The sequence below is a fragment of the Polaromonas sp. YR568 genome, assembly GCF_900116715.1.
GTDB lineage: Bacteria > Pseudomonadota > Gammaproteobacteria > Burkholderiales > Burkholderiaceae_C > Polaromonas.
Genome location: NZ_FPBM01000009.1, coordinates 1 through 57671 on the forward strand (window position 1 = coordinate 1; position 57671 = coordinate 57671).

Here is a 57671-nt window from a genome sequence, read left to right on the forward strand (position 1 = left end):
GCCGCTGTTTCCGCGATTTTGTTGCCTCAATTCCCAGCCATGTGGCCAGCTTCTCGGCATAGGGATCGAGCTTGCTTGAGCTGACCCGCCTTGGATACTTGGGCTCGCTCTCTTCTGATCGCAGGTGCTTCTTCACTGTGTTGCGAGCCAGGCCTGTACGCCTTGAGATCTCGCGGATGGACATCTGATCTCGCAATGCCCAACGTCTGATGACATTCAATGTCGCCACGTCTATCACTCCTAATTTCCCTCCGCTTTTAAAACAAGCAGAGTAGTGCCTACGTGGGTCAGATTTGGATGGAAATTACTGCGCTAACTGGATCAGATTTCGATGAAATTCAACAGCTCCTGGGAAGAACTGATTCGAGCCCGGCTCTCAGCCTCCTCTTCAGCCGATTTCCGCCAGACGCAAAAAAGCCGCCCGAAGGCGGCTTTTTATACTTGGCGGAAACGGAGGGATTCGAACCCTCGATGAGGCTCTACACCCCATACTCCCTTAGCAGGGGAGCACCTTCGGCCACTCGGTCACGTTTCCAATAAATCGATTATCTCACGACTTGCGGGCCAATTTCAGACGGTTGGCTGGTCCAGGTCAAAAGCCTTGTGCAGGGCGCGCACGGCCAGCTCCATGTACTTTTCGTCGATGACGACGGAGGTCTTGATTTCGCTGGTGGAGATCATCTGGATGTTGATGCCCTCTTCACTCAGCACGCGGAACATCTTGCTGGCGATGCCCACGTGGCTGCGCATACCGATGCCGACGATGCTGACCTTGCAGATCTTGGCGTCGCCGGTGACTTCCTGCGCGCCCAGCTTGGGCAGAACCTGGGTTTTGAGCAGGTCGACGGCTTTGGAGTAGTCGTTGCGGTGGACGGTGAAGCTGAAGTCGGTTTTGCCGTCTTTGCTGATGTTCTGGATGATCACATCGACTTCGATGTTGGCGTCGGCCACGGCGCCCAGGATCTGGTACGCAATGCCGGGGGTGTCGGGCACGCCGAGCACGGAGATTTTGGCTTCATCGCGGTTGAAAGCGATGCCCGATACGATGGCTTGTTCCATGTTTTCGTCTTCCTCAAAGCTGATCAAAGTGCCTGACTTGGCTTCTTCGTTGATATCGATGTCCCATTCGGTGAAGCTGGACAGCACGCGCAGCGGCACCTTGTATTTGCCGGCAAATTCCACTGAGCGGATCTGCAGCACCTTGGAGCCCATGGAGGCCATCTCCAGCATCTCTTCAAAGCTCACGGTGTGCAGGCGCCGCGCCTCGGGCACCACGCGCGGGTCGGTGGTGTAGACGCCGTCGACGTCGGTGTAAATCAGGCACTCGTGCGCCTTGAGCGCGGCTGCAACCGCCACAGCCGAGGTGTCGGAGCCGCCCCGGCCCAGCGTGGTGACGTTGCCGCCATCGTCCACACCCTGAAAGCCGGTAATGATGACAACCTTGCCGGCGCTCAGGTCTGCGCGCACGCGCTCGTCGTCGATGGACTCGATGCGGGCCTTGGTGTAGGCATTGTTGGTCTTGATGGTGACTTGCCAGCCGGCGTAGCTCACGGCTTGCATGCCTTCGGCTTGCAGGGCAATGGCCAGCAGCGCACTGGAGGCCTGCTCGCCGGTGGCGGCCAGGGCGTCGAGCTCACGGCTGTAGGCGTCGCCGGGTTTGGTGGGCGCCAGCTCTTTGGCCAGGCCCAGGAGGCGGTTGGTTTCGCCACTCATGGCGCTGGGGACGACGACCATCTGGTGGCCGGCCCGCGCCCATTTGGCCACGCGTTTGGCCACGTTGCGGATGCGCTCTGTGGAGCCCATCGACGTGCCGCCGTATTTATGAACGATCAATGCCATTGCAGGGTGTCAATCAGGAAGTTGTTGCGGATTTCTTGCGGGCGCTTTTAGCGATCTAGCGGCAAAAAACCGCGCTGTTCGCGCTGTTTGAGGGGCTTTTAACGACCCTTCTGCGCCAGCAAAGCCTTCAATTATACCTAGGACTACTACCTAGTTAGCCCGTCTTATCTGCCGCCGCGGTGTACTGCAGCACCGCGCCGGCCCGCGTGACGTGCCCCGTCGCCACCTTGAGGTGGATCTGGTGGCCGCGCGTGGTGCAGGCGGCAATTTGCGAGAGCAATTGCTCCAGCTGCGCGGCGCTGGGCGTGGCCTGCTGTTGCAGCAGCCAGTGGCGCAGCACATTGGCCTGGCGCGGCTGCGACAGCGCCTGCAGCGCCTTGATAACCGGCGGTGAGCCAACGGCCGCAAGGTCTTGCTGCGCGACTTCCAGCAGCAGCGCCTGGCCCTGGGCCGCATGCCGCGCGCTGCGGGCAAAGGTTTCGCGAAACTGCGGAAAGGCTTCTTCGAGCGTGGGCAGCAGCCGCGCGCGGATGCGATTGCGGGTGAACTGCTCGTCGGTGTTGGTCGGGTCTTCCACCCAAGTAATGCCGCGCTCCACCAGCCAGGCGCGCAGCTGTGCCCCCGGCACCGCCAGCAAGGGGCGGTGATAGGTGATGCCGTCGCGCTCCCAGCGCTGCGGCATGGCGGCCAGGCCCGGCAAGCCCGCACCGCGCGAAAGCGCCAGCAAAATGGTCTCAATCTGGTCGTCAGCGTGCTGGGCAATCGCTATATCTTTGATAGCGGCTTGCGCTCCTCCCGTCTGGGCTGCAGCCCGAAAAGCCTTGTAGCGCGCCTTGCGGGCCGCGTCTTCGGGACTTTCGCCGGTGGCATTACGGGCGTCTACACGCTGAATCGTCAACGGCACGTTGAGTTGCGCGCACAAAGCAACGCAGTGCCGCTCAAAGCCGTCGGCCGCTGCCTGCAAGCCGTGGTGCACGTGAATCGCATGCACCTGCCCCGGCCACTTCTCGGCGCAGGCGACCAGCAAGGCGACCGAGTCGGCGCCGCCGCTGAGTGCAACGGCCAGTGGCAGGCCCGGAGAGAAGGAATTCAGCGCGTCCGGCAGGCCTTGTGCGAATGCTGCGCCCTTATGCGCCACGGTGGCCTACTTTGAAATCATTGCGGCCGGTTTTGTCTTCCCCGCGCAGCAGCCACAGCGGCCGCGTCGCAAAACTGACGGCCACGCCGGTCTTGCCGTCGGCCGGCCGCAGGTCGCGGTCAAACAGCGAGGTGCCCGGCATGTAGCGCAACGCCACGCCGGTGCGGCGGATGCCCGAGGTGTTGGCTTTGGCGCCATGAATCATGTAGATGTCGTGCAACGACATCTGCCCGGGCTGCAGCTCCAGGTCGACGGCTTCGTTCTCGTCAAAGCTGCCGTCGGCCATGCGCTGGTTCAGCGTCAGGTCGGTGCGGTCTTCGTGCAGGTGGGGATGAAGTTTTTTGCCCGCGTGCGAGCCAGGGATCACGCGCAGGCAGCCGTTCTCGCGCGTGCTCGGCTCCAGCGCCACCCACACAGTGCAGTTGGCCAAGGGGCGAATGGGCCAGTAGTGGCCGTCCTGGTGCCAGGGCGTTTCAAAACCTTCGCTGGCAGGTTTGCAGAACACGTGGCAGCCCCAGAGGATGACATCGGGGCCTATGGCCTGGGCCACCAGGTCGATGATGTCCGGGTTCATGGCCAGGTCGAAGAAATCTCGGCTGCCGCGCACGCCTTCGTCGTTCTGGCCTTCGATATGGGCGCTGACGAGTTTTTCAGGCCGCACGCCGGGGTTGTTGCGGATCAGGGTATTGAGGGCGTCCTGCATGCGCCGCACCCAGGCATCGTCAAGCCGGAACTGCGGGACCACATAGCCCTGCTCCCGGTAGTGCCTGACTTCCTGGTCGGACAGGCTGGCCATGATGTGCTGAGCCCGGCCTTTTCGCGGGCTTATTTGCCGGCGTCGGCCTTGGTGTCGGTGAAGCGGCCGTAGCTTTGCAGGCGCTCGTAGCGGCGGTCCAGCAGTTCCTTGACCTTCAGGTCGCTGACCTGGCGGAAGGCGTCATTGAGGGCGCGCTTGAGGAAGGCGGCCATCTGCTTGTGGTCGCGGTGGGCGCCGCCCACGGGTTCATTCACGATCTTGTCGATCACGCCCAGGGCCTTGAGCCGGTGGGCGGTGATGCCCAGGGCTTCGGCGGCTTCCTGCGCCTTGTCGGAGGTCTTCCACAAGATGGAGGCGCAGCCTTCGGGGCTGATGACGGAGTAGATCGAATACTGCAGCATCACGACCTGGTCGGCCACCGAAATGGCCAGCGCGCCGCCGGAGCCGCCCTCGCCGATGATGGTGGTGATGATGGGTACTTCGAGCTGCGCCATCTCGAAAATATTGCGGCCGATGGCCTCGGACTGGCCGCGCTCTTCAGCGTCGATGCCGGGGTAGGCGCCGGGGGTGTCGACAAAGGTGAACACCGGCAGCTTGAACTTCTCGGCGGTTTTCATCAGGCGCAGGGCCTTGCGGTAGCCCTCGGGCTTGCTCATGCCGAAATTGCGCAGGCCGCGCTCTTTGGTGTCGCGGCCCTTCTGGTGGCCCAGCACCATGCAGGCGGTGCCGTTAAAGCGGGCCAGGCCGCCCACGATGGACAAGTCGTCGGCAAAGTGCCGGTCGCCATGCAGTTCGACGAAATCGGTGAAGATTTCGTTGACGTAGTCCAGGGTGTAGGGACGCTCTGCGTGGCGGGCGATCTTGGTGATCTGCCAGGGCGTCAGGTCGCTGTAAATGTCTTTGGTGAGCTGCTGGCTCTTTTTGGCCAGCTGGTCGATTTCTTCAGAGATATCAACGGCCGACTCGGTCTGTACGTAGCGCAGTTCTTCAATTTTTCCTTCAAGCTCCGCGATCGGTTGCTCGAAATCGAGGAAGGTCTTCTTCGCCATGTGCTGCTCCTCAGGGCTTCTTCAAAAACGTCAATTCTGCTCGGCGCCCAAAACGGGTAGTGGGTCCAGCGAGCGCCAAATATACCAAGTTGCGACACTGCAGTACGGCGCCCAGGCGGCGGCCACCTCGCGAGCGTCGCTCCGGCTGACGGATTCACCGGAAAAATAGTTCTGGCTGATGCCGCTGATCAGGCCGACATCGTCCAGCGGCAAGACATTGGGCCGCATCAGATAGAAGATCAAAAACATCTCGGCCGTCCACCGGCCTATGCCGCGGATGGCGACCAGCTCGGCAATGATGTCCTCATCGTCCATCGCCGCCCAGTCCTTGACGTGCACGGTGCCGGCATCGAAGTGGATGGCCAGGTCGACGAGGTACTCGACCTTGCGGGCGCTCAGGCCGGCGGCGCGCATGTCGTCGACCTTGAGCCTGAGCACATTGGCCGGGGTGACCTTTTTGGGCAGGGCCGAGAACTTCGCCCAGACGCTTTGTGCGGCCTTCACCGAAATCTGCTGGCCAACAATGCTGCGCGCCAGGGTGCTGAAAGCATCGCCGCGCGCCTGCAGGCAGGCATCGCCGAACTGGGGGATCAGGCGCTTCATCACCCGGTCTTTTTTGACGAGATGCTTGCAGGCCTCGGCCCAGTACTCGGGCACCGTGGTGGCGGGCTCGGGAACGTCGGCCAGCTCAACGCTGGCGGGGCCGCTTTTTACTATCTTTTTCATAGCGACTTACGCTTGTCCTGCATGGCCCGGCAGCCGAAGTGACTGAAGAAAATCACGACTGAGCCTCCCAGGTCGTGCCTGCGGGCGAGTCTTTGAGCACAATGCCCTTGGCCAGCAAGTCCTGGCGGATGCGGTCGGCTTCAGCGAAGTTTTTGGCGGCTTTGGCGGCGGCGCGCTGAGCAATCTGCTCCTGGATGCTGCTCTCGTCAAGGCCGGCGCCGGCCTGAAGGTAAGCGCCAGGATCGCCCTGCAGCAAGCCCAGGCAGCCGCCCAGGGCTTTGAGCAGTCCGGCCAATTCGGCAGACCGGGTCTTGTTGACTTCACCCGCCAGCTCGAACAGCACGGCCACCGCTTCGGGCGTACCGAAGTCCTCGTCCATCGCGGCCTTGAAGCGAGCAGCGAAGGGGTTGGCCCAGTCGATGGCCACCGTGCCGGGCATTACTCCGATCAAGCCGGCCAGCGCGGTATAGAGGCGCTTGAGCGAATTGCGGGCGTCGTCCAGGTGGGCGTCACTGTAGTTCAGGGCGCTACGGTAGTGCGCGCGAACGATGAAGAAGCGGATGGTTTCCGCGTCGTACTTGGCCAGCACTTCCCGGATGGTGAAGAAGTTGCCCAGGGACTTGGACATTTTTTCGTTGTCCACCCGCACAAAACCGTTGTGCACCCAGAAATTGGCCAGCGGCTTGCCGTTGGCGCCTTCGCTCTGGGCGATCTCGTTTTCGTGGTGTGGAAACTGCAGGTCGGCGCCGCCGCCATGGATGTCGAAGGTCTCGCCCAGCGTCTGGCAGCTCATGGCCGAGCATTCAATGTGCCAGCCCGGCCGGCCGGGGCCGTAGCTGCTGTCCCACTTGGCGTCGTCGGGTTCGGTGGGTTTGGCGCTCTTCCAGAGCACGAAGTCCAGCGGGTCGTCTTTGCCGTCCAGCACTGCCACGCGCTCGCCGGCGCGCAGCTCGTCCAGGGACTTGCCCGAGAGCTTGCCGTAGCCGGGGAACTTGCGGACCGCGTAATTCACGTCGCCGGTCGAGCCCTTGTAGGCCAGCCCTTTGGCTTGCAGGGTGGCGATCATGCCAAGCATCTGCGGCACGTATTCGGTGGCGCGCGGCTCCAGCGATGGCGGCTCAATGCCCAGCGCGCCTATGTCCTGGTGCATGGCCAGGATCATCTCGTCCGTCAGGGCGCGGATGGTGATGCCGCGCTCGACTGCCCGCTTGATGATCTTGTCGTCGATGTCGGTGATGTTGCGCACGTAGGTCACGCGCAGGCCGCTGGCCTTAAGCCAGCGCTGGACGACGTCGAAGGCCATCATCATGCGCGCATGGCCGATGTGGCACAGGTCGTAAATCGTCATTCCGCACACATACATGCGAACGTGGCCGGGTTCCAGGGGGGAAAATTCTTCCACGGCACGCGACAGCGTGTTGTAAATGCGAAGGCTCATGAAAATTGTGGTCGCGGTACCCGGCGTCGGCCGGCGCCCGGCAGTCAGCCGGGCTGGGGTAACAGGAAAGCAGGCAAGAAGGAAGGTTATCTCACGGACGCCGCGGGCGGGCAAGGGCCATTCGGCGTACGCGCAAAACGTGGCGTAAAAACGAAAACTACGGGGTCCGGGCGGTCGTGAACTATACCCCCTCAGCTACAATCAGACAGTATATCCAGCCCGTCAGGCGGCGTCCGTGCGGCCTTTACGCCCCTGAAAAACCGGCTGTTTATAGGGAATATCCGCCCAAAAGCCGTTAAACGGCCCTCAAGGGTTTTAAAACAATAGCGAGAGTTCTTATGCCGACGCCAAACTTCTTTACCCGCAAACCCCTGGCCTCCGCCCTGCGCATGCTGATCGTGGCGGCCACCCTGTCGGTGTCCGCGGCGCATGCCGACGACTACACCGACGTCAGCCGCCTGATGCGCGCCGGCCAGTTTGCCGAAGCGATGACCAAGGTCGACCAATACCTCGTCACCAAGCCCCGCGACCCCCAGATGCGTTTTTTCAAGGGCGTGATCCAGACCGAAACCGGCAAGACCAACGACGCGATCGCCACCTTCACCAAGATCACCGAAGACTACCCCGAGCTGCCTGAGCCCTACAACAACATGGCCGTGCTCTACGCCGGCCAGAGCCAGTTCGACAAGGCCCGCGCCGCGCTTGAAATGGCCATCCGCACCAACCCCAGCTACGCCACCGCGCATGAGAACCTCGGCGACGTCTATGCCCGCCTGGCCAGCCAGGCCTACAGCAAGGCGCTGCAACTGGACGGCGGCAACGCAGCCGTGCCGCCCAAGCTGGCCCTGATCCGCAACCTCTTCTCCGCCGACCCCAAATCCCAGGCCCCCCAGGCGCAGGCCCAACCCCAGGCAGCCGCCAAGCCCGCCGCCGGCGCCCAGGCCTCCGGCCAGGTCACGGCAGCCGCACCGGCCCCTGCCCCCGCGGCAGCCGCCAAACCGGCAACTGCTACCCCTGCCGCAGCCGCACCGGCCGCGGCACCCGCTGCACCGGCAGCCCCTGCCGCGGCCGCCGGCACCGACAAGGACGTTGAAACCGCCGTGCGCAACTGGGCGCAGGCATGGGCCAGCAAAGACATGGCCGGCTACCTAGGCAGCTACGGCCAGAATTTCGATCCGCCCGGCAAACAGGCCCGCAAGGCCTGGGAAGAAGACCGCCGCGCGCGCATCGTCGGCAAGAACAGCATCAGCGTGAAGCTCTCCAACATGAGCGTGTCGGTGCAGGGCGCCAAGGCCGTCGCCAAGTTCAAGCAGGACTACAGCGCCGACTCGCTCAATATCTCGAGCCGCAAAACGCTGGAGCTCGCCAAGGTGGGTGATCGCTGGGTCATCGTCAAGGAATCCACCGGCGGTTGACCGCCGGCGGCCAACCTGACCCCAGTGCTCCGTTCAGCCTGTCTTTGTTTGTCGTTGCCGGCCGGCAACTTTCCGTGGAAGCCCGCATGAAGAAGGCGGTAACAGCTCTCTGTTTTATGGCGCCTTGCCTGGCGATGGCCTTGTTGCCTGCGCGCGCTGAAAGCCGCTCCCGCTCGGCAACCGCAGAAGCCTCAGCCCGCCATACGGCGCCAGCACGCCCCGCGGCCCGCGAAACACGCGACGGCGAAGCCGAAGCCCGCCTGATCGATATCTACAAGCTGATAGGCCAGACCAAACCGCGTGAGGCCCTGCACAAAGCCGAAAGCCTGGTCAAGGACCACCCCAACTTCCAGCTGGCGCAGCTGGTGTACGGCGACCTGCTCTCGGGCTTTGCACGCCCCGTGCGCGCCATGGGCGACATACCTCCCGACACGGCCTCCAAAGCCGCCGCGGCGCCGCTGGCCGAGCTGCGGCAGGAATCTCTGCTGCGCCTGCGCGCGCTGCGCGAGCGCCCGGCGCCGGGCACCGTGCCCTCGCAGTTCCTGGCGCTGTCGCCGCGCAACAAGCACGCGATCGCCATCGACGCCTCACGCTCGCGCCTCTACTTGTTTGAAAACACCTCCACCGGCATCAAGCTGGTGGCCGATTACTATATCTCGGTCGGCAAGTCCGGCATTGAAAAATCCGTCGAAGGCGACCTGCGCACCCCGCTGGGCGTGTACTTCATCACCAGCAACCTGGACCCAAAATCGCTGCGCGACTTCTACGGCTCGGGTGCCCTGCCCATCAACTACCCCAACCAGCTTGACGTCAAGCGCGGCAAGACCGGCAGCGGCATCTGGCTGCACGGCACGCCGCCGGCGCAGTTTTCGCGCGCGCCGCTGTCCACCGACGGCTGCGTGGTGCTGGCCAACCCCGACCTGGAGCGCATCATCCGCACGGTCGAGGTGCGCAGCACGCCCGTCGTCATTGCGCACAGCCTGAAGTGGGTGGCGCCGCAGTCGCTGGCGGCTGACAGCAAGTCGTTTGAGGACGTGCTGCAAAGCTGGCACAGCGCCAAGTCCAGCGGCGACATGGCCAAACTCACCGCCTGGTACACACCCGACTTCACCAGCTACGGCAAGACCCTTGCCGAATGGACGCCGGCCCTGCAGACCGAGCTCAAGCAGCTGGGCGGGCGCGACATCCAGCTCAAGGATGTGTCTTACCTGCGCTGGACCGACAGCACCGACACGATGGTGGTAACCTTTGGCGAGCTGGTCAAAGGCGCCAAGACCGGCCGCACCAAACGCCAGTACTGGGTCCGTCAGGGCAGCCAGTGGAAAATATTCTTCGAAGGAACCATTTGATGATGGCAGTTCACAAGACGCTGGCCGTGTTCACGGCACCGTCTACCGCATCCAAGGCATTTCAACCCCTGCGCCGCGCCGCATTCGCGATGGCCGCCGCCGCAAGTTTCGCCCTTCTGGCCGGCCCGGCGCTTGCGCAGACACCAGCCGCGCCCAAGGTGAAGTTCGTCACCAGCGAAGGCGACTTTGTCGTCGAGGTCTACCCCGACAAAGCCCCCAAGACCGTCGAGAACTTCCTGCAGTACGTTAAAGACAAACACTACGACGGTACGATTTTTCACCGCGTGATCAGCAACTTCATGGTGCAGGGCGGCGGCTACGACGCCACCTACGCCGAGAAGAAAACCCGCCCACCCGTCGCCCATGAAGGCCGCGAGGCACTCGCCAAGGGCGGCCCCAAAAACGTGGTCGGTACCCTGGCCATGGCGCGCACCAACGACCCCAATTCCGCCTCGTCGCAGTTCTTCATCAACGTGAAGGACAACGACTTCCTGAACCCGACCATCATTCCGCCCGGCGACCCGGTGCCCAAATTTGAATACCAGGGCCGTGTGTATGAAAACACGCCGCGCGCCCAGCTCGTCAACGCGCCCCAGCTCTACGGCTACACCGTCTTCGGCAAGGTCGTGAGCGGTATGGAAGTGGTCAACAAGATCAAATCGGTGCCCACCGGTGCGGGCGGCCCCTTCCCGACGGACGTTCCCAAGACGCCCGTCCTCATCAAATCGGCCACCCTGGTCAATTAATTCACCCATCCCTACAGGACACCATCATGAGCAACCCGAAAGTCGAACTGCACATCGCCGAATACGGCGTCATCACCCTGGAGCTCGACGCAGCCAAAGCGCCCAAGACCGTCGCCAACTTCCTGAGCTACGTCAACAAGGGCCACTACGCCAACACCGTGTTTCACCGCGTGATCCCCGGCTTCATGGTGCAGGGCGGCGGCTTTGAACCCGGCATGAAACAAAAGCCCACCGACGGCGAGATCGAGAACGAAGCCGCCAACGGCCTCAAAAACGACAACTACACCGTGGCCATGGCGCGCACCAACGCACCGCACTCGGCCAGCTCGCAGTTCTTCATCAACGTGGCCGACAACGGCTTTCTGAACCACACCGCGCCCAGCGGCTCGGGCTGGGGCTATGCCGTGTTCGGCAAGGTCATCGCCGGCACCGATGTGGTCGACAAGATCAAGGCCGTGAAGACGGGCCGCAAGGGCTTTCACGACGACGTGCCGATGGAAGACGTGATCATCCAGAAAGCCGTTGCGCTGGCCTGAAGCCGCCGGTGAGCACCCTGGAGGCCGTACCCCAGATCGCGGAGCTTTTGGCGCCGCCGTCCTGGCGTACGGTCGATTTCATTTCGGACCTGCATTTGCAGGCCTCGGAGCCGGCCACCTTCACGGCCTGGCAGCACTACCTTGAATCCACACCCGCCGACGCGGTCTTCATCCTGGGCGACCTGTTTGAAGTCTGGGTGGGCGACGACGCCATCGGCGAAGACCTGCACGCACCGGCCGCCGGTTTTGACGCGCGCTGCGCGCAGGTGATGGGCGAGGCCGCCGGCCGGCTGGCCCTCTTTTTCATGCACGGCAACCGCGACTTTCTGGTCGGTCAGGGCCTGATGGACCTGTGCAACGCCACCTTGCTGCAAGACCCGACCGTGCTGGTGTTTCCGGCCGGCACCACGCGGCGCTGGCTGCTGTCGCACGGCGACGCCCTGTGCCTGGGCGACACCGACTACATGCAGTTTCGCAGCCAGGTGCGCACCGATGAATGGCAGCGCGCTTTCCTCGCCCGGCCGCTGGCCGAGCGACAGGCCATCGCACGCGGGCTGCGTGAGCAAAGCGAAGCACGCAAGAAGTCGGGCGTGCAGTACGCCGACGTCGACACCGAAGCCGCCCGCCAGTGGCTGCAGGCCGCCGGCTCGCACACGCTGATCCACGGCCATACGCACAAGCCGGCGGTGCACGACCTGGGCGGCGGCTACTCGCGTGTGGTGCTCAGCGACTGGGACCTGGCGGCGCCGGCGCCACGCGCCGAGGTGCTGCGCCTGACCGCCGCCGGGCTGCAGCGTATTGCGCTGGGCTGAGTCCGCCTGGTTTGGGATGATTTGGGTTTTGGTCTTTTTTTCCCTTTTTCGTTTTTTGCTTTGCCTGCGTCCCTTTTGCTTTTATCCTTCAGCCCCAACTCCGCTGATCTCCTTCTGATTTTTTTCTGATCTCTTTCTGATCTTTTCCTTTCTTTCTGATCAAGACCAATACCCATGCTGAACTGGTTACGAACGCTGGCAGGCGGCAACAAGGCCCCCACCAAAACCATTCCGGACACGCTGTGGATGGACACGCTCCTGCAGTTCCCCTTTCTGGCCCGCCGCCCGGTGGCCGAGCTGCAGGAGCTGCACACGCTGGCCGGCAAGTTTCTCAAGCAAAAAGAATTTACCGGCGCGCGCGGCCTGAAGGTCACCGACCAGATGGCCGTCGCCATTGCCGCGCAGGCCTGCCTGCCAGTGCTGCACCTGGGCCTGCGCTGGTATGACGACTTCAAGGGCATCGTGGTGCACCCGGGCGCGATGCTCGCGCGCCGCGAGGTCACCGACCAGGCGGGCGTGGTGCACCGCTACAACGAAGAGCTGCTGGGCGAGGCCATGGAGGGCGGCCCCGTCACCCTGAGCTGGCAGGACGTGGCCGATGCCGGCAACACGGCCGAGCAGGGTCACAACGTGGTGATTCACGAGTTCGTCCACAAGATGGACATGCGCGACGGCGCGGCCGACGGCTGCCCGCCCCTGCCCTCACGCGGCGCCCATGCCTCCTGGCATTCGGTGATGCAGCCGGCCTTTGACGAGTTTTGCGAGAAGGTCGCGATGGCCAAGCGCTTTGGCGCCGCGGCGCCCTGGCTGGACGACTACGCCGCCACCTCCCCGGCCGAATTCTTCGCCGTGACCAGCGAGGCCTACTTCGTCAACCGCGAGCGCTTCACGCTGGACTTCGCGCCTTTGACGGTGCTGTTCGACAAATTCTTTATTCCGGCCAAATAGGCGAAATTTCTGCGTTCCGGGGGATTTTTACAAGCCAAATCCCCCGCCAGACCAGAAGGGACAGGCGTAAGCAGCTCCTGAATTCATAGCGAACCGCTGAACGGTGCCTCGCTGAGTTGGGAGCTTTTTTTCCCTTTTTCCGGCCTTCTTAACCCCATCCCCCGGGCCGTGTCGTTTCAACCAGCTCCACCCCTTTTCTGGAGCTTCCATGAAACGCCAACGCCCTCCTCGTTCGTCCTTTCCCTCATTTCGCGCGGTCCTCACCCCGCTGGTTCTGCTGGCCGCGTCTACGCTGGCTTTGCAGGCCCAGGCTGTCGGCCGCCTCGCCGACGTGACCGTCATCGACCGCAGCACCGGCGCCACGCTGCCGCTCTACTACCACCGCGGTGAATACTGGGTGGCCGGCCAATACGGCGCCAAATACGCGATCTCGGTGCGCAACAAGCTTGGCGAGCGCGTGCTGGCCGTGACCGCTGTGGACGGCGTCAATGTGCTGAACGGTGAGACCGCCGCCTGGGACCAGACCGGTTATGTGTTTTCGCCCTGGCAGCAGTACCAGGTCACCGGCTGGCGCAAAAGCAGCAGCGAAGTCGCCGCATTTGAGTTTTCCGCGCTGGGGGACTCTTACGCCGGCCGCACCGGCAGGCCCGGCAATGTCGGCGTGATTGGCGTGGCGCTCTTCCGGGAACGGCTGCCGGAGCCGGTCGCGCAGGCAGCGCCCGCCGGCCCGGCCCGTGCGGAACGTGCAGAACGCGAAGCCGACGCACCCGCCAACCTCAAAAGCGCCCCACAAAGCGGCGCCGGCAGATCGGCCCTGGCCGACCAGAGCAGCAGCGCGGCAGAAGCCTCCGCCGGGCTGGAAGGCATGGCCAGAAGGGCGCCCTCCCCACCATCCGCCGCCCTGCCCGCCCCCAAGCTGGGCACCGGCCACGGCGCCCGCGAAACCTCAGTGATCTCGCACACCTCGTTTGCCCGCCTGCAATCACAGCCCAACGAGGTCATCCGCATCCGCTATGACAGCCGGGAGAACCTGGTTGCGAGTGGCGTGATTCGGGAACCGGTTGCGCACAATCCTGTTCCGGATCCGTTCCCGCAATCAGGCAATGCCTCCTATGTGCCCGATCCTCCTCTGCGCCGCTACTGACAAGGCAGCGCTGCTGCGCCGTGATAATGTGGCGCATGCCGAGTGCCACTCCCGATCCCGCAGCCGAAGACAGCGACGAATCGCTGATGCTGCGCTTTGCGGGCGGCGACATCAGCGCCTTCGACGCGCTGTATGCGCGCCACGAGCTGGGGGTGTGGCGCTATGTGTTTCGCAGCGTGCGCGTGCAGGCCGTGGCCGATGACCTGCTGCAGGACGTGTGGTTTGCGGTAGCGCGCAGCGCGCCCACCTATACCGTGTCGGCGCGCTTCAAGACCTGGCTGTTCACCATGGCGCACAACCGGGTGGTCGACCACTTCCGCACGGCTAAGCAGCATGTGAGCATCGATGCCCAGGGGGATGATGACGAAGGCTCCAGCCTGGGCGACACGCTGGCGGCCGATTCGGGCTTTGGTCCGGTGCGCCGGCTGGAGTCCAGCGAGCAAGCGGCGGCGCTGATTGCCGCGGTGGAGCGGCTGCCGCTGGAGCAGCGCGAAGCCTTTTTGCTGCAGGCCGAGGCGGGCCTGAGTGTGGAAGGCATCGCCGAGGCCACCGGCGTGAGTTTTGAGACCGCCAAGAGCCGCCTGCGCTACGCACGAAACAGCCTGCGCCAGCAGCTACAGGAGTTTGCATGACAGAGCCAGACCGCAGCCCCCCGGGCGACGAGCTGACAGCGCGCTACCGCGAGGCCAGCGCCCAGGACACACGCCGCCCCGGCGCGCATGTGCGGGACGCTGTGCGCGCGCATGCGGAGATGGTGATCGCGGCCGGCAAGGCGCAGACTGCCAACGCAGCCGCTGCTACGCCCACACAAACGCCCGCCGCCAACCAGTCGCGCTGGAAGATCTCGGCCCTGGCCAGCGTGGCGCTGGTGGGCCTGACGGGCTTGCTGGTGCTGCAACTGGACCGCGGCAGCGATGAGGAAAAAGACCTGGCGTTTGGCCAGCCCAGCGCGAGTGCGCCGCCTGCTGCGGCTGTTCCGGCGCCGGCACCTGCGCCTGCAGCCGCTCCGGCAAACACCGCGCCCCAAACAACGCAATCTGAAGCCAGGGCCAAGGCGGCGCCCGCCGAAAGCTCAGCGGCTGCGGCCTTGAAAGCGCCGGCAAAACCTGCCGCCGAAAAACCTGCGCCCCAGCCAGCCCCCCAGCCGGTTCCCTTGCCAGGCCTCGCCAAGGATGCAGCAAAGTCCGCCGCCAAGGCCGAAGCGGAAACCACGCAAGCATTTGGCGGCGTGGCGCCGCCGGTGGTGGCGTCACCGCCTGCTGCTGCGCCCTCTCCAGCCGCTGCGCCCGCAGCTCCCCCCGCACCTCCCGCCGCCATTGCACAAGACAGCGCGGGATTTGGACGCTCACGCCAAGCTGATGCGGCAGCAGGCTCTTCAGCCGTAGTCCCTGCACCGCAAGCCGATGAGCTCGTATCGCGCTCGGCGCCCGCCGCTGCACCTGTTGCCCCTTCCACCCCTTCTACCCCTGCCGCCATGTCTGCTCCACGGCCAGCAGTCGCTCCGGCGCTTGGACCGGCTCCCGCCGTAGTAGCCGCCGCTCCGCCAGCCCCTGCGGCTGCGGCACCCGCCGCGGCAGCACCCGCCGCGGCAGCACCCGCAGCCGCAGAACAGCGGCAGGAAAAATCCGCCGCCCCCGCGCGCTCCCTGCGCGCCGAAGCCACCGGTTCACTGGCGCTGGCCGGCGCGCTGCAGCAAGCCGCCCGCGCTGGCAACTTGCAGCAACTGGATCGCCTGCTTCAGCAAGGCGCCCCGGTCAACGCGGCCGACTCAGCCGGGCGCACGCCTTTGGTCCTGGCCGTCATGCAGGGGCACACGGCCGTGGTTCAGCGCCTGCTGGCGGCGGGCGCCAACACGGCGTTGATCGACAAGGATGGCTTGAATGCGCTGCAGCATGCGCGGCGCCTGGGCTTTGATGGAATCGCCCATCTGATTGAAGCAGCCCGCTGAGCAAAAGCGGCGGCCCGAACGGGGCCCTTCAGTTCGCGTAGTACAGCACGGCCACAAAGTGGCAGACCGTGCCGGCCGCCACAAACATATGCCACACAAAGTGCCCGTAGCGAAGCCGTGAGTCAGTGGCAAAAAAGCCCACGCCCAGGGTGTAGAAAAGCCCGCCGGCCACCAGCCAGAACAAACCCCAGTTCGGAATCAACTCGAGCATAGGCTTGATGGCGATCAGCGCAACCCACCCCATCGCCACATACAGCGCGGTAGAGACACGCGGGTACCGTATGCCCGCCACGGCCTTCACCGCCACCCCGGCCAGCGCCATGGTCCACACCAGGGCAAACAGCGTCCAGCCCCAGGGCCCGCGCAGCACGCCCAGCGTGAAAGGTGTGTAGGTGCCGGCAATCAACAGGTAGATGGCGCCGTGGTCCAGGACCTGGAACACGCTTTTGGCGCGCGCCGCACGCACGGCCGGAAGCGCGTGGTACAGCATGGAGGTGAAGTACAGCAACACCATGGTGGCGGCAAACACGCTGGCGGCTGCGACGTCGATGGCATCGCCGTTGCGCACGCTGGCAACCACCAGGAAAGGCGCCGCAATCACCGCAGCCAGCAGCGCAACACCGTGGCTCACACTGTTGGCGATTTCCTCGCCCAGCGTCTGCACACGGTCTTGTGATGCCGCCACAGCAGCGGCGTCCACACTCATCGTTTGAGCAGCGCCTTCAGCACGTTCTGCACACGCCGCGCATTGGCGGGGTCAAAGTCGGCGGCCAGCACCTGGGCGGTGTCTTCGCCCCAGGTTTCGGCCGGCGCCGGTGCGTTGCGTTTGGTGAGCAGTTGCAGTTGCAGCATGCGGCGCGCGCTGATGTGCTCGGCCGGCGTCGGCAGCTCGGCGGCGATTTCCAGGCGCAGCAGCGCTTCGGATGCGTCCTTGCCCGAGGGCGTGCTGACGGCTTGCACCCAGCGGTTGCGCACGGCTGGCGGTACGGCCTTGCCGAGGTCTTGCGCGCTCGGCAGCTGGGCCGGATCGCGTTTTTCCCAGGCGGTGAGCACGTGGGTCAGCACCTCGCCGTGCGCCTGCATGGCGAGCTTTTTCAGGGCCTGGTTGGCCGCTTCAAAAGCTTCGCGCTGGGCGCGGAAGGCGGCATCGCCCAGGCGTGGGCCGCGCTCTTCAAAGGCGGGGCGTGCGTTGCGGTCGCCACGGTCTCCCCGGTCATTACCGCGCGGACCGCGGTCGTCACGGCCTTCACGGTAGGGCTCGAACTTGTTGTCGGTGCTCTGGCGTGGGCCGCCTGGCTTGCTGCCGGGGCGCGAGTCCTTGCGGTCGCCAAACTTGCCGCCGCGTCCGGCCGCTACCGGTTCGGCCTTCTTCATGCCAGGGCGGTCGTCGCCGCGGCGTGCAATCACCGGCTTGGGTGCGGGTTTCGGCGCGGGTGCGGGTTCGGCGGGTGCGCTGGCGGGTTCGCTGGATTCGGCAAATTCTGCGGCTGCCGCATCTGCAGCGGCTTCGGTAGCGGCTTGCGCCGGCTCTACTTCTGCAGGGCTTGCAGCTTCATCGGCAGTAGCAACCGGTGCGGCATTCGCATCTGCCAGCGCGGCTTCAACCGACGGCGCGGCCGGTGCGGCAGCAGGCGCTGCAGCCGGTGCGGGCACAGGCACTTGCCCGCGCACAATCGCCTCCAGCGCCTTGGCGGCCGCGTGGATTTTCTGCACATCGCCGCTGGCGGTAGCGGCTTCCACGGCCTTGGAGGCTTCGAGCACCATGCGGTCGTATTCGCCCAGGGCGGCGGCGGCTTTTTCACGCTCGGCCGTCTTGCGCTGGAAGGCGTCGTCTATGGGTTTGCGGAAGGCGTCCCACATCTTTTGCTCTTGCTTGCGCTCGATGGGTACGCCCTGCGCTTCATGCTGCCAGCGCTGTTGCAGCGACTTGACGGCGTCGATGCGCAACTGCGGCTCGGCGCCCAGCACCACGGCTTCTTCGATCATGGCCTTGCGGCGCGCGATGCTTTCGGTGCGTGCGGCGGTCAGCGCGGCATCGGCTGTTTCCATCGCGGCTTTCCACACGGGCTGGATTTCAGCAAAGGCCTTTTCGCCCAGGTGGCCGGCTTCGCGCCATTTTTCGACAAAGCCGTTGAGGCTGCGGATGTGGTGCTTCCAGTCGGTGTTGCCCTTGTTGGCTTCAGCCCAGGCCAGCACTTCGTCGATCAGCAGCTTGCGCTCGGCCTTGACGGTTTCGCTTTGTTCCTTGACCTTCTCCAGCCAGGCTTCGACGACCTTGTGCGCTTCGTTGCAGGCGTCGTCAAAACGCTTCCACAGCGCGTGGTTGGGCGTGCCGCCCTGGTCGCTGGTCTTCCACTGCTCGCGCATGGCGCGCAGGGCTTCTTGTTGCTTGCGCCCGCCCAGCGGCTTGGCCACCAGGGCCTCGGCTTTCACGACCAGCTCTTCGCGGATCTGGTCGGCGCGCCAGCGTTGCCAGCCTTCGAGTTCACCGGCGGCCGTCAGGGCGGCGTGCGCGGCGGCTTCCAGCTTGCTGTCGATGTTGCGGATATGTTCTTTCAGGGCCTGGCGCAGGTCAGCGGCCACCTTGGGCGTGGACTTGCCGTGGCCTTCACCGACTTCATGCTCAAGGCGCGTCAATGCTTCCTGCACGATGGCGGAAGATTTTTCGCGCATCTCTTTGAGTACGGCCGGGTCGATCTTGGCCTTGGGCGCGCGTGCGGGCTGGTCACCTGCGGCGGGCGGCAGGCCGCGCGCGGCGCGCAGCTCGTCGGCCCAGACCGGCACGGCAGGCAATGGCGCGGCGGCATCTTCAGCGGCCTTTTGGGCTTGCGTCAGCGCGCCCTGGAAGGCGTCCCACACGGCCAGCAGTTGTGCGCGCGATGCGTCCAGCAGCGGCGGGAATTTCCCGTCCACGCTGGCCCAGTTCGCGTCGTGCGTGATTTCGTCGGCCTGCGACTGCCAGTGCGTGACATCGCCGCGCAGGGATTCAAGGGCGGCTTCGGCGTCGCGCCAGGGTTTGAGCGACAGCACTTCGGTGCGCTGGGCCAGCAGCACGGCGGCTTCGCGCTGCACCTGGGTGCGGTGCTGCAGGTCTTCAATCGTCTTGACGCGGTCGGCCAGCTGGACCTTCAGGCCGGCCAGCGGCTCTTTGGACAGCGGCGCGCCGGCCTTGGCGGCATCGCGCTGCCACGCCAGGGCGTCGGCCAGGTTGAGCTTGGGCACGGCCAGCAGCGCCTGGGCTTTTTCGGCCCATTCGGCGGCCACGGCTTCCTGGCCCTTGCTGCGCTTGATTTCGTCGAGCTTTTCTTTCAGCGGCTTGGCTGCGCCCTTGTCGCGGTTGGCCAGGTCTTTGTAGACCTCGGCCATCTGCTCGGCCGTGGGCTCGGTGGCCAGCCAGGTGCGGATGCGCGCGGTGCGCTCGCCCGAAGTGGGCGCGGAGAACGCGCCGCCGGTCAGGCCGTCCAGCGGATGGGCCTCTGCCTGCTTGGTGGTGGGCGTTTTCACGGCGGGAGTTTCAGGTTTGGAAGATTTAAACATGGGAGCGCAAAGTCAAAAAATAAGTGCCGCCAGCCGCAAGGCTCCCCGGGGAATGGGGGACTTTGCAGGCGGCAGCGGGTGTTGGAGTGGATGGGGGGCCGGCGCCGCAACCCGTGTTGCGCGCCCAAGCCCAAGGGCCCCATAAAGCTTTATCAATAAAGCACTGACGCTATTTTCGCTGTTTTTACGGCATCGCCAAATTCAGCTCCGCGCGGGGTGTCCATTTGGCCTCGGGCGGTATGGCTTTGGCGGCGCCCAGAAAGAGCCTTTCAGGGGGCAGATCGCGCGATGCGAGGTAGTCTTTGACGGCCACGCCGCGCTGCACCGCCAGCTCGCGCATGGCGTCGTCATTGACCTTGATGTCGGCCAGCAGCAGTTTTTCCATCTCGGGCACGGGCAGGTCTTTGGCCAGGCCGATCAGGTTGCGCGGCTTGGGCATGTCGGCGCGTTTGTAGACCTCTTTGAGCAAGTCGGGGTATTCGGCCGGGCTGATGCTGACGGCGGCCGAGGTGGTGCCGCCCTCCTTCACGGTGATGCGGCGCTTTTCGGCACGCACCAGAGAATCAAGCCGCGCGCGCTTGAAACCGTCTCGCTCAGCTTCCACGCTGCTGGTGCCGACCACGGTGAGCTGCAGCGAGGGCCGCTCCGTCAGCGCCTTGGCGACTTTGTCCAGGCCGGCTTTGGCCTCGGGACCCAGCTCTGCGCTGCCGGCGGCAAAGCCCACGGTGCTGAGCTCTTCACCGCCGCCGCCCAGCGCGCTGGCCAGCAGGGAGAACGGCGCGGTAATCGCCTTGACGATCACATTGATGATCACCTTCACGATGATGGGCCCCAGGCTGAACTGCGGGTCGTTGAGCGAGCCGCTGATGGGCAGGTCGATGTCGATCACGCCGTTGCGGTCGGCCAGCAAGGCGACGGCCAGCTTGACGGGCAGGCTGGCGGTGGAGCCCGGCACCTTCTCGCCGAAGGCCAACTGGTTGAGGATGACCTTGTTGGTGGCGGTGAGGCGCCCGTCGGGCTGCACCACATAACTCACGTCGACGCTGAGCTTGCCGCGGTTGATGCCGTAGCCCGAGTATTTGACGGAGTACGGCGAGAGCGGCGGCAGCTCAAGGTCGCGCACCTTGCCTTTGATATCAAGCGCCAGCGGCTTGGCCAGCGGGTTGAGCTTGCCCAGGATTTCAAGCGAGGCTGTTCCTTCAGCCCGGCCGCGCAGTTCAAGGTCGGCCATGTTCGGTGCAACCGGTGCGCCGCCGGCCGCAGCCGCGGGCGCCACCGATGAGAACGCGCTGAGCTTGCCGGTCAGCTCGGTCAGGTCTGCCGAGTAATTGGGTTTGACGAAACGGTCGGAGAACAGCACCTTGCCGTTGATGAGGCTGATGGGGCCGAAGCTCACGATGGCGGGCGGGCCGCCGGATGCCGAAGCTGCCGGTGCGGTTGGGCTGATGGGTTGCGCCGAGGTTTGTGCGCCTTTTAGCGCGCCAGCCTGCACAGGACTTGCGTTATCAGCTACCGTTTTTGTAGCATCCGCCGCCGTGGCCGAAGCCTCGGGCGCATTGCCCTTGACCAGGTCTTGCAGGTTGATGCGGCCGTCGGGCATGACGATCACACGCGCAAAGAAGTCGGTGAGCACCGTTTCCTTCACGTCCACGCGTGTGGCTTTGGCCGGCTCCAGCGCCACATGCAGGCCGCGCAGGTTCAGCGCTTTCCAGGCGAGCAGGTCTTCGCTGGGCGCCAGCGTGTTGGCGCGGAATTCTTCCAGCGACACATCGCCCGTCACCTGCGCCTGCGTGCCGGCCGGCAGCTGGCGGTAGGCGACGCGGCCCTTGAAGCTGGCGTCGGCGCGCAGCAGCTCGATATTGAGGGTGTCGGCCAGGTATGGCTCAAAGGCCTGCAAAGGCAGGCGGTCAACCACCAGCCGGCCTTGCGCCTGAATGGGCGCCAGGGCCAGGCTGCCGTTGAAGTCGACCTTGCCGGGCTCAAACCGGCCGGTGGCCAGGCGCAAGGAGGCTGTCAGCGGCATGGGCTTGGCGGCCTGGGCTTTGGCGGCAGGCCTGTCGTCGAGCAGCAGGCCGCCCAGTTGGGCTTTGGCGGCAGTCACCTCAAAGGCCACGGGTTTGGCGCCGGCTTTGTCGGAGAACGACATCGCGCCGCCTTCAAGCTGCACGTCCTGCACGGCCACGGCCCATGAGGGCGCAGAGGCGCGGGTGGCGGTGTCGGTGGGTGGCGGGGGTGCGGCGGCAGTCGATCGGTGGCCGACCATCCAGCGCTCGTACATCCAGCGCTTGTCGCCGTCACGGTCGACCCTGGCCTTGGGTTCGGTCAGTTGCAGCTTGGCCGCCTTGAAGGTCTGGCCGGTCAGGTCGATGTCGGCTTGCGTGAGGTCTACCCGCTTGATGGAGACCAGCGACACCTTGCCCTCGGCCAGCTGCACATCGCTCAGGGCAATTTGCGGCGCGGTGACTTGCAGTGCCTGCGGCTTGTCGCCGCTGGCGGCTTGCCAGTTCACGCCCAGCTGGGCGTCGAGCTGGCCGTTGAGTGCCGGCAGCAAAAACTGGCCGACATACTTGGCCGCCACGCCCAGCGGCCAGGCGGCCACATTGGCGGTGACTTGCGCGGCCTGGTCGGTGGCGGTGCCATTGAAGGTCAAAAGTGCGGGCGTCGCTGGGGCGGCGGGCGCTGCGGCCTGGGTGGCGGGTTTGGCTGATTTTTTAGCTACGGGCTTGGCCGGTGCCGGGGCGGCGGCAGGCGGCTCCAGGCCCACTGAGCCGTCGAACTTCAGGGGCGCACTGGCCGCAAACGGCATGGCGATGGCCGAGGCATTGAGCGCGAAGCCGGCCAGGCGGATGTCGGCGGGTGAGGCCAGGGTTTCGTCCAGCCAGTTCACGCGGCCGTCACGCACGGCCACGCGGGCCACTTGCACCTTCCAGGGGGTTGAGGCGGGCGCGGCGGCTTTCACCGGTGGCGCGGAAGACGCCGTCGTTGCCGGGCTGCTGGCGGCACCGGCTGCAGCCGTGGCTTGGTCTTTGGGGTCATTTTGGCCTGCAGCCCTTTGGGGGCGGGCGTAAGCCGCTTCTTTTTTTATAGCAACCGCCACAGGGGCCGGCAGCAGATTCAGGCGCCCTGCCCGGTCACGGGCCAGCGACAGCGTGGGCGCGGTGAGCTCGACGGCGGACAGTTTGACGAACTGCTCGAGCGGGCGCACGTCGTCCATGGTGATCTGCAGGCGATCGAAGGCAAGCAGGTCGGGCCGGGCGGGTGGCGGTTCGCTACCGCGTTTTCCCGACGGCGCCGGGGCTGCCGATGGGCCGGCCTGCGCAGCCAGCAGCCGGACTTTTTCCGCCGTCACGGTGCCGGAGATGCGCACCACGGTGGCCGGCGTCTGCTCAAACGCCACCTTGGCGTCGGCATGCAGCACGGCGGCTTGCAGCTTGACGGGCAAGGTGGCCGGCCAGTAGACCAGGTAAGGGTTCAGGTCAAAACCGCGCAGTGTGAAGGTGGCATCCGTCTTGTGCGTCTGGGCAAAGGGCGTGCCCTCTGCGGCGGTGTCAAAACTGCTGCCGTTGAGCTTGAAAGCCAGGTGCGGCGAGGTCTTGACCTCTCGTTTGGACTTGAGGTTGCTGAGAAAAGGCACCGACAGGCCCAGCTCGCGCAGTTCGTGGGTCTTGCCGAAGGGCTTGTCGGTGTAGTCCATGCGCCCGCCGCTGACCACGATGTTATAGACCGCGAATTTCGGCGGGTCGCTGGGGGGAGTGTCTTCGGGGGTCTGGAAGCGCTCGAGAATGTCGTCGATGTCGTAGCGCCCCTCGCCCTGGTGGGTGAGAAAGGCCACCGGCTCATCGATCTGCACCGCATCGGCCACCGGCGCGAAGCGCAGCAGGGACTCGAGCTCAGCATCTATATATATGCGCTTGATGGCAAGCTGGGGTGCTTCCTGGGGAGATGGCTGGGGAGATGGCTGGGAAGGTTTCGACGCGCCGGCCCTGGCAATGGCCAGGTCGCGCAGGGTGAGCTCCAGCGACCAGGGCTTGAAGTCCACTTCACCCACTGTGACCTGCCGGCCCAGCTTTTCAGAGGCGATCTTCTCCAGCTGCGACTTGAGGATGGAGGGCACAGCCGCATAGGCCAGCGCCCACAGCAGCAGCAAGCTGCCCACCGCCAAGGCCGCGCGGCGCCGCCAGAGCGGTGACTTGGCCACGGCGGCCCCCCTGGCCGGTAACGACTTCCCGATTTCGCGCCAGTTGGTCTCGCGCCAGTTGAACTCCCGCCATTTATTCTTCAAATCTTTGATTGCCATAGGCGTCGAGTTTTTAACGCCCGGGCCGATAGGTCAATGACTTATTTGAAAAAGACGGTCACCCGAAGGGAAATCAGGTGTGAGTCCCCCAAAGAAAAACCCCGGGCAGTGAGACCGACCGGGGTTGACGGCGGGCTTGATGCTCATGCCGTCGGGTTTCCGCAAAAGAGAGATGAATCGTCTCCAGTGCGATGAAAGCAAGTGATTGCTTCCAGGTTTTCCGGGGTTGGTTACCCGGTTGGATGCGTGAATGAACACGCAATTGCAGGTTAAACCTGTGCCGGCGCAGAGGCAAGACCATCTTTTCAATCACAGTTGCGGCAGTGATTGCCTTTGCCTTTGGGGGCTGAAAACCACCGCAAACGTCCCACAACAGCCATCGAATCCGGCCTACATCCGGACCCGCGATCCGACTATCCAGGATTTTTTACATCGAACTTAACTTAGAGCTTGGTCTCAAAAAGAGGCCGTAACTACCTTGATTTAGGGCGTTTCTGCCGAAGATCAGGGTTTTTATTTGCCTTTTTAATATAAAGAAACGATTTGTTATTATTGACAGGTTATTAACGAGACCCATAGAATCCCGCCAGTCCCACAAGAACCTAGGGACAACCCGAATCCGCTGCCCTATTCATCAACGAAGCCGGCAACGTCAAACAAGGGGTCCAAACCCCACAAGGCATGCCTTGGTTTGATGGCGACCCAATCAAAGCCTGCCTGGCCCCCAAAGGGCCTGCAGGCGTAGAAAGGAGTGCTATGACAGCGCTAGGACAATTCAGCCTTGAGGCGCACCTGAAAAGTGTGCGCAACGGTGTTTCAACCGTTGCCGATGACATCGCCCAAGGTTTTTTCGAGATCACCCACAACAGCTTCGCCCTTCTGGGCCTGGCCGTCGTGTTCGCGGTGATCACACTGACTGCCCGGCCCGACTTGCGTCAGGCCGGTGAATTCAAGCTCATGACCTGGCTGCAGCAGCGCCAGGAAGCGGCCATCGGCTTTACCGAGCCGGCCGCCATTGAGCGCGCCACGGCGTCCAACCCGAAAGACCTGCCCGCCCAACAGGCGGCGGTGGCTTACTGGCTGAGCAAGAAATACGGCGTCGCGCCCGAGCCGCTGAGCGTGCTGGTGGCAGAAGCCTTCGAGATCGGCCAGAAAGCCAAGCTGGATCCGACCCTGATCCTGGCCATCATGGCGATCGAGTCGGGCTTCAACCCGTTCGCGCAAAGCCCGGTGGGCGCCCAGGGCCTGATGCAGGTCATGACCAAGGTGCACCACGACAAGTACGACAACTTCGGCGGCAAGCTGGCGGCGTTTGACCCGGTGACCAACCTGCGCGTCGGCGTCAAGGTGCTGCAGGAATGCATCGCCCGCGCCGGCTCCATCGAAGGCGGCCTTAAATACTATGTGGGCGCAGCCAACATGGACGACGACGGCGGCTACGCCGGCAAGGTGATGGGCGAGCATGCCCGCCTGCTGGCCGTGGTGGCGTCCGCCTCCAAGCGCGGTGCGCCTGCGCCCTTCTTTGCCGCACCCGGCACCTCGCGTCCGGTGCCGGCCTCCCTGCCGGCCCAGGCTGATACGCCAGTGCCCGAGGCCAAAACGCCTGAGAAAGTGGCGCTGTTGAGCCAGTCCTGATTCGGCGCCCCTCCGCGCCCTGTTATATCCACGCCTCAAAGCCGGGCCGCTGCCAGCGCCCCGGCTTTTTTGCTTTTCGGGCTGCGTCTGAGAATCCCGGCGCCGGCGGGTTTCGGGCGCCCTCGGTTACACTGGGAACGTGCGCGACTGGCGATAGGCTCATGGTTTTCACAATCATTGAAGCTGACGTGGGACACCACTGGGAAGCGCACCGCTGAAAGCCGTTGGGCCCAAGCGTTCAGCCGTTCGCCTGGGCAGCCCTTGTTTCATTTAGAGCCGCGGCTCGTGAATAGCAGGGACCACGTCTTTAAGGACTGCCATGTACCACCGCAACATCCTGGTTGAACAAACCGACCCCGAAATCTTCGCCGCCATCCAGGCTGAAAACGCCCGGCAAGAGCACCATATCGAGCTGATCGCCAGCGAAAACTACGCCTCGCCCGCCGTTATGGCCGCGCAAGGCTCGCAGCTCACCAACAAATACGCCGAAGGCTACCCCGGCCGCCGCTACTACGGTGGCTGTGAGCACGTCGATGTGGCCGAGCAACTGGCCATCGACCGCATCAAAACCATCTTTGGCGCTGAAGCCGCCAACGTGCAGGCCCATTGCGGCGCATCGGCCAATGAAGCCGTGTTCCTGGCCTTCCTCAAGCCCGGCGACACCATCATGGGCATGAGCCTGGCCGAAGGCGGCCACCTGACGCACGGCATGGCCCTGAACATGAGCGGCAAGTGGTTCAACGTCGTCTCTTATGGCCTCAATGACAAGGAAGAGATCGACTACGACGCGATGGAGCGCAAGGCCCACGAAACCAAGCCCAAGCTGATCATCGCGGGCGCCTCGGCCTACAGCCTGCGCATCGACTTCGAGCGCTTCGCCAAGGTGGCCAAAGCCGTCGGCGCGATCTTCATGGTCGACATCGCCCACTACGCCGGCCTGGTGGCCGCGGGCGTCTACCCCAACCCGGTGCCGCACGCCGACATCGTCACCTCAACCACGCACAAGAGCCTGCGCGGCCCGCGCGGCGGCATCATCCTGATGAAGGCCGAGCACGAAAAAGTCATCAACAGCGCCATCTTCCCCGGCCTGCAAGGCGGCCCGCTGATGCACGTGATCGCGGCCAAAGCCGTGGCTTTCAAAGAAGCCATGTCGCCCGAGTTCAAGACCTACCAGCAGCAGGTCGTGAAGAACGCGCAGATCGTGGCCGACACCCTGACGCAGCGCGGCCTGCGCATCGTCAGCGGACGCACCGAAAGCCACCTCATGCTGGTCGACCTGCGCGCCAAGGGCATCACCGGCAAGGAAGCCGAAGCCGTGCTGGGCAGCGCCCACATGACGATCAACAAGAACGCCATCCCGAACGACCCGGAAAAGCCGATGGTCACCAGCGGCGTGCGCATCGGCACCCCGGCCATGACGACCCGCGGCTTCAAGGACGAAGAAGCCCGCGCCACCGCCAACCTGATCGCCGACGTGCTGGACAACCCGCGCGATGCGGCCAATATCGAAGCGGTCCGCGCCAAGGTTCACGCCCTGACCAGCCGCTTCCCGGTATACCGCTGACCATGAAGGACAGCGCAGGAACTATGATTTTTATAGCATCCTGCGCTCGTCTTCGTTGGGCTAGTGGCCGATTTGATCGATTTATTTCTTTAGATTCAGGTCCCCGCCCATGAAATGCCCCTTTTGCGGCCATCTTGAAACCCAGGTTGTCGAAACCCGGGTGTCCGAGGATGCCGACTTCATACGCCGCCGCCGCCAGTGCGGCGCGTGTGAAAAGCGCTTTACCACCTATGAGCGGCCCGACGTCACCTTCCCGTCCATCGTCAAGAAGGACGGCCGGCGCATCGAATACAAGCGCAGCAAAGTGCTGGCCTCGCTGAACCTGGCGCTGCGCAAGCGCCCGGTCAGCACCGAGCAGGTGGACTCGGCGATTGAGCGTATCGAAGAAAAACTGCTGAGCCTGGGCTTGCGGGAAGTGGCTTCCAACCGGATCGGCGAGCTGGTGATGCGCGAGCTGCGAAAGCTCGACAAAGTCGCCTATGTCCGCTTTGCCAGCGTTTACCGCAGCTTTGAGGACATTGACGAGTTCAAGACGCTGGTGGACGAGGTCCGGCGCTAGGAACCCTCAACGGTTCCAGCAAGAGGCGGCATCCCCAATAGACTGCCCTTTGACGCCCAGGTTGTTGAGCGTCAAATTGCCACAAACGTTGTCCACCCAGCCACTGGGCGTGGCCGTCAATGTAAATCCCGTGGCGGTGACGGCAGAAAGTGCAATGTCATAGCGCTTGGTTCCCTGCGCTGGCGAAATTTGCAGCCGGCTCGGCAACGCAGGGGCATTGTTGGAAGCATCAACATACTTGAAATTACTGGAGCGATAACGCTCCATGAATTGCGCCGCTTCCAGCAAAGTTGATTTCCCGGCCGAGCGATTGGAACGCGCCGTATAACTTTGATACGAAGGAATTGCAATCGCCGACAGAAGGCCGATGACGGCCACCACGACCATAAGCTCTATCAAAGTAAAGCCGCGATTATTTTTGATAACGGATTTCAATTTTTCTCCTTCTCGCTAAGCGTTACTGAAACGGGGCGGCCGTTGCGCACAACAGCCGGCCCCATCCCATCGATCACTTTAACTGGCGCCACACCTGGCGGTTCATCGAAGCCGGCACGGTCGGATTGTTCAGTCCGATGGAAATCACGCGAGTCGTACCGTCAACGCCGTTGATATTAACGGTTTGTTCGCCGCCGGTGCCGGTCGTGAATGAAGTTGTCGGTGGTTCGCCATTAAAGATGGTCTGGCTGATATACAGCGTCGGCGCCCCACCATCTTGCAGCACGAACACCCCGCGCGGTGACCCGCCGCGTATGCGCACCGAATTGTTGGTAATGCTGCTGAAAACCTTCTTGTATCCCCCGGTCATCGCGTCGATGCCCGTAATCCAGGCATCCAGGCCCGCTTGACATTCGTCCGTACTGGGCACGATGGACGTGAACAGGAAGGCATCCACCAGACCGGCCACCGTATAGCGGACCGGCGGCGCAATCACGCGCTCACCCGCAACAACATTGGTGCCCGTCAACTGGACGACCCAGCCTTTTTTGCCCGTGACGGTATACCAGAAGGGCGACGCGGCGGCAGACGTGGTTCTGACATCCGCACCGGCGGCCACGGTAATGGTCATGGACGAAAGGCTGGACTCCGCGACAAACGGTGTCGTATTAAGGCTGTGAGCCAAGTCATCGTAGACCCCGTACAGGGCCTGCACAGTGGTGTTTGCCGGATCGGCGGCTGTCAAATAGCTACCGGTTCCAAAATAGATCATTTTCCCGCCCGTGGTGAGGCCTGTCGGTGCGGGGCCGACCTTGATTTCTGCCGTGATGGGCCGGCCCGTTGGGGTCGAATAAATCAGGGCACCCGCCGTCGCGACATTGGGGTCAAACCGCCAGATATTGCCCTTGAAGTCGGCGCCATACACATAGTCAATGGTGTCCCGGTTGCCGGTAGTTTTGCGCACCACTTCGATGGAGCCCAGTCCATTGTTGGTAAAGGCTGTCGCGGTGTTGGTGGGGATGACGCGGACCAGGGCGCCCGTATCCAGTCGCACCACATACAGGTTGGCGGTCCCTGCCGTGCTGTTGTAGCCGTTGCCAAAAATCGCAACCCAGGTTCCGTCATTGAGCTTGCCGATCGCCGGCCGGCCCATGATGCTGCCGAGGGTCGTTCCGGCGCCTGTGGAAGATTGGTTGAACTCCCACAAAATGCTGTTGGCCGTAAATGTCTTGGACGTCGCATTGATCGCAAATATCGTCTGCGCGCCGCCCCCGCCCGTGCCAAGGACAATCGTGCGCCAGCTGGTCGAGGCGTCGCCCGGAACAGGAATTTTTGCATGGCTGATGGCGATGGGGCCGTCGACAAAGTTTTTATGGATGTAACCCGGATCGGCCAGATCCTTGACGTTGGTCCGGGCCGCCTGAGGCATGAAACTCAGCAGTTCCCCGCCACCGGTTGCGTCCGGCTCTGCGTCAAATATATGGAAGAACCCGTCGTTGCTGCCAACCGCAAGCATTTCAAAATTGATGCTGGCCAGGAAGGTGTTGTAGGTGGCGTCACCGACGGCGTAGTCATAGTCCCTTTTGGAAATGATTTGCGGATCGGAGTTCACGATATCGCCGAGGACAGAGCCAAACTCTGCGCCGGCAGTGGTGCCCCGGTTACGGAACGTGCCACCCTTGCGCTCTTCCGCCGATTTATCACCCAACAGGTATAAATAGGTGGCGGCATTACCGAAATCAGCTTGCTCCGCGGTGGTCATCGTTGCAAATGCGGTCGACGTCAGCTGAAACGGTGTGGTCGAACCGCCTCTGCCCAAAAACAGTTTGTTGCGCGAAGCAGGCGCTCCAATTTTCGAGGCAGCCTCCCAGATGGGCGTATTGGCCAATGCACCACTGGCGGCGATGGGGAAAGCGTAGACACGTGACGACCAGGTCAGCGAATCGTAGTTGGCCTGGTAAATGGCTGCGGATCCCAGGCTACGCTGCCCCACACCCACCACACTGGTACTGGCCACAGCAGCGAGCGCAGCAGCTGAACGGAAAGCCTTGCCCATCTGTTCGGGCAGCTCGGCAGGATTGCTGATCTTGAAGTAATTGGTGGGATCACCCTTGGCGTCGAGCACGCCGGCGCCGCCATATTTGGCCGCATACCAGAGCGGATCATGCGGCAGGTAGCTGCCCGCCGTAGACGCAGCGCTCGACAACGTGAACGTGCGACTCGTCGGCCTGTCCCAGGAAGGCAGGCACGCATTGATGGAGTTCAGATAAACCTGGTTGTACGCCCGTTGGTTCGCTCGCTGGGTAGCGTTACCGCCGGTGGTCGGCAGAGCGGGATTCGGCAGATTGGCTGGATCATAAGATGGGCAAACATTGGCCACGATAGCCGGATTATTGGGATAAGCCGCAAAAATATTGCCTGGCAAACCCGGGTGCGTTATACCGTCGCCATTCATCCGCACAGTAGGCGGTGCAGGCGCGGGATCCTGCCCGGCCAGCGTGTCCAGGTAATACACATCACCTGCGGAGATCGGCGAAGGCGTACCATTTTTATTGGTCCGCGTTTCCAGATACAGGCCATCTTTGGTAGTGCCTGAAATCACATAACCCAGATTCGATTGAATGCCGCCGGGGTTTTGGTCCAGCTGGGTCATGTTGATCGTCACAGTCGAGCCGACAAGCGTAATGTCGTAACGCACCTGCGCATCGGTTTCATTGTCAGTACCCTGGTCGCCGTCGGAAAAGTTGACGACCGCGCTGACGGAGGTGGGTGTGTTGTTCGCGTAGTAAAACCCGGTGATGGCGCCAGTCGCCTGATAGGTGCCGGGCGTTTTATCGATACCGCCACCGCCTACGGCCTTGGACAGGGGAACAATCGAAACTTTCTTGCCCGTCGCATCCGTCAGTTCAATTTTGGGCGTCAAGCTGCCGAGCGCCACGGCGATCGTGTCAACTTTCTGACCCGTTACCGTTGGCACACCCGGAGGAGCCCCCACAGGAATACCGGTGACCCGGCCAAAGCGGGCCACAGACGCGGCATAAAAGCTGCCCTGGGACTGCGTTTCATCCGGCGCATGCCCGCGAATCTTTGCAAACGAGCTGGCCGTCTTGGCGGTTGGGTTCCCATCGGAAACCGTATCCGACTGCCCGATAAAAATCTTGCGAGTCCCAAGACCTTCCGCGGTCCACATGGTGTTTGCTTCAGTGGTGACGTTCAGGCCCGTCAAGTCGCTGGTACCCAAGGCGGTGCCAAAGTTCGTTGTAGGCGTGAAATTCGCCCCCGGCAACTGATCCGAATCGAAGCTGGTCAAAGGATCGGCGATCACCATCTGAACCGGCCGGGAGCAAATCGGGCTGCCTCCGCTGGCTTTGGGGCGGAAAGGATTTTGCCAGGCCGGCAAGGCCGGGAAACCTATCGTTGCATCGGCACTTGAGGTGCTGGAATAAACATAGGCGCTGGTTCCCGCTGTCTTGCCCGAAAAATAGCGCAAGCCCTCGTACATCATTTCCCCCACCGGGGCGCCCCATGATTTGCATTCGGCTTCGTTTCTGTTGGCTGAGGTTTTATATCCGCAGTCGTATTGCGAGCCGCCCCAGCCATGAATAGTGATTCTGTCGATGGTGCGGGCAATGCCGTCGTTGGCGGTGTTGAACTGCCCGGTGCTCGCAACAATTTCGTCGTTGAAGCTGCGAATATTGCGGCGGACCACGCCGCCCGAATAGTTCTTCTCGTAAGAACCCGTGATCAACCCAAATTTCAGCTGGTCATTGATCGCATAGTCATGAAGTGTGCCGGTCGGCTTCCAAACCGTGGGGCTGCCGGACGGATAGCCCCTGCAACCTGCCTCCCGCACACCACCGATCGGAACGCAAGCCTCAACCCGGAGCACGATGTCAGTGGCGGCAACGGAACTTCTGCCGCCACCTTTCGAAAAATTGGCCGGATTGGTACCGATACCTTGCGCAACGTCGGCTGACGCCCAGGTCCAGATCCGTTCGGTCGTCAAATTCGCGTTCGTGATGTAACGCAAGACCGGCGCAGTGCTCGCGTTCAGGAACGGGTAAGTGGTGTTACTCCCGTCCTTGACGACCACAAAGAGGTGCTGCGTGCCGGCGGTCGGCGTTGCCAGTGCCGTGTACTGGGTAACGTCGTACGTATCGCGGCCGGGCCTGAACTCTTTACCCCAAACGTGGCTATCTTTGGGTATGTAGGCTGCCTGCAGGACGGTTGAAGAAAATGAAGGACTGCCCGCCGTCGTTGCACTGTCGACAACCCTGTATCCACCGTACAGCACTCGCCGCAATGCGTCCATCCGCGAAGTTGTTGCCCAATTCAACCAGTTGCCATGCCACCGTTGAGTCGTGCCCACTTTGCAACCTGTTGCCGTTGCCAGCGCTATCGGCCTGAACACCGGGTTGTTTGTGCCCGTGCTGGCGTAGTCATAGCAACGGTCAGAAACAAAATTGCCGTAATACGTGATCGTCGGCTTGAACCCCACATCGACAACGCCGTCGCCGTTAATGTCACTGGTGTCGTTGTATGCCGCGTAAAACAACCGGTGATCCCGGCTCATGGTCAACATGACAAGGCCTGGAGCGCTCTTCAACGCAAGCAGAGGAACCTGTGCAATGTCCACCGTGGTCTGTGCCATGGCCGTTGTCATCGACGAGCCGCCCAGCACCACCAGCAGGCTGACCAGTACAGACCTCGCCGCCTTCACAAATCCCAGCGCCTTTGCGCCACCTGGCACGCCCAAGGCTTCAACAGGTTTTTTGTGTTGACGCGCCACCCGGATCACGTCCGGACACCTGCTAAAAACAGACTGATTGATCATGACTGAATCTCCTCAATACACTGACTATGGGGTGGTGGTAATGGCTTTGGTATAGAGGACTTGCAATACGACCTCCGCGTTACCCGACCCACCCGTGCTTCTTGACGTGACGCGGTAATTTGTCGTCGTTGTCGTCGAGCCACCGCTGCTTGTTGTTGTCTGCGACAACTGCTCGATCACATACTTTGCCTTGTCGGCGTTGTTTGTATATTTTGTTGTTACCTCAGCCGCGCAACTGGTCCAGCTAAATGGCGTCGTCGTCGTGCAGGTCGACGTCGTGGCGCCGGCGCCCTGGTTCCAGAAATTCGTATTGCCGCCGCCTGACAATGCGGGGTTGTAATGCCCGAGCGTGGCCCCGTTGAAGCTTCCAGCCTCGATAACCGCCAATGCCTCCTTGCCGGCGTTCTCGGCGGACTGGAACGAAGTGTTGCGGTCCACAACATTGCCGGTCATTCTTTCGGACAAGCTGGTATTGCGAAAACCAACAACACTGATGCTCATCAGCATCACAAGCAAAATAAGACCCACCAGCAAAGTCATGCCGCGCTGCTGCCCGCGACCTGATCTCAAAGACGGAATCCGCCGTCTTCCCTTGCCGAATTTTGGCGTGTTGCGATATTTTTTATAGCAATCGAGTGGGCAGGATGTTTCAACCATGATTGATCTGGCATGCGGCTTCATCGCGCTGCCACCCGGTTACGCAAGACAACAGTCGTCGAAAATTCCTTGCGGAGCCGATTGGTGGAAGCCCCGGCCGGCACTGTGTAGGTTTGCCCGAGAAGCGTGGGAGTTGCCTGCGTCACCCCTGGGTTCACGTTGTCTTCGGAGCTGATCATCATCAAGCCAATCCGCACAGCCACAACCCGGGACCAATCGGTGACGGCCGCCGCGGTGGTCCGCCAGGCGTCGACAGTCAGGGTAGGCGCGCCCAAAGCATCCAATGTGGTGTTTTCTCCATAGTGAAGCTGCATGCTTTCAACATTGGAGACCAGTTCTTCCGGGGCCTGCCTCGCATTGCCGTTGTAAAACACCCGGTACAGGCTGGGTGTGTCCGCGCCGGCGCGGGTGGCCACGTAATAAAAATTCCATTCAGCCGGCATCACGACCGCGTCGGTATTAAAGATCGTGCTGGACGTAAAAGTACCGGCTGAATTGCCCATCGAGGTGCTGTGGTCGATGGTGGTCACACCGCCGCTGGTAGCCACTTTCCCCTTGAAAATGCTGGAGGAACTGCAGTTCGAAATAATGAAGTCATAGACGCCACTATTGGCCGTGGCATTGCGCCATCCATAAGTGTCAGCGGCAATCTTCAGGCTGTCGCTGGTGTTGGCCATCAAGACACTTAGAGAAACGGCATTGATACTGCCGCCGGCAAAAAACAGGCTGTCCGTACCGCTTGATGCCGGCGCCGCACCCGACGCGAACATGCCGGAAGGCACGTTATCAAATCCACGAACGAAGTTGAACCCCGTAAAGGGCTGCTGGGTGACCTCGGCAACCGTTGTTTCAATCGATGCCAGGGGATTGGGCCCATTGATACCCCCCGGGCTGCCGGTGGTCATAACACTGCCCGGAAAGTAAGTCGTTACAGCGCCAACCGTGATCTTGTTGATACCAGGGCACCCGGCATATCCAGCCATCCTCAGGTCTTTTGAAATGCTGTCCAGGGCAAAGGCCGCATCTTCCTGCAGCCGTCCGGAGGTTTCCTGAAACCGGAATGACTGCTTGACCGCCACATACACGGAAGACAAGCCGATCAGAACGGCAAGTCCAAGCGCAACCGCAATCAGCAGCTCGACCAGCGAGAACCCACCCTGGGCGGTCCGCACTGCAACATGCCTGGTTATTTTCATAGTCGCAACTCAAAGGTGACTGTTTTAAAAGCTGCGCCTGAATTGTCAGTACAGGCGGTCAGATCGGCATCGCTCAGCGTGCCCAGGCAGTTACTCCAGCGCACCTGAATAGTCACCTTGCGGTCTGTACCGCTGACGGAGTTTGTGATCTGGCCATCACCCTGCGGCAGCTGCGCCGCCAGGGCCTCCAGCCAAACTTTTTTGTCATTCAGCGCAATAGACGTAGGACTGCTGGGGGGGGAATCTGAATAGAGCGTGAGGTATTCACTGGTGGCGGAAAGGGCCACAGTCGGATTGGCGCGAATACGGTCAGCCATGTCCGCTGCCAACTGGCTTGCCTTGGCCATGGACTCCGAAGCCACGGCGTTTGATACCCCGTTGACCAAAAGGCCCGCAACGCCCAGCAAGCCGAACGAGAGAATGACCATCGTCACCATCACTTCAATCAAACTGAAGCCATGCGGGCGAACCGATGGATTGCGAGACGGCAATCGAACGCGCTTGGGCAGATTTTGGGTATGTATCATTTTTTAGGCGCCATCAATTGGTAGGGCAGCTCTGGGCCGCCTCAACACGCGTGGTCCGAACCCTGCCCGTGTTATTGATCACCAGGCAGTACTTTTGACTGGTTCCATCGAAGAACCAGAATGACCGGTCAACCACCGCCGCCCCCGAAACGTCAATCAGCCGCCCCTGCCCGTTATAGGAAAAGTACTTCAGCGTCCCGGTCTGGGCAGTGCTGACCGGAAGGGATGGCACGCCAGCAACCTCGAGGCGGGTCACCGTGCCACTGTCGGCCGTAGGGCCAACACCGGCATTGGCGGTGGTGGTCTTGTCAACAAATACGGTCCACCCATTGGTCCAGACCCCGGCAGTCCCGTTAGCGGCGACCGTTACCCGCGCATCTGATCCGCGCTTGACAGCCTCCGACCTCGCCAGACTCAGCGACACCTGCAGTGCGGATGAGGCCGAAGCCAACCGGTTGCGCCGCAGAAGGTCAGAAAAAGAAGGCGCGGCAAGCCCGGCGAGTATGCCCACAATGGCCACCACAACCATCAACTCAATGATCGTGAATCCTCGCTCCCGCGCTCGCGGCCCTGCGGGCAATGGCGCAGAGCGAGAGCAATGTGCAAGGGCAATCGCGGGGGAGGGCTGACCGTTCATGCCTGGCATCTTAATGACGGCAAGCAGTACAGCGGTTACAGTACTGACGAGCGGTTGCACCGGCTCGCCAAGCGGCACTATGACAAACCCGACCCCCCCCTCAGACCCATCAAACGCGGCAGCTCTTGCGCTCAGTTTGGCGTACGCCGCCAGAGCCGTTACCCCGCCCAACCCGAGCGTTGGCTGCGTAATTGTCGATGGGCAACGCATACTCGGCCAGGGTCAAACGCAACGCGCTGGCGGCCCCCATGCCGAGATCATGGCGCTGCAGGACGCCGCGGCCAAGGGTTACCCCGTGAAAGGCGCTACCGCCTACGTCACGCTTGAGCCCTGCTCCCACCACGGGCGCACCGGCCCCTGCTGCGACGCATTGATCGCCGCGGGGATCAAAAAAGTTGTGGCTTCGATTGCAGACCCCAACCCGCTGGTTGCCGGACAGGGCTTTGAGCGCCTGCGGGCAGCGGGAATCGAAGTGGAAGTAGGCCCGGGGGCAGCGGAGTCCAGAGAACTCAATATTGGTTTCTTTAGCCGCATGGTCCGCAAAACGCCGTGGGTTCGCATGAAAATTGCCGCCTCGCTGGACGGCGTCACGGCGCTTGACAACGGCCAGAGCCAATGGATCACCTCACCCGACGCGCGTGCTGACGGCCACGCATGGCGCGCACGCGCCGGCGCCATACTGACCGGCATTGGCACCGTGCTTCAAGACAACCCGCGGCTGGACGTCCGGCTGGTTGACACGCCAAGACAACCTTATCGCATCATCGTGGACAGCCAGCTCCAGACCCCGGCTGACGCACAAATCTTCAAATCGGGCGGTGCAATCTGGATCTACACCGCCGTGAGGGACGAACCCCGCGAGGCCGCCTTGAAAGCCTTGGGCGCGACAGTGAGTTATTTGCCAAACGCCCAGGGGAAAGTCGATTTGGCAGCCTTGATGCAGGATCTGGCCCGCCGTGAAATCAATGAATTGCATGTCGAGGCCGGCAACAAACTCAATGGTTCACTGATCCGCGAAGGCCTGGTGGATGAAATTCTGGTCTATCTCGCCCCCAAGCTGCTCGGTGCCGGGCAAGGCATGGCCTCTTTCGGCCCGCTGCAGCAGTTGTCCGATGCGCTTCCCCTGCGGTTTCTTTCCACTGAAATGGTCGGCGCCGACTTGCGTGTGCTCGCGCGCGGCGTGGGCCGGGACCAGTTCTAGCCGGCTCCTGACGCAGGCCCGGCGGGCCTGAATCGCTTTTCCCGGCCAATCCGGGTCAATAGTGCCCTTTCTCCACGCGCAGCCCCGATTCCCTGCGAAAATGGCGGCATGTTTACCGGAATCATTACCGGCATGGGGCGCATCGTCGCCATCCATAGCCTGGGCAGCTCTTCAGACCACGGCAAGCGGCTCACCATTGAGGCGCCTGCGGGTTACCTCGATGACGTGGGCCTGGGAGACAGCATTGCGCTGAACGGCGCCTGCATGACAGCCACCACGCTGGACTTGGCTAACCACCGTTTCACTATCGATATTTCCGCCGAATCCCTGGCCAAAACCACCGGCCTGGCGCAAACCGGCCCCATTAACCTCGAAAAAGCCCTGCGCGCCCATGACCGCCTGGGCGGCCACATCGTGTCGGGCCATGTCGATGGGATCGGCAGCGTGACGCACTTTGCGCAAGTGGGCGAAAGCTGGGAGCTGCGCATACGCGCCCCGCGCGAACTGAGCAAATACCTGGCTTACAAAGGCTCCATCACCGTCAACGGTGTCAGCCTGACGGTCAACCGGGTCCTTGACCTGGCCGACGAAGCCGGCGGCAGCGAAATCAGCATCAACCTGATTCCCCACACCGTCGAAAACACCGCACTGGGCGAACTGGCCGCAGGCTCCAGCGTCAACCTGGAAATCGACCTGATCGCGCGTTACGTAGAGCGTATGCTCAACGACCCTCACAAAAACATCAAAACCCTCTGAACCATGACCACTGCCATCTCCCCTGTTGAAGACATCGTTGCCGACATGCGCGCCGGCCGCATGGTCATCCTGATCGACGAAGAAGACCGTGAGAATGAAGGCGACCTGGTGCTGGCAGCGGACCACGTCACGCCCGAGGCCATCAACTTTATGGCGCGCTTTGGCCGCGGCCTGATTTGCCTGACCCTGACCCGCGAGCGCTGCGAGTTGCTGCAACTGCCGCCCATGGCCACCCGCAACGGCACCAAACACTCGACGGCGTTCACCGTGTCCATTGAGGCCGCTGAAGGCGTGACTACCGGTATTTCCGCCGCCGACCGTGCCCGCACCGTGCAGGCCGCCGTCGCCAAAAACGCCAAAGTCAGCGACCTCGTCCAGCCCGGCCACATCTTCCCCTTGCAGGCAGTCGACGGCGGCGTGCTGATGCGCGCCGGCCATACCGAAGCGGGTTGCGACCTCGCCGGCATGGCCGGCTGCTCCCCGGCAGCCGTGATCTGCGAAATCATGAAGGACGACGGCACCATGGCGCGCCTTCCGGATTTGCTGCTGTTTGCCGCCGAGCATGGCCTGAAGATAGGCACCATCGCCGACCTGATCGAGCACCGCAGCCGCAACGACTCCCTGGTGGAAAAGATCGGTTGCCGCACTCTCCAGACTGCTTTTGGTGAATTCACCGCCCATGCTTTCAGGGACAAGCCCAGCCAGGGCCTGCACCTGGCCCTGGTGCGAGGCGAATGGTCTGCCAACGACGTCGTGGCCGCTCGCGTGCACGAGCCGCTGTCGGTGCTTGATGTGCTGGAGACGGGCCGCCCCATGCATTCGTGGAGCCTGGACCAGAGCCTCAAGCACATCGCAGACGAAGGCAAAGGCGTGGCCGTGCTGCTGAACTGCGGCGAAAGCGCGGCGCAATTACTGGCCCAGTTTGAAGGCACCGCGCGCGCCAGCCAGGCGCCCGAGCGTGGCCGCATGGACCTGCGCACCTACGGCGTGGGCGCGCAGATATTGCGCGAATGCGGTGTGCACCGTATGAACCTGATGGGCAACCCGCGCCGCATGCCCAGCATGACGGGCTATGGCCTCGAGATCGTCGGTTACATCACCAAAGACTGACTTTCCCCTTATTTATCTATTCATCAATCTATCAACTACAAATCAATCAAAAGGGACTCACCGTGTTCGGAGCAGAAAAAGGTACAGCCGACAAGCTGGATGGCAGAAAACTTTCCATCGGCATCGTGCAGGCGCGCTTCAATGAAAGCATCACCAACACCCTGGCCGACGCTTGCAAGCACGAGCTCGCGGCCCTGGGTGTGCACGAAGACAACATCCGTCACGTCCTGGTGCCCGGCGCGCTGGAGGTGCCCTGCGCCCTGCAGGCCCTGGCCGAAAGCGACAAGTACGATGCCCTGATTGCGCTGGGCTGCATCATCCGCGGCGAGACTTATCACTTCGAGCTGGTCGCCAACGAAAGCGGCGCGGCCGTTACCCGCCTGGCGCTGGACTACCAGTTGCCGATCGCCAACGCCATCCTGACGACGGAAAACCTGGCGCAAGCGCAAGCCCGCCAGACTGAAAAAGGGCGTGACGCCGCCCGCGTGGCCGTCGAAATGGCCAACCTGATCAATGAAATTGCCTGAGCTTTCGATTCAGCTCTCACACCTTTAACCCGACTGGCACTTTTCATGGCTGATCCCATCATCAAACCCAAACGCCCTCCCCAAACCCGCACCGGCCTGACCGACACGGGTGTGAAGAAAGCGGCAGACAAATCGGCCCGCACCCGTGCCCGCGAATTCGCCCTGCAGGCGCTCTACCAGCACCTGGTGGGCCGCAACGAGGCCGACTCGATCGACGCCTTTACCCGTGACCTGGTGGGTTTTCACAAGGCCGACTCCGCGCATTACGACGCCCTGCTGCACGGCTGCATTGAAGGCGCAAAAACCCTGGACGCCCAGATCACGCCTCTACTGGACCGGCCCATGGCCGAGATCTCGCCCATCGAACATGCTGTGCTCTGGATAGGTGCCTACGAATTCACCTACTGCCTGGATGTTCCCTGGCGCGTCGTGATCAACGAATGTATCGAGCTTGCCAAGGCTTTCGGCGGCACCGACGGCCACAAATACGTCAATGGCGTGCTGAACAAAATGGCGCCTGCACTCCGCGCGGCTGAAGTCGCTGCCGACAAGTCCAGGCAAACGCCGGCGTGAAGGGCCGGCCATGAAGATCGCCCAGCGGGCTCAGCGCATTGAGCCGTTTTACGTCATGGAAGTGGCCAAGGCCGCTTCGGCCCTGGCCCAGGAGTTCGCCCACAGCAACAAGCCGATGATCTTCCTGAACATCGGCGAACCGGACTTCACCGCTCCGCCGCTGGTGCAGCAAGCCGCGGCACGCGCCATCGAAAATGGCACAACGCAATACACCCAGGCCACCGGCCTGCCGGCCCTGCGCGAGCGCATCAGCGCCTGGTATGCCTCGCGCTTTGGCGCGCAAGTGGCGCCCAGCCGCATCGTCATCACGGCGGGCGCCTCGGCCGCACTGCAACTGGCCTGCCTGGCCTTGATCGAGGCGGGCGACGAAATCCTGATGCCCGACCCCAGCTACCCCTGCAACCGGCATTTCGTCAGTGCGGCGGAAGGCCAAGCGGTGCTGGTACCGACCACGGCAGAAGAGCGCTTTCAGCTCACCCGCGAGAAGGTGGAAGCAGCCTGGAACCCCAAGACACGCGGTGTGCTGCTGGCCTCGCCCTCCAACCCGACGGGCACTTCGATTGCGCCCGAAGAGCTGCAGCGCATCCACGAGTTCGTACACAGCCGCGGCGGCATCACGCTGATCGACGAGATCTACCTGGGCCTGAGCTACGAAGAGCATTTCGGGCACTCGGCGCTGGCCATGCCTGGTGAACTGGGCCAAAGCGTCATCAGCATTAACAGCTTCAGCAAGTACTTCAACATGACGGGCTGGCGGCTGGGCTGGCTGGTCGTGCCCGAAGCCCTTGCGCCGGTGATCGAGCGCATCGCACAAAACCTCTTTATCTGCGCCAGCACGGTCGCCCAGCATGCCGCCCTCGCCTGCTTTGAGGCCGACAGCTTGCGCGAATACGAGCGCCGGCGTGCCGAGTTCAAGGCGCGCCGCGACTATTTCATTCCTGAGCTGAACCGCCTCGGCCTCACGGTGCCTGTGATGCCTGACGGTGCGTTCTACGCCTATGCCGACTGCACCGAGGCCGCCAAACGCCTGGGCGTGAGTGGGAGCTGGGACTTTGCTTTTGAGCTGATGAAGCGCGCCCATCTGGCCGTTACGCCAGGCCGCGACTTCGGATTGGCGGCACCAGAGAAATTCATCCGCTTTTCCACGGCGAACTCCATGGCGCAGTTGCAGGAGGCCGTGGCCCGGCTCAAGGCGGTGCTGGCATGACCGCAGGCGAGCGGGTTTTCAGTTGGCTCCTGCGGGTCTACTGGGAAGACACCGACGCCGGCGGCATTGTGTTTTATGCCAACTACCTGAAATTTTTTGAACGTTCGCGCACCGAATGGCTCAGATCATTGGGCATCGAACAGCAGCGCCTGCAGGAGAGCACCGGCGGCATCTTTGTGGTGGCCGAAACCAGCATCCGTTACCACCGCTCGGCGCGGCTGGACGATGAACTGATTGTTACGGCAGCCTTGGTCGAATCGGGCCGCGCGTCCATGATAATCAGGCAGGAAGCGCTATTAAAAACAGAGCAGACGGCGGAAAACGCCAACCCGCTGCTCTGTGAAGGCACGATACGGATAGGCTGGGTCGACGCGGCCAGCCTTCAACCCCGGCGCATTCCCGCATCCATTCTTGACAGCCTGAAAACGTGAGAAAAGCTTCAACATGAACCAAGACCTCTCCATTGTCAGCCTCATCCTCAATGCCAGCTGGGTGGTGCAGGCCGTGGTGGCGCTGCTGGTCGGCGTCTCCATTGCCAGCTGGGCCGCGATCTTCCGCAAGATCATTGCACTGAAGAAGGTGCAAAAACTCAACGACGAATTCGACCGCGAATTCTGGTCCGGCACCAGCCTGAACGACCTCTTTGCCGGCGCCGCCCAAAACGCCAAACACTCCGGCCCGATGGAACGGATTTTTGCCAGCGGCATGCGTGAATTCCAGAAACTGCGCGAGCGCCACATCACCGACCCCGGCACCTTGCTGGACGGCGCACGCCGCGCCATGCGCGCCAGCTACCAGCGTGAACTCGACGCCATTGAAGCCAACCTGTCCTTCCTGGCCACGGTCGGCTCGGTATCGCCTTACGTAGGCCTGTTCGGCACGGTCTGGGGCATCATGCACGCCTTCACCGGCCTGGCGGCTCTGGAACAGGTCACGCTGGCCACGGTGGCGCCCGGCATTGCCGAGGCACTGGTGGCCACCGCCATCGGCCTGTTCGCCGCCATCCCGGCAGTCGTCGCTTACAACCGCTTCTCGCACGACATCGACCGCGTGGCCAACCGGCTGGAGACTTTCATTGAAGAGTTCTCCAACATCCTGCAGCGCAACCTGGGCGCCCAATCACCCTCAGGCCACTAGAGCTGTAAGGAGACCGCGATGCCAGCAGTCAACTCCCGCCGCGGCCGCAGCCGGCGCACCATCAGTGAAATCAACATGGTGCCGTTTATCGACGTCATGCTGGTGCTGCTCATCATCTTCATGGTGACGGCGCCGCTGATCACGCCCAGCATGATCGCCCTGCCCAAGGTCGGCAAGGCGCCCAGCCAGCCGCAGAACCCGGTGCAAATCCTGATCAGCAAGGACGAAACCGTGCAGATCAAGATCAAGACCGACAGCGTGCCCAGCAATGTGCGCAACGTCGCCGCCGACATCGCGCGGCTGGAGCCGGCCGTGAAGGCCGAAGGCGCGCAGGCTGTGCCCGTGGTGATCAGCGCCGACAAGTCCATCAAGTACGAAACCGTGGTCCAGGTCATGGACAACCTGCAAAAAGCCGGGGTGTCACGCGTGGGCCTTTCGGTGCAAACCGGCAACAAGTAGCCGCCAGGCCGACCAGAGTTCGCCATGCCCAGCGCCGCAGACCGCCTTGAATTTGGCCCGCCCCGCGACTCGGGGTCGGTGCGCGCATTCGGGCTGGCGCTGCTGGCTCACCTGCTGCTCATGGGGGCTCTGACCTGGGGCATTAACTGGAAGCGCACTGACAAAGCCGCTTCGTTTGAGGCCGAAATCTGGTCCAGCGTTCCCGAGGCTGCGGCGCCCAAACTGATTGAAGCGCCCTCCACGCCACCGCCGCCACCCGCGCGCCCCGCGCCTGTAGTCACAGCGCCGCCCGCACCCAAGGTCGATATCGCGCTGGAGCAGGAGAAAAAACGCAAGCTGCTGCAACAACAAAAAGAAGAGGCCGAGAACCAGCGGCAGGCAAAGCTCAAAGCCGAGCTGCAGGCGAAGAAAGAAAAAGAGCTGAAAGACCAGAAGGCCAAGGAAGAGCTGGCCAAGCGCAAGGCCGCCGAAGACGCCAAAAAGGCCGAAGCGAAAAAGCAGGACGCCAAAGAGGACGAGAAGCAAAAGCAGGCTGAAGCCGCGGCGAAGAAGCAGCGTGATGACAACATCAGGCGCATGATGGGCCAGGCCGGCGCTACCGGTGGCGCGACTGCGACGGGTACGGCCACAGCGTCCAAAGGCCCGTCAGCCAGCTACGGCGGCAAGGTCAGGGCCAAGGTTGTTCCCAATATCGTGTTCACCGATGACATCACCGGAAACCCCACCGCCGAGGTGGAAGTGCGCACCACGCTGGACGGCACTGTCCTCAGCCAGCGCCTGGTGAAATCCAGCGGCAACAAGGCCTGGGATGACGCGGTGATCAAGGCCATCATCCGCACCGGCACCATGCCGCGCGATGTGGACGGCCGGGTTCCGACGCCCATGATCCTGGAATTCAGGCCTAAAGACTGAAATTGGCCAGATTTGGCCAAAACGTATCCGCTATCAAAAAACTAGCAGCTTACGCTCGTCCTGATTGGACTAGAGCCCGATTTCACTCATAGACAATCTGCACAAGCCCCCGGTCGGCCTGCGCCATCCAACTGGCCAGCGCCGCATCTGTCGGGAAGAATTTGGCGGCTTCGCCCAGCTGAACCTCGGCTGTTGCACCGCCCACATTGTTTTGCCGCCTGAGGCTCAGGCGCACCGGCAGGCCGCGAACAAGTTCGCCCTGGTCTGACATTTCGCGGCGCGGCGGAAAATCGCGCACCAGTCTTGAAATGTCGGGTGCGCTGCCATTGACGGCCACGCGCAAATACTTGCCGAATTTGCAGCGGGCGGTCTCCAGGTCCCACACCTGCGTGACCTTGAAACGGCGGCCGAAGCGCTCGGATGCGCCTTGCAGCGTGCCCTGCACGATGACCAGCTCGTCATCCTTGAGCAGGTTGCGATTCGCGTTGAACACGGTTTCGTCGACCGACGCTTCAAGCACGTCGGTCTTGTCGTCGAGCTTGAAAATAATCAGCTTGCCGCGGTTGCCATTGATGACACGCAGGTCACTCAAAATGGCGGCCAGCAGTTGCGGCTCGCGCGAGTCGATCAGGTCTTCCAGCTTGCGTTTGGCGAACTGCCGGACTTCGGTCTCCACCTCGTCAAACAGATGGCCCGAGAGGTAAAAGCCGATCGCGGTTTTCTCCTGCACCAGCCGCGCCTTCACACCGAAAGGCATGGCCTCGACCAGCGGCGGCTCCTGCGTGCTGGCCGCATGCGAGTCGGACATGTCAAACAGTCCGCCCTGGTTGGCATTGGCTTCGGTCGCCACGGCAAATTCAAAGGCGCGGTCCACCGACGCCAGCAAGGAAGCGCGGTTGAGCTGCAGATTGTCGAAGGCGCCGCCCTTGATGAGTGCCTCGACCGTACGTTTGTTCAGCCGGCTGCGGTCCACACGCACGCAAAAATCGTAGAGCGAGGTGAAAGGGCCGCCCTCTTTGCGCGCCGCCACGATGGCCGCAATCGCCTGCTGGCCGGTGCCCTTGATGGCCCCCAGGCCATAGCGCACCGAAGTCGCGCTGATAGGTTCAAACCGGTAGTCGCCGCGGTTGATGTCAGGCGACTCGAACTGGATGCCCATCTTCTGCGCGTCACCGAACAAGACCTTGAGCTTGTCGGTGTCGTCCATTTCCACCGTCATGTTGGCGGCGAAGAATTCGGCGGTGTAGTGCACCTTGAGCCAGGCCGTGTGGTAGGCCAAAAGTGCATAGGCGGCGGAGTGCGACTTGTTAAAGCCGTAGCCCGCAAACTTTTCCATCAGGTCGAAAACCTCGTCGGCTTTCTCCAGGCTCAGGCCGCCCTCGCCCGCGCCCTTGCGGAACACCTCGCGCTGGGCGTCCATCTCTTCTTTTTTCTTCTTGCCCATGGCGCGGCGTAGCAAGTCGGCACCACCCAGCGAATAGCCGCCCAGGATCTGCGCGGTCTGCATCACCTGCTCCTGGTAGACCATGATGCCGTAGGTCTCTTCCAGGATGGCCTTGACGCGCGGGTCCGGGTATTCGGGCACTTCCTTGCCCTGCTTGCGCGCGATGTAGGTCGGGATCAGCTCCATCGGCCCTGGCCGGTAGAGCGCATTCATGGCAATCAGGTCTTCAAGGCGGTCCGGCTTGGCGTCTTTGAGCATGCGCTGCATGCCGATACTTTCAAACTGGAACACGGCTTCGGTCTGACCCCTGCCGAAGAGCTCGTAGACCTTGCGGTCATTGAGCGGCAGGTCTTCAAACTTGAAGTCCTTTTGCGCCGGGTGGCGGGCAATGATGAACTCCCGGGCAATTTCCAGGATGGTCAAGGTCGCCAGGCCCAAAAAGTCGAACTTGACCAGGCCAATGGCCTCCACGTCGTCCTTGTCGAACTGGCTCACGGCGGAATCGCTGCCGGGCTGGGCGTAAAGCGGGCAGAAGTCGGTCAGCTTGCTGGGTGCAATCAGCACACCCCCGGCATGCATGCCGACGTTGCGGGTCAGGCCTTCGAGCTTTTGCGCCAGCTCCAGCAGCGTGCGCACGTCTTCTTCCTTGCGCTCGCGCTCGGCCAGGATGGGCTCCTGCTCCTTGGCTTGTTCGATCGTGATGTGCTGGCCCGGCTTGTTGGGGATCAGCTTGGAAATGCCATCGCAAAAGCCGTAAGGGAAGTCCAGCACACGGCCCACGTCGCGGATGGCCGCGCGCGCGGCCATGGTGCCGAAGGTCACGATCTGACTCACGGCATCCTTGCCGTATTTGTCTTTCACGTAGTCAATCACGCGGTCGCGATTGCCCTGACAGAAGTCGATATCGAAGTCGGGCATGGACACCCGCTCCGGATTCAGGAAGCGCTCGAACAGCAGGTTGTACTGCAGCGGGTCCAGGTCGGTGATCTTCAGCGAGTAAGCCACCAATGAGCCCGCACCCGAGCCCCGGCCCGGCCCCACCGGGCAACCGTTGTTCTTGGCCCAGTTGATGAAGTCGCCCACGATCAGGAAGTAGCCCGGGAAGCCCATCTTCAGGATGGTGTTGATCTCGAATTCGAGCCGCTTCACGTATTCGGGACGCTTCTGGTCGCGCACCGCCGCGTCGCGGTACAGGTGCGCCAGGCGTTCTTCCAGCCCTTCGAACGAGGCATGGCGGAAGTATTCGTCGATCGGCATGCGCACGCCATTGACTTCAGGCGTCGGGTAGTCGGGCAGCATGGGCTTGCCCAGCTCCAGTGTGAGGTTGCAGCGCCGGGCGATTTCCAGCGTATTGGCCAGGGCGGTCGGCACATCGGCAAAAAGCTCTGCCATCTGCGCGCTGGACTTGAAGTACTGCTCACGCGTGAACTTGCGCACCCGGCGCGAGTTGCCAAGGATTTCACCTTCCGAGATACAGACGCGCGCTTCATGCGCCTCGTAGTCGTCGTAGGTCAAAAATTGCACCGGGTGCGTGGCCACCACCGGCAGCTTGAGCCGCGCCGCCAGCTGAACGGCGGCCGTGACATGGCGCTCATCGTCAGGCCGTTGGGCGCGCTGCAGCTCCAGATAAAAGCGATGGGGGAAGAGGCTTGCAAAGTACAGCGCGCATTCCACTGCGCGGGCGCTGTCGCCCTGCACCAGTGCCTGGCCCACGGCCCCGCCCTGCGCGCCCGACAAGGCAATCAAACCCTCGTTAAGCTCCTGCAGCCATTCGAGCTTGACCACCGCCTGGTCGCGCACCACGTTCTTGGTCCACGCACGTGTGATGATTTCGGAGAGATTGAGGTAGCCCTGGCGGCTTTGCACCAGCAGCAGCAGGCGGGCGGCGGGCGCACCGGCGTCTTTACCCGGCACTTGCACCCAGAGATCGGCGCCTATCAGCGGTTTGACGCCGGCTCCGCGGGTTTCCTTGTAGAACTTGACGGTGCCGAAAAGATTGGAGAGGTCGGTGATGGCTAGTGCGGGCTGCCGGTCTGCAGCGGCGGCGGCTACGACTTCATCGATGCGGTTGGTGCCGTCGACGACTGAAAATTCGGTGTGAAGGCGCAAATGGACAAACATGCGAGTCATTTTAGGGCCGGGGCTGCCCGCTTAGGCGCCACTACACCGTGCAATGCCTTGCATGCCTCCCTACAATCCACCAGATCATGCAAATTCTGAACATTGCAGCCTATAAATTCGTCACGTTGGCGGATCCTGCGGCGCTGCAAGCCAGCCTGGCCGAAGTCCTGCAGCAGCGCGCCATCAAGGGCACGGTGCTGCTGGCGGAAGAAGGCATCAACCTGTTCCTGGCAGGCCCGGCCGGCGATATTCATGATTTTTTGGCATGGTTAAAACGGGATGCCCGTTTTACCGACCTGGAAACCAAGGAAAGCTGGTCAGGCGCCCAGCCCTTTCGCAAGCTGCTGGTCAAGGTCAAGCCGGAGATCATCCGCATGAACCACCCCGCCATCCAGCCGGCTGCGGGCCGCGCGCCGGCGGTAGACGCCACGACGCTCAAGCGCTGGCTGGACGCCGGGCACGACGACACCGGCCGTCCGGTGGTCACGCTGGACACACGCAATGACTTTGAGGTGGATGTCGGCACCTTTCACAATGCCATCGACTGGCGCATCAGCAAGTTCACCGAATTTCCCGGAGCGCTGCTGAACCACCGGCAGGAACTGGCCGGCAAAACCGTGGTGAGTTTTTGCACTGGCGGCATCCGCTGCGAGAAGGCGGCCATCTTCATGCGCGAAGCCGGTGTCGACAATGTTTTCCAGCTCGAAGGCGGCATCCTCAAGTACTTCGAGGAAAGCGGGCATGCGCATTTCGAGGGCGAATGTTTTGTTTTTGACGAGCGGCGCGCGCTGGACCCGGCCCTCAAACCCCAGGTCAGCCCGACGCCCAAACCGCCCGGCCCCAACCCTTCCGGCCGCCGGCACGCGGCGGTCGGGGCCTTGTCTGACAGTTGAGCCCCAAACGCTGTGCGAAGCTTTTTGAGTCGCCCACAGCGCCCACCCGTTTTCAGCCAGCCGTTACCCCTTCCCAAACGGTATTCACACGGTAGCCACCATGCTTAAAGAATCGTCCCATTCACGCGCTGCCTCCGCTCAGCCCCTGCCTTCCGCGCTGGCGGCACGCTTCAGCGCAGTGCGCCAGCAGACCGAGGCCTTGATCAAACCACTCAGCCCCGAGGACTGCCAGCTGCAATCCATGCCGGATGCCAGCCCTGCCAAATGGCACCTGGCGCACCTGACCTGGTTCTTCGAAACTTTCATCCTGGAGCGCTTTGAGCCCGGCTTCACGCCTTTCGACGCCAGCTTTCGCGTGCTGTTCAACAGCTACTACAACGGCGTAGGCGACAAATACCCGCGGCCCAAACGCGGCCTGATCAGCCGGCCGTCGCTGGATGAAGTGCTGGCCTACCGCGCACAGGTCAACCTGCGCATGCTGGAAGTGATTGCGCGGGTCGAGTCCGGCTCAGATGCCGCTCAGCAACGGGAACTGGCCGAGCTGGTCACCCTGGGCCTGCACCATGAGCAGCAACACCAGGAACTGCTGCTGACGGACATCAAGCATGCGCTGTCGTTTAACCCCGCACGGCCCGCTTATGCAAGCCGCTGGCCCTTGGCCGGCATCCATCCGCAGCCGGTGAACTGGCTGCGCCATGAGGCGGGCCTGGTGGAGCATGGCTTTGACGCTGCACGCGACGGCGAATTTGCCTTTGACAACGAGACGCCTCGCCACAAGGTGTATGTGGCGGCCTTCGAGCTGGCCAGCCGGCCGGTGACCAACGGCGAGATCATGGCTTTCATCGCCGACAAGGGTTACCAGCGGCCCGAGTTGTGGCTTTCCATGGGCTGGGACTGGGTAGTGGAAAACAAGGTCGGCCTGCCTTTTTATTGGCAGGGGAATGAAGGACACGAGGGCCGCTATCAGCACTTCACATTGCAAGGCCTGATCGATGTGGACCCGCACACGCCGGCCTGCCACCTCAGCTACTTTGAAGCCGACGCTTTCGCGCGCTGGGCTGGCGCGCGGCTGCCGACCGAATTCGAATGGGAGCTCGCGGCTCGCAGCGTAGCGGCCAGTCCGGCGCCGCAAGGCAACTTCGTCGAAAAGGCCGCCTACCACCCGCTGCCGCAGCAGGAAAGCAGCCAGGGCATGCCGGCGCAGATGTTTGGCGATGTCTGGGAATGGACGCAGTCCAACTACAACCCCTACCCCGGCTACAAGCCCTGGGAAGGCCTGGTGGGCGAGTACAACGGCAAGTTCATGTGCAACCAGTTTGTGCTGCGCGGCGGCTCGTGCGCAACGCCGCAAAGCCACATACGCGCCAGCTACCGCAACTTCTTCCCGCCCGACGCACGCTGGCAGTTCAGCGGCCTGCGGCTGGCACGCGACCTGCCGCGCTAAGCCAGCTCAGTCGCGCAAAACGCCGAGCACGTCGGAGTTGAATTCGCGGTTGTAGAGAATCAGCACGACCACCGCGGTGGCCAGCGCAAATGCAAAGGTCGAAAAAAACCAGGCCATGATGGCAAAGCTGAAGTAGTAGCCCCGCAGCCCGTCGTTAAAGGTCTCCGCCGCCAGGCCCACCATGCGGCTGGCGCGCGTGGCGAAGGCCTCGCGGTCAAACTTGCCGACCTCAAACTCCTGCGGCGACGGCATGGAGCCAATCAGCAAGGCCACAAAGGTGTACTGGCGCATCGACCAGCTGAAACGGAAAAAGGCGTAGACAAACACGCCCACCATCATCAGCACCTTGAGGTCAAAAATCAGCACCGAGGTGCGCACGGCAAACGGAATCTCGCGCACCAGTTCGGCCGCCTTGTCCGTAGTCCCCAGCAGGGCGAACAAGCCGCCGATGATGATGATCGTGGTCGACGAAAAAAACGCCGGCGTGCTCGAAAGATTCTGCGTGATGATGCCGTCTATCACCCGCGGGTCGCGCGACGTGGCTTGCAGCAGCCAGTAGTGCCGGTAGCGATTGGTGGTGAGCAGCAAAGACGAGCGTTTGACGCCGTAATTCCGGGCAAACCAGGCGTAGCCCGCCCAGCCCAGAAAGAACCAGACAATCGCCATCCAGTCGGTCCAGGGAAGCAGCGTAAAAATTTGCATCGCGTGATCTCAACTGGCCGTGAATTTCCGCTCAGGCAGCGGGATAAACTCAGTCTCGCCAGGTACCTGCCCCATGGTTTGAGCGGCCCAGTCTTCACCCGCCTGCACGATGCGCTCTTTGCGGCTGGAGACGAAGTTCCACCACATAAAGCGGTGCGCATCCAGCGCGTCGCCGCCTATCACCACCAGGCGCGTCGCAGCATTGGCGCTGAGTTGCACCGCAGCACCGGGCGAGAGAGTCGCCAACGTGTGCGCAGCCAGCGGTTCACCCTCCACCAGGAGATCGCCATCCACCGAATACAGCGCCATCTGCTCCGCAAGCGGCGGCAAGGTGAACGGCGTACCGGCCGTGAGCGCTACATCCAGGTAAAGGGTTTTGGAGAAAGTCTTGACGGGCGAAGTCTTGCCAAACGCCTCGCCAATCAGGACGCGCACGGCCGAACCGTCGACAGTTGCCGTTGGAATCGTCTCCGCCGGCGTGTGCGAAAACCCTGGCGCCGTTTCCTCAAACTCCTTGGGCAAAGCCGCCCACAGCTGCAGGCCGTGGTTGACATACGCGGTGCCGCGCAGGTCTTCCGGCGCGCGCTCCGAATGCACAATGCCGCGCCCTGCCGTCATCCAGTTGATGGCGCCCGGCTCTATGCGCTGGGCAGAGCCCAGGCTGTCGCGGTGCATCATCGCGCCCTCAAACAGGTAGGTCACCGTCGCCAGGCCGATATGCGGGTGTGGCCGCACGTCGTGGTTGGTCCCCGGCTGTTCGGTCACAGGGCCAAAATGATCAAAGAAAATGAAGGGGCCGACGGACTGCTGCTGCGCCGAAGGCAGCAGGCGGCGCACCATGAAACCGCCGCCCAGGTCCTTGTGATGCCCTGTCAGTTTCAGTGCAACGCTCATGCCAGGCGCTCCACCTCGGTCGTGATTTCCGTTGTCACGGTGCTCATGAGTTTGTGCACCGGGCATTTTTGCGCCACGGTATGCAGCTCCTGCAACTGGGCGTCGGTCAAAGCGCCCTTGATCTGGAGTTTGGTGGCCAGCTTGTAAACGCCGGCGCGCTCCTGGGAGTCGTCGCGCTCCACACGCGTTTTGATCTCGTCGACAGGAATGCCCTTCTTGCGGGCGTACCACATCACCGTCACGGCCTTGCAGGCGCCCAGCGCCGCGTCATACAGGTCATGGGGCGAGGGGCCGGCATCGTCGCCGCCTTCTGCGAGCGTGGCGTCGCTGATCAGCTCGTGGCTGCGGATTTGCAGATGCTGTGCCAGCTCTGCTGGAAGGTTGCGCCTGAGTTCAACGGTCATGACAATTCCTGTAAAAAAGAAAGATGGATCAGGGAGCGAATCGCGCGGCGATGCCCGCCACGCGCTGCCCGAAGTTGCGGGCATTGTCGAGGTCACCGGCATTCATTTCGCCGGCGCCGGCATCAGAGGGAGATTGTGCGACAGCCCCGCTGTATGAGCCCAGGTAGTTGGCATCATTGCGTACCGCCGCCTTGCTGTTGCTGGGCAGCACGCCCTGGCTGACCCAGATGCCGCCATGCTGCATGGCCAGGGTAAAAAGGTAATTCAGCGTGGACATCTTGTCGCCGCTGATGGCGGCGCTGTTGGTAAAGCCGGCAAACAGCTTGTCTTTCCAGGCCTCGGCATACCAGGGCTTGGAAGAAGCATCGGCAAATTTCTTGAACTGCCAGCTGACGCTGCCCATGTAGGTGGGCGATCCCATGATGATGGCGTCTGCGGCGTTCAGCATCTCCCACCCACCTTCGGGCAGGTTGCCGTCCCCATCGATCGCCAGCAGTTCGGCATCTGCGCCTTGAGCCACTGATTGCGCCATGCGCTGGGTATGGCCATACCCGGAGTGGTACACCACGACAATTTTTGGCATTCAGTCTCGCTTGGGTGAAAAGAGGAAAAAGAAGAAAAGATGAATCGGAAATGCGTTCAAACGCAGCCAAAAAAAACAGGCTGCGGCGGCGCATCATGCACCACCGCAGCCTTGTGGGCGTGGATCAGCCCCTGGTCTTGCCGTCCAGGCTCCAGGCGCCGCCGCCGAAAGCCGCGATGCTGAACAGGCCGCCGGCGATCGCCATGTTCTTGAAGAACATCATTTGTTGCGTGGGGTCAGTCCAGAACGCATGGAAGATGCAGGTGATGACGACCGTGAAGAGGCCGATGGCCAGCGCGGCCCAGCGTGTCTGAAAGCCCACCGCCAGCAGGATGCCCAAGCCGAGCTCGACCGCGATGGCAATAGCGGCAGCGACTTCGGGCAGCGGCACGCCCTTGGACGCGATATAGCCTACCGTGCCCGAAAAGCCGGCAATCTTGGAAAAGCCGGCAGGGACAAACAGCAAGGCCAGCAGCAGACGGCCGATCAGGGACAGAGGGTTTTGCAGGGAATTGAGCATGGTGAGTCCTTATAAAAAGTAAACGGGGAAATGATGGAGGAAAAAAACACTCTGGGCAAGCGCTGTACGCCTGTACGCTTTCAGCGCTTGCCCCGGGTGATGGGTTACAAGGTGTTATCGGGCCTCAGTGCACTCAGTGCATTAAGGCGCCAGGTCAAACACCAGCACTTCGGCGTCCTGGCCATTGGCCAGCGTCAGCGTGCCTTCGGACTGCAACGCCGCGGCGTCGCCGGCCTTTAACACCTGGCCGTTGACTTCAAGCTGCCCGCGAATCAGGTGCACATAGGTCTTGCGCGTGGCGCCCATGGCCAGAGTCGCCGTTTCGGCGCCGTCAAAGAGGCCGGCGTAAATCCTCGCGTCGGCATGAATCAACACCGAGCCCTGGCCGCCATCGGGCGATGCCACCAGCCGCAAGGTTCCGCGTTTTTCGGCGTCGGCAAACGTCTTTTGCTCGTAGCTGGGGGGAATGCCCGTCACATTGGGTTCGATCCAGATCTGCAGGAAATGCGTGGTCTGGCCTTCTGCGTGGTTGAACTCGCTGTGCTGCACGCCCGTGCCTGCGCTCATGCGCTGCACGTCACCGGGCGGGATGCCTTTGATGTTGCCCATGCTGTCTTTGTGGGCCAGCTCACCGCTCAGCACGTAGCTGATGATTTCCATGTCCTTGTGGCCGTGCGTGCCGAAGCCGCGGCCGGCGGCAATGCGGTCTTCGTTGATGACGCGCAGGTTGCCAAAGCCCATGTGGGCCGGGTCGTAATAGCCGGCAAAAGAAAAGGAATGAAACGACTTGAGCCAGCCGTGGTCTGCGTAGCCGCGTTCGCTGGAAGTTCTTAAGGTCATCATGAGGTGCTCCTTTCAAGGTGCGTTGGAAACGAGTGAAAAACAGGTGAAGTTCGTTTGTGATGACTCCAATGTAGGTTTCAAGGGCCTGCTTTCCATTGCTCCTGTTTGATGGCATCATTCAAATTATTTGAATCATCTTGAGTTCAGTGAACAACAATGGCAACGATCAATAACCGGGTGCGCGACGCGCTGACGCCCGAAACCATCAGCCTGATAGGCGCCGTGGACCGCGCGGGCAGCATGGCGGCCGCCGCGCGGGAGCTGGGGGTGGTGCCCAGCGCCCTCACCTACCGCATCCGCCAGGTCGAAGACGCACTGGACGTATTGCTGTTTGACCGCTCTTCCCGTCAGGCCAAGCTGACCGAAGCCGGCAAGGAGTTGCTGCGCGAAGGCAACCGCCTGCTGGCGGAGCTTGACGCCGTGGCCAACCGCGTCAAGCGCGTGGCGACCGGCTGGGAGCCGGAACTCACGCTGGCGGTAGACAGCGTGATCTCGCGCACAACGGTGATGGAGCTGTGCGAGGCCTTTTTTGCGCTGAACCCGCCTACCCGCCTGCGCATACGCGAAGAAGCGCTGTCAGGCACGCTTGAGGCGCTAACCTCGGGCCAGGCCGACATCGCCATCGGCGTGGCCATCGAGCCGGCCGTCAACACTGCGGTGCTACACAAGACGCTGGGCACCATTCATTTCATTTATGTGGTGGCGCCGCACCACCCGCTGGCCAAGGCCGCCGAGCCGGTGACAGACGACATGCTGATGCCGCACCGTGCCGTGGCGGTGGCCGACTCGGTGCAGCGCGGCAGCGGCGTCACCATAGGCCTGCTGGGCGGGCAGGACATTTTTACCGTGCCCGGCATGCAGGAAAAGCTGCACGCACAGCTGCGCGGGCTGGGCGGCGGCTTCCTGCCCGAATACCTGGCGCGCCCGCATGTCATCACCGGCAGGCTGGTGGAAAAGCGCATGCAGCGCGCGCCGCGCCAGGTGCCCATGAGCTATGCGTGGCTGCGCGCATCCGACGGCAAAGAGGGGCGCGCGCTGCAGTGGTGGCTCAAGCAGCTGGAGAATGCCGGCACGCGAAAAGCGCTGCTGGAGCGCGAGCAGTCTGTATGAAAACCCGTAGTCGCGACGCAATCCGTGCGCATACGCCGCGCCTGCGTGTAGAGTGTGCCTAGAACCTGTTTACGATTTAAACGGGGCCGCGTTGGGGTGCAATCGGGATGAGTGGGCCGACCGGGCACGCTGCTTGGGCTCATGCCCATGCAAGTGACCGGGTGGCTCAATCGCCCGATTTCACCCCAACCCGGAGGGCAAGCGCCTTCTCGGGCGGTCTGCGGCGTTGCGGCGCTAGCCCATAGCGGTGCTATGGGCAGCGCACCGCGCCTTGCATCCCATCCCGATAAGGTGCTTGCGCGGCGCCGTTTAAATCGTAAACAGGTTCTTAATTTTCGTTTATGGTTGAGATGAGATGACCAACGCCGGGGGCCGTGAGCTGCATGCGAAAGCCGCAAGCCGCCCCATTCATCAACCCAAAATAAGCACAAAGACATGGCCAAAAAATCCAGCATCCGATCTCCTGAATCCGCGGCCCCGCGCCGCATTGCCGTGGTGGGCGCGGGCATTGCCGGCGTTGCGTGCGCGCGCACACTGGTGCAGGCCGGGCATGACGTCACCGTCTTCGAGAAAAGCACAGTGCCCGGCGGGCGCATGGCCACCCGTGAAAGCGAATTCGGCGGCTTCGACCACGGCACCCAGTACTTCACCGTGCGCGACGCGCGCTTTGAAAAAGCCCTGGCCACGGCCACAAAGCTGGTGCGGCCCTGGAGCGCCAACACCGTACGCATACTGGACGAGCTGGGCCGCGTGGTGGCTTCAGCGCTGCCGCCCAAAGAAGCCCACTGGGTCGCCACCCCGGGCATGAATGCACTGGTCAAGGAATGGGCGCAGCCCCTGGCCGCCGCCGGCCGGCTGGTGCTGGAGACCGAAGTCGTGCGGATCGAGCCCGACAAACTGCATGCCGAGCAGTGGCAGCTGCAAACCGAAGGCGCCGGCAGCCGGGTCCATTCGGGTTTTGATGCTGTCGTTCTGGCCATTCCTTCCGCACAGGCGCAAGCCCTGCTACTCAGCTCGCAGCAAGGCAAGCCGCTGCTGGCCCAGCTGTCGGACGTCAGCGTGGCGCCCTGCTGGACTTTGATGCTGGCCTTTCCGAAAGCGCTGCAGCCCACCATGGCGCACCTGGGGCCCCACTGGAATGCGGCGCGCAGCACCCATCATCGCATCGCCTGGCTGGCACGCGAGTCGTCCAAGCCCGGTCGCAGCCCGATCGAGCGCTGGACGGTGCAGGCCAGCCCTGAATGGTCGGAGCGCCACCTGGAAGACGACGGCGAGCGCGTCAAGGCCAAGCTGCTGAAAGCATTCACCGAAGTCACCGGCATACGCGCAGAGCCGCCCCATGCGGTGGTGCACCGCTGGCGCCATGCCCAGACGATGCAGCCCCTGGGCAAAAGCCACATCTGGGACGCCAAATCCCGCATCGGCGTTTGTGGAGACTGGTGCCTGGGGCACCGTGTCGAGGACGGCTTTGTGTCGGGCCTTGAAATGGCTTTGGCTCTGGCCTGACTCGCGAAGTCGAGGGTTAGGGTATGGAGGCCGCATACCGGGGCCGGTTTGCCCCTTCGCCAACGGGGCCGCTGCATGCGGGCTCGCTGGTCGCCGCCCTGGCCAGCTGGCTGGATGCCCGCGCGCACCAGGGCCGCTGGCTGGTACGCATCGAAGACGTGGATACGCCGCGCTGCGTGCCCGGCGCCGACCAGCTCATTCTTGAGCAACTGGCCCACTGCGGCCTGGTGCCTGACGAGCCGCCGGTTTACCAGTCGCAGCGTGGCGACTTGTACCAGCAAGCGCTGGATTCACTGATCGCCCGTGGCCTGGCTTACCCCTGCGCCTGCACGCGGCAGGACATCGCGCTGGCGCTTGCCGCCGCCGGGCAGGCGCGGGAGCGGCACGGCGAGCTGGTGTACCCGGGGACCTGCCGCGGCGGTCTGCATGGGCGTGCGGCACGCGCCTGGCGGTTTCGCGCCGATATTTATGAGCCAAATCGCGGTTTTGACCAGTATTCACTAGCGTACGAAGCTCCTGATTTAATAGCAAAAACCTCGACAGCAAAAAAAGCCCAAACTGGTGAAAACGCCGAAATCGCCTGGCATGACCGCCTGCTGGGCCCACAGTCGCAAGACGTCGGCCGCGAAGTGGGCGACTTTGTGCTCAAGCGGGCCGACGGCCTGTGGGCTTACCAGCTGGCCGTGGTGGTGGATGACGCCGACCAGGGCATCACGGACATCGTGCGCGGCGAAGACCTGGCCGACAACACGGCGCGGCAAATCCTGCTGCAACGCGCGCTGGGCCTGCCCACACCACGCTACCTGCACACGCCGCTGGTGCTGGGCGCCAACGGCGAAAAGCTCTCCAAACAAAACGGCGCCCAGGCGCTGGATACGGCCCAGCCGCTGCGGCTGCTGGCGCAGGCTGGCGAGGCGCTGGGGCTGGATACCGAGCGCATGGCAAGTGCGGACTCCCCCTCCGCGTGGCTGCAGCAGGCGATACCGCTTTGGGCGACTAAAATTGCCGGGTGATTGAAACCCTCCCCCCAGTGCCGCCTTCGCCACCCGAAGACGCGCCGACCGACACCCACCCGCCCCACAAAATCCGTAGCTTTGTGCGCCGCACCGGCCGCACCACCGCCGGCCAGGCCAAAGCCTTTGCCGATGTAGGGCCCCAGTTTCTACTGCCCTACGCCGACGCACCGCTCGACTTTGAAAGCACCTTTGGGCGCACGGCCCCCACCGTGCTCGAAATAGGCTTTGGCATGGGCGAGGCCACGGCCCACATTGCCGCGCTGATGCCCGACAAAAACTTTCTTTGCTGTGAAGTGCACACGCCCGGTGTGGGCGCCCTGCTCAAACGGATAGCCGAGCAAAACCTCTCCAACATCCGCATCCTGCAGCATGACGCGGTCGAGGTGATGGACGACATGCTGCCGAAGTCCAGCCTGGACGGCGTGCACATCTTTTTCCCCGACCCGTGGCACAAGAAAAAGCACAACAAACGCCGGCTGATCCAGCAGCCGCTGATCGCCAAGCTGGCCGCCCGCCTCAAACCCGGCGGCTACCTGCACTGCGCCACCGACTGGCAGCCTTACGCCGAGCAGATCCTTGAAGTGCT

General features: G+C 62.7%; 50 protein-coding genes, 1 tRNA gene, 1 pseudogene and 1 riboswitch (1 of these 53 running past the window's edge). Of the genes and pseudogenes, 28 read left to right on the forward strand and 24 right to left on the reverse strand.

The genetic code is table 11. The features are described 5' to 3' along the window. The 8 genes and pseudogenes from BM408_RS17440 to cysS all read right to left on the reverse strand — a co-directional run. Positions 1-238, reverse strand: a pseudogene (locus tag BM408_RS17440) (IS21 family transposase); the annotation flags it as partial. Between the two features lie 204 nt (positions 239-442). Beyond that, positions 443-535: transfer RNA gene (locus tag BM408_RS17445), tRNA-Ser, on the reverse strand. 35 nt (positions 536-570) lie between these two features. Further along, positions 571-1839, reverse strand: a complete 1269-nt coding sequence (locus BM408_RS17450) for an aspartate kinase (RefSeq protein ID WP_092131426.1) — start codon at positions 1837-1839, stop codon at positions 571-573. A gap of 154 nt (positions 1840-1993) precedes the next feature. After that, entirely contained in the window at positions 1994-2977 is a 984-nt protein-coding gene (gene tilS / locus BM408_RS17455) for a tRNA lysidine(34) synthetase TilS (protein ID WP_254774860.1), read from the reverse strand. Further along, a complete protein-coding gene (locus BM408_RS17460) occupies positions 2967-3773 on the reverse strand; it encodes a phytanoyl-CoA dioxygenase family protein (RefSeq protein ID WP_092131428.1) in 807 nt (268 codons plus the stop codon). The genes tilS and BM408_RS17460 overlap by 11 nt, the downstream gene beginning before the upstream one ends. 29 nt (positions 3774-3802) lie before the next feature. Further along, a complete protein-coding gene (locus tag BM408_RS17465) occupies positions 3803-4783 on the reverse strand; it encodes an acetyl-CoA carboxylase carboxyltransferase subunit alpha (protein ID WP_092131429.1) in 981 nt (326 codons plus the stop codon). A 30-nt stretch (positions 4784-4813) separates the two neighbouring features. Then, positions 4814-5509 carry a DNA-3-methyladenine glycosylase family protein gene (locus tag BM408_RS17470; RefSeq protein ID WP_254774861.1) on the reverse strand — a complete coding sequence of 232 codons (696 nt, stop codon included), beginning with the start codon at positions 5507-5509 and terminating at the stop codon, positions 4814-4816. Positions 5510-5561: 52 nt separating this feature from the next. Then, positions 5562-6947, reverse strand: a complete 1386-nt coding sequence (gene cysS, locus BM408_RS17475; RefSeq protein WP_092131431.1) for a cysteine--tRNA ligase — start codon at positions 6945-6947, stop codon at positions 5562-5564. Between the two features lie 338 nt (positions 6948-7285). Here cysS and BM408_RS17480 point away from each other — a divergent pair, with 338 nt between their 5' ends. The 9 genes from BM408_RS17480 (at position 7286) to BM408_RS17520 (ending at position 15845) form a co-directional block, all read left to right on the forward strand. Continuing rightward, positions 7286-8362, forward strand: a complete 1077-nt coding sequence (locus BM408_RS17480) for a L,D-transpeptidase Cds6 family protein (RefSeq protein ID WP_092131432.1) — start codon at positions 7286-7288, stop codon at positions 8360-8362. An 86-nt stretch (positions 8363-8448) separates the two neighbouring features. Beyond that, positions 8449-9711: a L,D-transpeptidase family protein gene (locus BM408_RS17485; RefSeq protein WP_092131704.1), complete on the forward strand. Its 1263-nt coding sequence runs from the start codon at positions 8449-8451 to the stop codon at positions 9709-9711. Positions 9712-9800: 89 nt separating this feature from the next. Continuing rightward, positions 9801-10457, forward strand: a complete 657-nt coding sequence (locus tag BM408_RS17490) for a peptidylprolyl isomerase (RefSeq protein ID WP_254774873.1) — start codon at positions 9801-9803, stop codon at positions 10455-10457. Positions 10458-10483: 26 nt separating this feature from the next. Continuing rightward, positions 10484-10993: a peptidylprolyl isomerase gene (locus BM408_RS17495; protein ID WP_092131434.1), complete on the forward strand. Its 510-nt coding sequence runs from the start codon at positions 10484-10486 to the stop codon at positions 10991-10993. 8 nt (positions 10994-11001) lie between these two features. Beyond that, positions 11002-11805: a UDP-2,3-diacylglucosamine diphosphatase gene (locus tag BM408_RS17500; RefSeq protein WP_254774862.1), complete on the forward strand. Its 804-nt coding sequence runs from the start codon at positions 11002-11004 to the stop codon at positions 11803-11805. A gap of 174 nt (positions 11806-11979) precedes the next feature. Beyond that, a complete protein-coding gene (locus BM408_RS17505; RefSeq protein WP_092131435.1) occupies positions 11980-12753 on the forward strand; it encodes a M90 family metallopeptidase in 774 nt (257 codons plus the stop codon). A gap of 208 nt (positions 12754-12961) precedes the next feature. Further along, positions 12962-13897 (forward strand): hypothetical protein, encoded by a 936-nt coding sequence (locus tag BM408_RS17510; RefSeq protein WP_254774863.1) that lies wholly within the window; start codon positions 12962-12964, stop codon positions 13895-13897. A 35-nt stretch (positions 13898-13932) separates the two neighbouring features. Continuing rightward, a complete protein-coding gene (locus BM408_RS17515) occupies positions 13933-14529 on the forward strand; it encodes a sigma-70 family RNA polymerase sigma factor (RefSeq protein ID WP_092131711.1) in 597 nt (198 codons plus the stop codon). Next, positions 14526-15845 (forward strand): ankyrin repeat domain-containing protein, encoded by a 1320-nt coding sequence (locus BM408_RS17520; RefSeq protein WP_092131437.1) that lies wholly within the window; start codon positions 14526-14528, stop codon positions 15843-15845. The genes BM408_RS17515 and BM408_RS17520 overlap by 4 nt, the downstream gene beginning before the upstream one ends. A 28-nt stretch (positions 15846-15873) precedes the next feature. Here the strand turns inward: BM408_RS17520 and BM408_RS17525 are convergent, their stop codons facing one another. The 3 genes from BM408_RS17525 to BM408_RS17535 form a co-directional block, all read right to left on the reverse strand. Then, positions 15874-16551: a PAQR family membrane homeostasis protein TrhA gene (locus BM408_RS17525; RefSeq protein WP_092131438.1), complete on the reverse strand. Its 678-nt coding sequence runs from the start codon at positions 16549-16551 to the stop codon at positions 15874-15876. Then, positions 16548-19382: a DUF349 domain-containing protein gene (locus BM408_RS17530; protein WP_092131440.1), complete on the reverse strand. Its 2835-nt coding sequence runs from the start codon at positions 19380-19382 to the stop codon at positions 16548-16550. The genes BM408_RS17525 and BM408_RS17530 overlap by 4 nt, the downstream gene beginning before the upstream one ends. Before the next feature lie 184 nt (positions 19383-19566). Further along, a complete protein-coding gene (locus BM408_RS17535; RefSeq protein WP_092131441.1) occupies positions 19567-23679 on the reverse strand; it encodes a DUF748 domain-containing protein in 4113 nt (1370 codons plus the stop codon). A gap of 756 nt (positions 23680-24435) precedes the next feature. Between BM408_RS17535 and BM408_RS17540 the strand changes: the two genes are divergently transcribed. The 3 genes from BM408_RS17540 to nrdR all read left to right on the forward strand — a co-directional run bounded on the left by BM408_RS17540 (position 24436) and on the right by nrdR (position 27437). After that, positions 24436-25314: a lytic transglycosylase domain-containing protein gene (locus tag BM408_RS17540; RefSeq protein WP_092131443.1), complete on the forward strand. Its 879-nt coding sequence runs from the start codon at positions 24436-24438 to the stop codon at positions 25312-25314. A 133-nt stretch (positions 25315-25447) separates the two neighbouring features. Next, positions 25448-25577: riboswitch (ZMP/ZTP riboswitch) on the forward strand. Positions 25578-25633: 56 nt separating this feature from the next. Further along, the gene (gene glyA / locus BM408_RS17545) at positions 25634-26878 is read left to right on the forward strand and encodes a serine hydroxymethyltransferase (RefSeq protein WP_092131444.1); all 1245 of its coding nucleotides are present in this window, start codon (positions 25634-25636) and stop codon (positions 26876-26878) included. Between the two features lie 109 nt (positions 26879-26987). Then, entirely contained in the window at positions 26988-27437 is a 450-nt protein-coding gene (gene nrdR, locus BM408_RS17550) for a transcriptional regulator NrdR (protein WP_092131446.1), read from the forward strand. A 6-nt stretch (positions 27438-27443) separates the two neighbouring features. Here the strand turns inward: nrdR and BM408_RS17555 are convergent, their stop codons facing one another. The 6 genes from BM408_RS17555 to BM408_RS17580 all read right to left on the reverse strand — a co-directional run bounded on the left by BM408_RS17555 (position 27444) and on the right by BM408_RS17580 (position 35723). Continuing rightward, positions 27444-27872 carry a type IV pilin protein gene (locus BM408_RS17555; RefSeq protein ID WP_305790680.1) on the reverse strand — a complete coding sequence of 143 codons (429 nt, stop codon included), beginning with the start codon at positions 27870-27872 and terminating at the stop codon, positions 27444-27446. A gap of 73 nt (positions 27873-27945) precedes the next feature. Further along, positions 27946-32706, reverse strand: a complete 4761-nt coding sequence (locus BM408_RS17560) for a pilus assembly protein (protein WP_092131447.1) — start codon at positions 32704-32706, stop codon at positions 27946-27948. 24 nt (positions 32707-32730) lie between these two features. Next, positions 32731-33363, reverse strand: coding sequence for a pilus assembly PilX family protein (locus tag BM408_RS17565; RefSeq protein WP_175541834.1), 633 nt, complete (start codon positions 33361-33363; stop codon positions 32731-32733). A gap of 20 nt (positions 33364-33383) precedes the next feature. Next, complete coding sequence (locus tag BM408_RS17570) at positions 33384-34559, reverse strand: PilW family protein (protein WP_092131450.1); 1176 nt, start codon at positions 34557-34559, stop codon at positions 33384-33386. Beyond that, a complete protein-coding gene (gene pilV, locus BM408_RS17575; protein WP_092131452.1) occupies positions 34556-35086 on the reverse strand; it encodes a type IV pilus modification protein PilV in 531 nt (176 codons plus the stop codon). The genes BM408_RS17570 and pilV overlap by 4 nt, the downstream gene beginning before the upstream one ends. 13 nt (positions 35087-35099) lie before the next feature. Then, the gene (locus BM408_RS17580) at positions 35100-35723 is read right to left on the reverse strand and encodes a GspH/FimT family pseudopilin (protein ID WP_175541835.1); all 624 of its coding nucleotides are present in this window, start codon (positions 35721-35723) and stop codon (positions 35100-35102) included. A 79-nt stretch (positions 35724-35802) separates the two neighbouring features. Here BM408_RS17580 and ribD point away from each other — a divergent pair, with 79 nt between their 5' ends. The 10 genes from ribD to tolA all read left to right on the forward strand — a co-directional run bounded on the left by ribD (position 35803) and on the right by tolA (position 43605). Next, a complete protein-coding gene (gene ribD, locus BM408_RS17585; RefSeq protein WP_092131455.1) occupies positions 35803-36924 on the forward strand; it encodes a bifunctional diaminohydroxyphosphoribosylaminopyrimidine deaminase/5-amino-6-(5-phosphoribosylamino)uracil reductase RibD in 1122 nt (373 codons plus the stop codon). Positions 36925-37032: 108 nt separating this feature from the next. Then, positions 37033-37680 carry a riboflavin synthase gene (locus BM408_RS17590; RefSeq protein ID WP_092131457.1) on the forward strand — a complete coding sequence of 216 codons (648 nt, stop codon included), beginning with the start codon at positions 37033-37035 and terminating at the stop codon, positions 37678-37680. Positions 37681-37683: 3 nt separating this feature from the next. Beyond that, the gene (gene ribBA / locus BM408_RS17595) at positions 37684-38790 is read left to right on the forward strand and encodes a bifunctional 3,4-dihydroxy-2-butanone-4-phosphate synthase/GTP cyclohydrolase II (protein ID WP_092131458.1); all 1107 of its coding nucleotides are present in this window, start codon (positions 37684-37686) and stop codon (positions 38788-38790) included. Between the two features lie 62 nt (positions 38791-38852). Continuing rightward, positions 38853-39317, forward strand: a complete 465-nt coding sequence (gene ribH, locus BM408_RS17600; protein ID WP_092131460.1) for a 6,7-dimethyl-8-ribityllumazine synthase — start codon at positions 38853-38855, stop codon at positions 39315-39317. A 45-nt stretch (positions 39318-39362) separates the two neighbouring features. Then, complete coding sequence (gene nusB, locus BM408_RS17605) at positions 39363-39890, forward strand: transcription antitermination factor NusB (RefSeq protein ID WP_092131461.1); 528 nt, start codon at positions 39363-39365, stop codon at positions 39888-39890. A 10-nt stretch (positions 39891-39900) separates the two neighbouring features. Continuing rightward, positions 39901-41097 (forward strand): pyridoxal phosphate-dependent aminotransferase, encoded by a 1197-nt coding sequence (locus BM408_RS17610; protein WP_092131463.1) that lies wholly within the window; start codon positions 39901-39903, stop codon positions 41095-41097. Further along, positions 41094-41528 carry a YbgC/FadM family acyl-CoA thioesterase gene (locus BM408_RS17615; protein ID WP_092131464.1) on the forward strand — a complete coding sequence of 145 codons (435 nt, stop codon included), beginning with the start codon at positions 41094-41096 and terminating at the stop codon, positions 41526-41528. Before BM408_RS17610 ends, BM408_RS17615 begins: the two co-directional genes overlap by 4 nt. A gap of 13 nt (positions 41529-41541) precedes the next feature. Further along, the gene (gene tolQ, locus BM408_RS17620) at positions 41542-42234 is read left to right on the forward strand and encodes a protein TolQ (RefSeq protein WP_092131466.1); all 693 of its coding nucleotides are present in this window, start codon (positions 41542-41544) and stop codon (positions 42232-42234) included. A gap of 18 nt (positions 42235-42252) precedes the next feature. After that, entirely contained in the window at positions 42253-42693 is a 441-nt protein-coding gene (locus BM408_RS17625) for a biopolymer transporter ExbD (protein ID WP_092131467.1), read from the forward strand. A gap of 24 nt (positions 42694-42717) precedes the next feature. After that, a complete protein-coding gene (gene tolA / locus BM408_RS17630; RefSeq protein WP_092131469.1) occupies positions 42718-43605 on the forward strand; it encodes a cell envelope integrity protein TolA in 888 nt (295 codons plus the stop codon). A gap of 82 nt (positions 43606-43687) precedes the next feature. On the opposite strand, the gene dnaE is transcribed toward tolA, so the two are convergent. Beyond that, entirely contained in the window at positions 43688-47170 is a 3483-nt protein-coding gene (gene dnaE / locus BM408_RS17635) for a DNA polymerase III subunit alpha (protein WP_092131470.1), read from the reverse strand. Between the two features lie 83 nt (positions 47171-47253). Between dnaE and BM408_RS17640 the strand changes: the two genes are divergently transcribed. Together BM408_RS17640 and egtB are read left to right on the forward strand one after the other, a co-directional pair. Then, the gene (locus BM408_RS17640) at positions 47254-48063 is read left to right on the forward strand and encodes a sulfurtransferase (protein WP_175541840.1); all 810 of its coding nucleotides are present in this window, start codon (positions 47254-47256) and stop codon (positions 48061-48063) included. A gap of 100 nt (positions 48064-48163) precedes the next feature. Then, a complete protein-coding gene (egtB, locus tag BM408_RS17645) occupies positions 48164-49507 on the forward strand; it encodes an ergothioneine biosynthesis protein EgtB (protein ID WP_092131473.1) in 1344 nt (447 codons plus the stop codon). A gap of 6 nt (positions 49508-49513) precedes the next feature. On the opposite strand, the gene BM408_RS17650 is transcribed toward egtB, so the two are convergent. The 6 genes from BM408_RS17650 to BM408_RS17675 form a co-directional block, all read right to left on the reverse strand. Continuing rightward, complete coding sequence (locus BM408_RS17650; protein WP_092131475.1) at positions 49514-50209, reverse strand: DUF599 domain-containing protein; 696 nt, start codon at positions 50207-50209, stop codon at positions 49514-49516. A 9-nt stretch (positions 50210-50218) separates the two neighbouring features. Beyond that, positions 50219-51103 (reverse strand): pirin family protein, encoded by an 885-nt coding sequence (locus tag BM408_RS17655; RefSeq protein ID WP_092131476.1) that lies wholly within the window; start codon positions 51101-51103, stop codon positions 50219-50221. Further along, positions 51100-51507 carry an OsmC family protein gene (locus tag BM408_RS17660; RefSeq protein ID WP_092131478.1) on the reverse strand — a complete coding sequence of 136 codons (408 nt, stop codon included), beginning with the start codon at positions 51505-51507 and terminating at the stop codon, positions 51100-51102. The genes BM408_RS17655 and BM408_RS17660 overlap by 4 nt, the downstream gene beginning before the upstream one ends. 28 nt (positions 51508-51535) lie before the next feature. Further along, positions 51536-52090, reverse strand: a complete 555-nt coding sequence (locus BM408_RS17665; protein ID WP_092131479.1) for a flavodoxin family protein — start codon at positions 52088-52090, stop codon at positions 51536-51538. 124 nt (positions 52091-52214) lie between these two features. Then, positions 52215-52610 (reverse strand): DoxX family protein, encoded by a 396-nt coding sequence (locus BM408_RS17670; RefSeq protein ID WP_092131481.1) that lies wholly within the window; start codon positions 52608-52610, stop codon positions 52215-52217. Positions 52611-52751: 141 nt separating this feature from the next. Further along, a complete protein-coding gene (locus BM408_RS17675; protein WP_092131482.1) occupies positions 52752-53453 on the reverse strand; it encodes a pirin family protein in 702 nt (233 codons plus the stop codon). A gap of 156 nt (positions 53454-53609) precedes the next feature. On the opposite strand from BM408_RS17675, the gene BM408_RS17680 reads away from it, so the two are divergent. From BM408_RS17680 to trmB, 4 genes are all read left to right on the forward strand, one after another. Beyond that, complete coding sequence (locus BM408_RS17680; RefSeq protein ID WP_092131484.1) at positions 53610-54563, forward strand: LysR family transcriptional regulator; 954 nt, start codon at positions 53610-53612, stop codon at positions 54561-54563. A 435-nt stretch (positions 54564-54998) separates the two neighbouring features. Continuing rightward, on the forward strand, positions 54999-56069 hold the full coding sequence (locus BM408_RS17685) for an NAD(P)/FAD-dependent oxidoreductase (RefSeq protein ID WP_092131485.1): 1071 nt from the start codon (positions 54999-55001) through the stop codon (positions 56067-56069). A gap of 23 nt (positions 56070-56092) precedes the next feature. Then, entirely contained in the window at positions 56093-57082 is a 990-nt protein-coding gene (gene gluQRS / locus BM408_RS17690; protein WP_092131487.1) for a tRNA glutamyl-Q(34) synthetase GluQRS, read from the forward strand. Beyond that, positions 57079-57671 carry the 5' portion of a tRNA (guanosine(46)-N7)-methyltransferase TrmB gene (trmB, locus tag BM408_RS17695; RefSeq protein WP_092131488.1) on the forward strand. The gene runs 148 nt beyond the window's last position, so the window shows 593 of its 741 coding nt (coding positions 1-593); the start codon lies at positions 57079-57081; the stop codon falls past the right edge of the window. The genes gluQRS and trmB overlap by 4 nt, the downstream gene beginning before the upstream one ends.

Bases quoted from the DNA above. Each gene is read 5' to 3' on its own strand.
- BM408_RS17450 (WP_092131426.1), bottom strand. From the start codon at position 1,839: ATGGCATTGATCGTTCATAAATACGGCGGCACGTCGATGGGCTCCACA.
- BM408_RS17460 (WP_092131428.1), bottom strand. From the start codon at position 3,773: ATGGCCAGCCTGTCCGACCAGGAAGTCAGGCACTACCGGGAGCAGGGC.
- BM408_RS17465 (WP_092131429.1), bottom strand. From the start codon at position 4,783: ATGGCGAAGAAGACCTTCCTCGATTTCGAGCAACCGATCGCGGAGCTT.
- BM408_RS17470 (WP_254774861.1), bottom strand. From the start codon at position 5,509: ATGAAAAAGATAGTAAAAAGCGGCCCCGCCAGCGTTGAGCTGGCCGAC.
- cysS (WP_092131431.1), bottom strand. From the start codon at position 6,947: ATGAGCCTTCGCATTTACAACACGCTGTCGCGTGCCGTGGAAGAATTT.
- BM408_RS17480 (WP_092131432.1), top strand. From the start codon at position 7,286: ATGCCGACGCCAAACTTCTTTACCCGCAAACCCCTGGCCTCCGCCCTG.
- BM408_RS17485 (WP_092131704.1), top strand. From the start codon at position 8,449: ATGAAGAAGGCGGTAACAGCTCTCTGTTTTATGGCGCCTTGCCTGGCG.
- BM408_RS17490 (WP_254774873.1), top strand. From the start codon at position 9,801: ATGGCCGCCGCCGCAAGTTTCGCCCTTCTGGCCGGCCCGGCGCTTGCG.
- BM408_RS17495 (WP_092131434.1), top strand. From the start codon at position 10,484: ATGAGCAACCCGAAAGTCGAACTGCACATCGCCGAATACGGCGTCATC.
- BM408_RS17505 (WP_092131435.1), top strand. From the start codon at position 11,980: ATGCTGAACTGGTTACGAACGCTGGCAGGCGGCAACAAGGCCCCCACC.
- BM408_RS17510 (WP_254774863.1), top strand. From the start codon at position 12,962: ATGAAACGCCAACGCCCTCCTCGTTCGTCCTTTCCCTCATTTCGCGCG.
- BM408_RS17515 (WP_092131711.1), top strand. From the start codon at position 13,933: ATGCCGAGTGCCACTCCCGATCCCGCAGCCGAAGACAGCGACGAATCG.
- BM408_RS17520 (WP_092131437.1), top strand. From the start codon at position 14,526: ATGACAGAGCCAGACCGCAGCCCCCCGGGCGACGAGCTGACAGCGCGC.
- BM408_RS17525 (WP_092131438.1), bottom strand. From the start codon at position 16,551: ATGAGTGTGGACGCCGCTGCTGTGGCGGCATCACAAGACCGTGTGCAG.
- BM408_RS17530 (WP_092131440.1), bottom strand. From the start codon at position 19,382: ATGTTTAAATCTTCCAAACCTGAAACTCCCGCCGTGAAAACGCCCACC.
- BM408_RS17535 (WP_092131441.1), bottom strand. From the start codon at position 23,679: ATGGCAATCAAAGATTTGAAGAATAAATGGCGGGAGTTCAACTGGCGC.
- BM408_RS17540 (WP_092131443.1), top strand. From the start codon at position 24,436: ATGACAGCGCTAGGACAATTCAGCCTTGAGGCGCACCTGAAAAGTGTG.
- glyA (WP_092131444.1), top strand. From the start codon at position 25,634: ATGTACCACCGCAACATCCTGGTTGAACAAACCGACCCCGAAATCTTC.
- nrdR (WP_092131446.1), top strand. From the start codon at position 26,988: ATGAAATGCCCCTTTTGCGGCCATCTTGAAACCCAGGTTGTCGAAACC.
- BM408_RS17560 (WP_092131447.1), bottom strand. From the start codon at position 32,706: ATGATCAATCAGTCTGTTTTTAGCAGGTGTCCGGACGTGATCCGGGTG.
- BM408_RS17565 (WP_175541834.1), bottom strand. From the start codon at position 33,363: ATGGTTGAAACATCCTGCCCACTCGATTGCTATAAAAAATATCGCAAC.
- BM408_RS17570 (WP_092131450.1), bottom strand. From the start codon at position 34,559: ATGAAAATAACCAGGCATGTTGCAGTGCGGACCGCCCAGGGTGGGTTC.
- pilV (WP_092131452.1), bottom strand. From the start codon at position 35,086: ATGATACATACCCAAAATCTGCCCAAGCGCGTTCGATTGCCGTCTCGC.
- BM408_RS17580 (WP_175541835.1), bottom strand. From the start codon at position 35,723: ATGAACGGTCAGCCCTCCCCCGCGATTGCCCTTGCACATTGCTCTCGC.
- ribD (WP_092131455.1), top strand. From the start codon at position 35,803: ATGACAAACCCGACCCCCCCCTCAGACCCATCAAACGCGGCAGCTCTT.
- BM408_RS17590 (WP_092131457.1), top strand. From the start codon at position 37,033: ATGTTTACCGGAATCATTACCGGCATGGGGCGCATCGTCGCCATCCAT.
- ribBA (WP_092131458.1), top strand. From the start codon at position 37,684: ATGACCACTGCCATCTCCCCTGTTGAAGACATCGTTGCCGACATGCGC.
- nusB (WP_092131461.1), top strand. From the start codon at position 39,363: ATGGCTGATCCCATCATCAAACCCAAACGCCCTCCCCAAACCCGCACC.
- BM408_RS17610 (WP_092131463.1), top strand. From the start codon at position 39,901: ATGAAGATCGCCCAGCGGGCTCAGCGCATTGAGCCGTTTTACGTCATG.
- BM408_RS17615 (WP_092131464.1), top strand. From the start codon at position 41,094: ATGACCGCAGGCGAGCGGGTTTTCAGTTGGCTCCTGCGGGTCTACTGG.
- tolQ (WP_092131466.1), top strand. From the start codon at position 41,542: ATGAACCAAGACCTCTCCATTGTCAGCCTCATCCTCAATGCCAGCTGG.
- BM408_RS17625 (WP_092131467.1), top strand. From the start codon at position 42,253: ATGCCAGCAGTCAACTCCCGCCGCGGCCGCAGCCGGCGCACCATCAGT.
- tolA (WP_092131469.1), top strand. From the start codon at position 42,718: ATGCCCAGCGCCGCAGACCGCCTTGAATTTGGCCCGCCCCGCGACTCG.
- dnaE (WP_092131470.1), bottom strand. From the start codon at position 47,170: ATGTTTGTCCATTTGCGCCTTCACACCGAATTTTCAGTCGTCGACGGC.
- egtB (WP_092131473.1), top strand. From the start codon at position 48,164: ATGCTTAAAGAATCGTCCCATTCACGCGCTGCCTCCGCTCAGCCCCTG.
- BM408_RS17650 (WP_092131475.1), bottom strand. From the start codon at position 50,209: ATGCAAATTTTTACGCTGCTTCCCTGGACCGACTGGATGGCGATTGTC.
- BM408_RS17655 (WP_092131476.1), bottom strand. From the start codon at position 51,103: ATGAGCGTTGCACTGAAACTGACAGGGCATCACAAGGACCTGGGCGGC.
- BM408_RS17660 (WP_092131478.1), bottom strand. From the start codon at position 51,507: ATGACCGTTGAACTCAGGCGCAACCTTCCAGCAGAGCTGGCACAGCAT.
- BM408_RS17665 (WP_092131479.1), bottom strand. From the start codon at position 52,090: ATGCCAAAAATTGTCGTGGTGTACCACTCCGGGTATGGCCATACCCAG.
- BM408_RS17670 (WP_092131481.1), bottom strand. From the start codon at position 52,610: ATGCTCAATTCCCTGCAAAACCCTCTGTCCCTGATCGGCCGTCTGCTG.
- BM408_RS17675 (WP_092131482.1), bottom strand. From the start codon at position 53,453: ATGATGACCTTAAGAACTTCCAGCGAACGCGGCTACGCAGACCACGGC.
- BM408_RS17680 (WP_092131484.1), top strand. From the start codon at position 53,610: ATGGCAACGATCAATAACCGGGTGCGCGACGCGCTGACGCCCGAAACC.
- BM408_RS17685 (WP_092131485.1), top strand. From the start codon at position 54,999: ATGGCCAAAAAATCCAGCATCCGATCTCCTGAATCCGCGGCCCCGCGC.
- gluQRS (WP_092131487.1), top strand. From the start codon at position 56,093: ATGGAGGCCGCATACCGGGGCCGGTTTGCCCCTTCGCCAACGGGGCCG.